The sequence below is a fragment of the Oscillatoria sp. CS-180 genome (assembly GCF_028330965.1).
GTDB lineage: Bacteria > Cyanobacteriota > Cyanobacteriia > Phormidesmidales > Phormidesmidaceae > Halomicronema.
Window position 1 is genome coordinate 114,632 of record NZ_JAQMUB010000032.1, and the last position, 57,671, is coordinate 172,302.

Annotated in this window: 50 protein-coding genes (2 of these 50 running past the window's edge); 28 read left to right on the forward strand and 22 right to left on the reverse strand. The window is 49.2% G+C overall.

Going from position 1 to position 57,671, the window contains the following annotated elements; translation table 11 throughout:
* The 3 genes in view from PN498_RS07470 to PN498_RS07480 are tightly spaced (at most 9 nt apart) and all read left to right on the forward strand, a layout consistent with a single transcriptional unit that may run on beyond the window.
* Positions 1-2,244: the 3' portion of a molybdopterin-dependent oxidoreductase gene (locus PN498_RS07470; protein WP_272062094.1), read on the forward strand. The gene continues 516 nt to the left of window position 1, outside the view; 2,244 of the gene's 2,760 nt are visible here — the last part of the coding sequence; its start codon lies off the left edge, out of view; the stop codon is at positions 2,242-2,244.
* A gap of 9 nt (positions 2,245-2,253) precedes the next feature.
* Positions 2,254-3,294 carry an XdhC family protein gene (locus tag PN498_RS07475; RefSeq protein ID WP_272062095.1) on the forward strand — a complete coding sequence of 347 codons (1,041 nt, stop codon included), beginning with the start codon at positions 2,254-2,256 and terminating at the stop codon, positions 3,292-3,294.
* Positions 3,295-3,302: 8 nt separating this feature from the next.
* On the forward strand, positions 3,303-3,905 hold the full coding sequence (locus PN498_RS07480) for a nucleotidyltransferase family protein (RefSeq protein ID WP_272062096.1): 603 nt from the start codon (positions 3,303-3,305) through the stop codon (positions 3,903-3,905).
* A gap of 59 nt (positions 3,906-3,964) precedes the next feature.
* Here PN498_RS07480 and PN498_RS07485 read toward each other — a convergent pair whose 3' ends face one another.
* From PN498_RS07485 to PN498_RS07500, 4 genes are all read right to left on the reverse strand, one after another.
* Entirely contained in the window at positions 3,965-4,168 is a 204-nt protein-coding gene (locus PN498_RS07485; RefSeq protein ID WP_272062097.1) for a phycobilisome linker polypeptide, read from the reverse strand.
* Positions 4,169-4,422: 254 nt separating this feature from the next.
* Positions 4,423-4,908 carry an allophycocyanin subunit beta gene (gene apcB, locus PN498_RS07490; RefSeq protein WP_272062098.1) on the reverse strand — a complete coding sequence of 162 codons (486 nt, stop codon included), beginning with the start codon at positions 4,906-4,908 and terminating at the stop codon, positions 4,423-4,425.
* Between the two features lie 57 nt (positions 4,909-4,965).
* Complete coding sequence (gene apcA, locus PN498_RS07495) at positions 4,966-5,451, reverse strand: allophycocyanin subunit alpha (protein WP_272062099.1); 486 nt, start codon at positions 5,449-5,451, stop codon at positions 4,966-4,968.
* A 477-nt stretch (positions 5,452-5,928) separates the two neighbouring features.
* Positions 5,929-8,679 (reverse strand): phycobilisome rod-core linker polypeptide, encoded by a 2,751-nt coding sequence (locus tag PN498_RS07500; protein WP_272062100.1) that lies wholly within the window; start codon positions 8,677-8,679, stop codon positions 5,929-5,931.
* A 353-nt stretch (positions 8,680-9,032) separates the two neighbouring features.
* Here PN498_RS07500 and PN498_RS07505 point away from each other — a divergent pair, with 353 nt between their 5' ends.
* The 11 genes from PN498_RS07505 to PN498_RS07555 all read left to right on the forward strand — a co-directional run bounded on the left by PN498_RS07505 (position 9,033) and on the right by PN498_RS07555 (position 18,475).
* A complete protein-coding gene (locus PN498_RS07505; protein WP_272062101.1) occupies positions 9,033-10,223 on the forward strand; it encodes a class I SAM-dependent methyltransferase in 1,191 nt (396 codons plus the stop codon).
* A gap of 200 nt (positions 10,224-10,423) precedes the next feature.
* Positions 10,424-10,852, forward strand: a complete 429-nt coding sequence (locus PN498_RS07510; RefSeq protein WP_272062102.1) for an ATP synthase subunit I — start codon at positions 10,424-10,426, stop codon at positions 10,850-10,852.
* Between the two features lie 96 nt (positions 10,853-10,948).
* A complete protein-coding gene (gene atpB / locus PN498_RS07515) occupies positions 10,949-11,680 on the forward strand; it encodes a F0F1 ATP synthase subunit A (RefSeq protein ID WP_334312230.1) in 732 nt (243 codons plus the stop codon).
* Between the two features lie 154 nt (positions 11,681-11,834).
* Complete coding sequence (atpE, locus tag PN498_RS07520; RefSeq protein WP_272062104.1) at positions 11,835-12,080, forward strand: ATP synthase F0 subunit C; 246 nt, start codon at positions 11,835-11,837, stop codon at positions 12,078-12,080.
* 116 nt (positions 12,081-12,196) lie between these two features.
* The gene (locus PN498_RS07525) at positions 12,197-12,673 is read left to right on the forward strand and encodes a F0F1 ATP synthase subunit B' (RefSeq protein WP_272062105.1); all 477 of its coding nucleotides are present in this window, start codon (positions 12,197-12,199) and stop codon (positions 12,671-12,673) included.
* A 178-nt stretch (positions 12,674-12,851) separates the two neighbouring features.
* Positions 12,852-13,370, forward strand: a complete 519-nt coding sequence (locus PN498_RS07530; RefSeq protein WP_272062106.1) for a F0F1 ATP synthase subunit B — start codon at positions 12,852-12,854, stop codon at positions 13,368-13,370.
* 3 nt (positions 13,371-13,373) lie between these two features.
* Complete coding sequence (gene atpH / locus PN498_RS07535) at positions 13,374-13,928, forward strand: ATP synthase F1 subunit delta (RefSeq protein WP_272062107.1); 555 nt, start codon at positions 13,374-13,376, stop codon at positions 13,926-13,928.
* 74 nt (positions 13,929-14,002) lie between these two features.
* Positions 14,003-15,520: a F0F1 ATP synthase subunit alpha gene (gene atpA / locus PN498_RS07540; protein WP_272062108.1), complete on the forward strand. Its 1,518-nt coding sequence runs from the start codon at positions 14,003-14,005 to the stop codon at positions 15,518-15,520.
* Positions 15,521-15,594: 74 nt separating this feature from the next.
* Positions 15,595-16,542 carry a F0F1 ATP synthase subunit gamma gene (locus PN498_RS07545; protein ID WP_272062109.1) on the forward strand — a complete coding sequence of 316 codons (948 nt, stop codon included), beginning with the start codon at positions 15,595-15,597 and terminating at the stop codon, positions 16,540-16,542.
* Positions 16,543-16,998: 456 nt separating this feature from the next.
* Positions 16,999-17,481: an Hsp20/alpha crystallin family protein gene (locus PN498_RS07550; RefSeq protein ID WP_272062110.1), complete on the forward strand. Its 483-nt coding sequence runs from the start codon at positions 16,999-17,001 to the stop codon at positions 17,479-17,481.
* Positions 17,482-17,695: 214 nt separating this feature from the next.
* The gene (locus tag PN498_RS07555) at positions 17,696-18,475 is read left to right on the forward strand and encodes a TrkA C-terminal domain-containing protein (RefSeq protein ID WP_272062111.1); all 780 of its coding nucleotides are present in this window, start codon (positions 17,696-17,698) and stop codon (positions 18,473-18,475) included.
* Positions 18,476-18,632: 157 nt separating this feature from the next.
* Here the strand turns inward: PN498_RS07555 and PN498_RS07560 are convergent, their stop codons facing one another.
* The 3 genes from PN498_RS07560 to PN498_RS07570 form a co-directional block, all read right to left on the reverse strand.
* Positions 18,633-19,493 (reverse strand): transglutaminase family protein, encoded by an 861-nt coding sequence (locus PN498_RS07560; RefSeq protein ID WP_272062112.1) that lies wholly within the window; start codon positions 19,491-19,493, stop codon positions 18,633-18,635.
* Positions 19,494-19,629: 136 nt separating this feature from the next.
* Complete coding sequence (locus PN498_RS07565; protein WP_272062113.1) at positions 19,630-20,586, reverse strand: alpha-E domain-containing protein; 957 nt, start codon at positions 20,584-20,586, stop codon at positions 19,630-19,632.
* Positions 20,580-22,025, reverse strand: coding sequence for a circularly permuted type 2 ATP-grasp protein (locus PN498_RS07570; RefSeq protein WP_272062114.1), 1,446 nt, complete (start codon positions 22,023-22,025; stop codon positions 20,580-20,582). Before PN498_RS07570 ends, PN498_RS07565 begins: the two co-directional genes overlap by 7 nt.
* 350 nt (positions 22,026-22,375) lie before the next feature.
* Here PN498_RS07570 and PN498_RS07575 point away from each other — a divergent pair, with 350 nt between their 5' ends.
* Positions 22,376-27,157 (forward strand): beta strand repeat-containing protein, encoded by a 4,782-nt coding sequence (locus tag PN498_RS07575; RefSeq protein WP_272062115.1) that lies wholly within the window; start codon positions 22,376-22,378, stop codon positions 27,155-27,157.
* A 63-nt stretch (positions 27,158-27,220) separates the two neighbouring features.
* On the opposite strand, the gene PN498_RS07580 is transcribed toward PN498_RS07575, so the two are convergent.
* From PN498_RS07580 to PN498_RS07605, 5 genes are all read right to left on the reverse strand, one after another.
* Positions 27,221-28,129, reverse strand: a complete 909-nt coding sequence (locus PN498_RS07580) for a mechanosensitive ion channel family protein (RefSeq protein ID WP_272062116.1) — start codon at positions 28,127-28,129, stop codon at positions 27,221-27,223.
* A 3-nt stretch (positions 28,130-28,132) separates the two neighbouring features.
* A complete protein-coding gene (locus PN498_RS07585; RefSeq protein WP_272062117.1) occupies positions 28,133-29,491 on the reverse strand; it encodes a hypothetical protein in 1,359 nt (452 codons plus the stop codon).
* Positions 29,492-29,980: 489 nt separating this feature from the next.
* Positions 29,981-30,550: a Uma2 family endonuclease gene (locus PN498_RS28475; RefSeq protein WP_334312231.1), complete on the reverse strand. Its 570-nt coding sequence runs from the start codon at positions 30,548-30,550 to the stop codon at positions 29,981-29,983.
* Between the two features lie 86 nt (positions 30,551-30,636).
* Positions 30,637-32,439, reverse strand: a complete 1,803-nt coding sequence (locus PN498_RS07600) for a tetratricopeptide repeat protein (protein WP_272062119.1) — start codon at positions 32,437-32,439, stop codon at positions 30,637-30,639.
* A 406-nt stretch (positions 32,440-32,845) separates the two neighbouring features.
* Positions 32,846-34,327, reverse strand: a complete 1,482-nt coding sequence (locus PN498_RS07605; protein WP_272062120.1) for an ATP-binding protein — start codon at positions 34,325-34,327, stop codon at positions 32,846-32,848.
* A 154-nt stretch (positions 34,328-34,481) separates the two neighbouring features.
* Between PN498_RS07605 and PN498_RS07610 the strand changes: the two genes are divergently transcribed.
* From PN498_RS07610 to PN498_RS07625, 4 genes are all read left to right on the forward strand, one after another.
* Complete coding sequence (locus PN498_RS07610; protein WP_272062121.1) at positions 34,482-37,346, forward strand: hypothetical protein; 2,865 nt, start codon at positions 34,482-34,484, stop codon at positions 37,344-37,346.
* Positions 37,347-37,619: 273 nt separating this feature from the next.
* Positions 37,620-39,068, forward strand: a complete 1,449-nt coding sequence (locus PN498_RS07615; RefSeq protein ID WP_272062122.1) for an ATPase domain-containing protein — start codon at positions 37,620-37,622, stop codon at positions 39,066-39,068.
* A gap of 4 nt (positions 39,069-39,072) precedes the next feature.
* Positions 39,073-39,450, forward strand: coding sequence for a hypothetical protein (locus PN498_RS07620; RefSeq protein WP_272062123.1), 378 nt, complete (start codon positions 39,073-39,075; stop codon positions 39,448-39,450).
* The gene (locus tag PN498_RS07625; protein WP_272062124.1) at positions 39,447-40,553 is read left to right on the forward strand and encodes an ATP-binding response regulator; all 1,107 of its coding nucleotides are present in this window, start codon (positions 39,447-39,449) and stop codon (positions 40,551-40,553) included. Before PN498_RS07620 ends, PN498_RS07625 begins: the two co-directional genes overlap by 4 nt.
* 124 nt (positions 40,554-40,677) lie before the next feature.
* Here the strand turns inward: PN498_RS07625 and PN498_RS07630 are convergent, their stop codons facing one another.
* Positions 40,678-40,893 carry a hypothetical protein gene (locus PN498_RS07630; protein ID WP_272062125.1) on the reverse strand — a complete coding sequence of 72 codons (216 nt, stop codon included), beginning with the start codon at positions 40,891-40,893 and terminating at the stop codon, positions 40,678-40,680.
* 279 nt (positions 40,894-41,172) lie between these two features.
* Positions 41,173-42,636, reverse strand: coding sequence for a DASH family cryptochrome (locus tag PN498_RS07635; protein ID WP_272062126.1), 1,464 nt, complete (start codon positions 42,634-42,636; stop codon positions 41,173-41,175).
* A gap of 421 nt (positions 42,637-43,057) precedes the next feature.
* Between PN498_RS07635 and PN498_RS07640 the strand changes: the two genes are divergently transcribed.
* The 6 genes from PN498_RS07640 to PN498_RS07665 all read left to right on the forward strand — a co-directional run bounded on the left by PN498_RS07640 (position 43,058) and on the right by PN498_RS07665 (position 48,359).
* Positions 43,058-44,185: an ABC transporter ATP-binding protein gene (locus PN498_RS07640; protein WP_272062127.1), complete on the forward strand. Its 1,128-nt coding sequence runs from the start codon at positions 43,058-43,060 to the stop codon at positions 44,183-44,185.
* A gap of 102 nt (positions 44,186-44,287) precedes the next feature.
* On the forward strand, positions 44,288-45,439 hold the full coding sequence (locus PN498_RS07645) for an ABC transporter substrate-binding protein (RefSeq protein ID WP_272062128.1): 1,152 nt from the start codon (positions 44,288-44,290) through the stop codon (positions 45,437-45,439).
* An 11-nt stretch (positions 45,440-45,450) separates the two neighbouring features.
* A complete protein-coding gene (locus tag PN498_RS07650) occupies positions 45,451-46,401 on the forward strand; it encodes an ABC transporter permease (RefSeq protein ID WP_272062129.1) in 951 nt (316 codons plus the stop codon).
* Positions 46,402-46,413: 12 nt separating this feature from the next.
* Positions 46,414-47,220, forward strand: a complete 807-nt coding sequence (locus PN498_RS07655) for an ABC transporter permease (RefSeq protein WP_272062130.1) — start codon at positions 46,414-46,416, stop codon at positions 47,218-47,220.
* A gap of 1 nt (position 47,221) precedes the next feature.
* Positions 47,222-47,362, forward strand: a complete 141-nt coding sequence (locus PN498_RS07660; RefSeq protein WP_272062131.1) for a hypothetical protein — start codon at positions 47,222-47,224, stop codon at positions 47,360-47,362.
* A gap of 49 nt (positions 47,363-47,411) precedes the next feature.
* A complete protein-coding gene (locus PN498_RS07665) occupies positions 47,412-48,359 on the forward strand; it encodes a VOC family protein (protein ID WP_272062132.1) in 948 nt (315 codons plus the stop codon).
* A 39-nt stretch (positions 48,360-48,398) separates the two neighbouring features.
* Here PN498_RS07665 and PN498_RS07670 read toward each other — a convergent pair whose 3' ends face one another.
* The 6 genes from PN498_RS07670 to PN498_RS07695 form a co-directional block, all read right to left on the reverse strand.
* Positions 48,399-49,184 carry a sulfite exporter TauE/SafE family protein gene (locus PN498_RS07670; RefSeq protein WP_272062133.1) on the reverse strand — a complete coding sequence of 262 codons (786 nt, stop codon included), beginning with the start codon at positions 49,182-49,184 and terminating at the stop codon, positions 48,399-48,401.
* Between the two features lie 189 nt (positions 49,185-49,373).
* Positions 49,374-50,279 carry a metal-dependent phosphohydrolase gene (locus PN498_RS07675; RefSeq protein ID WP_272062134.1) on the reverse strand — a complete coding sequence of 302 codons (906 nt, stop codon included), beginning with the start codon at positions 50,277-50,279 and terminating at the stop codon, positions 49,374-49,376.
* Positions 50,280-50,782: 503 nt separating this feature from the next.
* Positions 50,783-51,403, reverse strand: a complete 621-nt coding sequence (locus PN498_RS07680) for a DnaJ domain-containing protein (protein ID WP_272062135.1) — start codon at positions 51,401-51,403, stop codon at positions 50,783-50,785.
* Between the two features lie 310 nt (positions 51,404-51,713).
* Complete coding sequence (locus PN498_RS07685; protein WP_272062136.1) at positions 51,714-52,331, reverse strand: ATP-dependent Clp protease proteolytic subunit; 618 nt, start codon at positions 52,329-52,331, stop codon at positions 51,714-51,716.
* A gap of 97 nt (positions 52,332-52,428) precedes the next feature.
* The gene (locus PN498_RS07690; protein WP_272062137.1) at positions 52,429-53,064 is read right to left on the reverse strand and encodes an ATP-dependent Clp protease proteolytic subunit; all 636 of its coding nucleotides are present in this window, start codon (positions 53,062-53,064) and stop codon (positions 52,429-52,431) included.
* Positions 53,065-53,073: 9 nt separating this feature from the next.
* Positions 53,074-53,769, reverse strand: coding sequence for an ATP-dependent Clp protease proteolytic subunit (locus PN498_RS07695; RefSeq protein ID WP_272062138.1), 696 nt, complete (start codon positions 53,767-53,769; stop codon positions 53,074-53,076).
* Positions 53,770-53,887: 118 nt separating this feature from the next.
* On the opposite strand from PN498_RS07695, the gene PN498_RS07700 reads away from it, so the two are divergent.
* From PN498_RS07700 to PN498_RS07710, 3 genes are read left to right on the forward strand one after another with little or no spacing between them, the layout of a single operon-like run.
* Positions 53,888-55,126 (forward strand): vWA domain-containing protein, encoded by a 1,239-nt coding sequence (locus PN498_RS07700; RefSeq protein ID WP_272062139.1) that lies wholly within the window; start codon positions 53,888-53,890, stop codon positions 55,124-55,126.
* Positions 55,127-55,132: 6 nt separating this feature from the next.
* The gene (locus PN498_RS07705; protein ID WP_272062140.1) at positions 55,133-56,188 is read left to right on the forward strand and encodes a dipeptide epimerase; all 1,056 of its coding nucleotides are present in this window, start codon (positions 55,133-55,135) and stop codon (positions 56,186-56,188) included.
* Positions 56,169-57,230: a DUF1611 domain-containing protein gene (locus PN498_RS07710; protein WP_272062141.1), complete on the forward strand. Its 1,062-nt coding sequence runs from the start codon at positions 56,169-56,171 to the stop codon at positions 57,228-57,230. Before PN498_RS07705 ends, PN498_RS07710 begins: the two co-directional genes overlap by 20 nt.
* A 49-nt stretch (positions 57,231-57,279) precedes the next feature.
* Here PN498_RS07710 and infA read toward each other — a convergent pair whose 3' ends face one another.
* Together infA and PN498_RS07720 are read right to left on the reverse strand one after the other, a co-directional pair.
* On the reverse strand, positions 57,280-57,504 hold the full coding sequence (gene infA, locus PN498_RS07715; protein WP_006196724.1) for a translation initiation factor IF-1: 225 nt from the start codon (positions 57,502-57,504) through the stop codon (positions 57,280-57,282).
* A gap of 97 nt (positions 57,505-57,601) precedes the next feature.
* Positions 57,602-57,671, reverse strand: the 3' portion of a protein-coding gene (locus PN498_RS07720; protein WP_272062142.1) for an adenylate kinase. The gene runs 497 nt beyond the window's last position; the window shows 70 of its 567 coding nt (coding positions 498-567); its start codon lies beyond the right edge, outside the window — the gene reads right to left on this strand; the stop codon is at positions 57,602-57,604.

The window sequence follows — 57,671 nt, forward strand, 5'->3', positions numbered from 1 at the left end:
GATGGAACCGACATTGTGACCGGGAAGCCCATTTACACGGATGATTGGGTGCCTGTGGGACTGCTTCACTTAAAGGTACTGCGATCGCCTCATCCCCATGCTCGTATCACTCATATCGACACTCAGAAAGCAGCAGCCCTAGACGGGGTACAGGCAATCTTCACCCATGCCGATGTTCCTCGTCGTCCTTACAGCACTGCCGGGCATGGCGAAGGTGCTCCTGATCCGATGGATCACTATTTGCTAGATAGGAAGGTGCGGTTTATTGGCGATCGCGTTGCCGCAGTTGTCGCCGACACGGAGGCGATCGCGACCCGAGCCTGCGAGCTGATTGAAGTGGAGTATGACATTCTGCCCCACGTTATCGATCCAGCAGCGGCGATGACTGGTGAAGTCTTGATTCATGATGAGGTGGAATCCACCCAGATCAAGGATGCATCACGCAATATTGCCGGAGAAGTGTTCTTAGAAAAGGGCAACGTGGAGGCTGGATTTGCTGAAGCCGAAGTCGTGGTTGAAAAGACGTATAGGGTTCCTGCCGTCCAGCACGTTCATCTAGAACCCCACACCAGCACCAGTTGGTTTGATGAGGACGGCACGCTGGTCGTTCGATCCAGCACGCAGGTTCCTTTTCACTGTCAAAGAATCCTGTCTGAACTGTTCGATATCCCGCCCGAAAAGCTGCGAGTGTATAAAGCCAATATCGGCGGTGGATTTGGCAATAAGCAAGAAATTTTGACTGAGGATCTGTGTGTGCTTGCAACGCTGCATCTCAAACGGCCTGTACAGTGGCGCTTAACTCGAAAGGAGGAGTTTACAGCAACCAATAGCCGTCACGGGATGACCATTCGTCTCAAAACGGGAGTCAATCGAGACGGCACTATCCTCGCTCAAGAGATGGAAGCGATTTCCAACACTGGTGCGTATGGCAACCATGGTCAGACGGTCGTTTTCCTAACCGGATGTTTTCCTCTCGGCCTATATCGCTGTTCCCATCAGCGCTTCAGAGGAATAGCGGTGTATACCAACACTATGCCAGGGGGGGCCTTTCGAGGTTATGGGGCGACTCAGGGAACGTTTGCAGTGGAATCTCAACTGGATGAAATTGCCAACCAGCTCAATCTCGACCCAATCGTCCTACGGCACAAGAACTTTATCACCGCCGAAGATGAAATTCTTATTGGCCGAGAAAAACACTTTCACATTATTGGCAGCTACGCCCTTGCAGACTGTGTTGAAAAGGTGACGCAGGCATTCTCCCAGTCTGAACCCAAAACGGAAGAGGCACCTTATTTACGCCGGGGTGTTGGTTTTGCCGCGACCATGCAAGCCAGCGGATTGGCGAAGATTCACAAGGCAAGCGTCTGCCTTTCACTACAGCCCAATGGGAGCTATCGACTTAAAACAGGATCTGTTGATGTGGGCACGGGTTCTGATACGACGTTGAGACAAGTGGCTGCTCACGTTCTCAACACGACGGTCGACCAGATTGAGCTGATTGCTGCCGATACCCAACAGACTCCCTTTGACGCAGGATCCTATGCTTCGGCAACCATGTTCATCTCTGGGCAAGCGGTAAATTTGGCCGCAAAAAAACTGCGATCGCATCTCCTCGAACTCGCAGCTACTGACTTGGATTGCGATCAGCTAAAGGCCGATCAGCTAGCGCTAACTGCGAATGCGGTCTGTTCCTCCTCAGCCCAAATCAGCTTGCCAGAATTGGCTGCCATGGCTCAAAAAGCCGGTCAATTCCTAGAGGTTGAATTGGACTATTCCTCTGATACTGCCTCCCTGACGTTTGCCTTTATGGGGGTTGAAGTCGAGGTTGATACTCAGACTGGGCGTGTTCGAGTTCTACGCTGCGCCGAAGCGATCGACGTCGGTAAGGCAATCAATCCCCGTATCTGTCACGGTCAGGCAACGGGAGGAATGGTCATGGGGCTAGGCTATGCCCTATCGGAAGAATTGCGGATGGATGAGAGGGGCCAAATTCTCAATCCCACACTGCGAACCTATCGCATTCCAGCAGCTAAGGATGTTCCGCTGATGGATGTCTTTTTGGTCGAAAAAGCGGATCCTTACGGTCCCTTCGGTGCTAAAGGCATTGGGGAAATTGGGACCAATTGCACTGCTCCCGCGATCGCTAATGCCATTGCCAACGCGACAGGCGCTAGGGTGCGTCAGTTACCGATGACCCCTGAGCGGGTTTGGCGGGCTTTGCAGCAACATGACAAAGAAGATTGAAATGGAGTCATGACAAGCGCTCAAGCCTTCTATCAGCAGCTGCAAGATCGATTGCATCAAGGTCCAGTGGTACTAGCAACGATTGTGAAGACGAGGGGGTCTGCTCCCCGAGAAGTTGGCGCGAAGATGGCTATTTGCCCAGATGAAACGATCATTGGCACTATTGGCGGCGGGGCAGGGGAGGGCAAGGTCATTCAACAGGCCCGGCAATTATTGAACGCGGGAAGCCCACAGCTCGTTGACATTGATTTGACCGGTGCACCTAAACGCGACATCCAAGGGGTGTGTGGAGGTAAGGTGCAAGTTTGGCTGAAGCAGTGGAGCGGACAGGCGGCGATCGCCCTAGTGGATCAAATTCTTCAGCTTCTTGCAATGGGCGAACCGGGGCAACTAGTGACTCCTTTCCAGGCAGATCAATTTCCCTATTTGTTGAATGGCAGCGGTTTGGGTTTACAGAGCGATCGCGCTCAAGGAGTCTCTGACCATTTCGTAGAGGTCATTGAGCCGCCTCCAAGATTACTGATTGTGGGTGCTGGTCATGTTGCTGCGGCGCTAGCTAAGGTCGCTCAATTCGCAGATTTTCAAATTGCCGTGCACGACGATCGCGCTGAATTGGTCACGCCTCAAAGATTTCCTAATGCTCTGTTGCTGACAGGACCCATGGACGAGGTTTTAGACAAACTGGTGGATTCTGCTCATCTCTATGTTGCCTTGGTCGCGCGGGGATATCAGCAAGATTTGATCGCCATGCAGTCTATTTTGGAGAGTGCCTGTGACTATGACTACATTGGCGCGATCGGGAGCCAAAAACGCATTCAGATGATTTATCAAGCGCTCCAACAGCAGATGCTGCCGGTCGAAAAACTGAATCCGTTCTACGCACCCATTGGTTTAGACATCGGGGCACTCACGCCAGAAGAAATTGCCGTTAGTATTTGTGCTGAACTCATCAAAGTTCGACGTGGCGGCACAGGGTTATCGCTTTCTCAGCGAATGCAGACTCAAAAGATAACCACAACCCCGCTAAAGATACACCTACCGCAACGTTAAGATTGCCGATGACTGCTCTGCAAGATTTCGCCATTATCCTAGCTGCTGGTGCTTCTAGCCGCATGGGCACCTGTAAGACTGCTTTGCCTTGGCAGGGCAGTACGCTTTTAGCGTATCAGTGCGAACAGTTTTTGTTGACTAGCGTCACGCCTATTGTTGTCTTGGGACCCCACAACCTGCATAGACAAGACGATTGCCCACAGGAAAGTTATGTTGTTCTCAATGCGGCACCTAAGCGAGGGAAGATTAGCTCTATCCAAACAGGGCTGAACGCTTTGCCCGCAGATTGGACCACGCTTTTTATTGCTGCTGTCGATCAGCCTCGTCCAGTCAACGTTTATCGAACCTTGTTGCAGACCCATCGAGAGCGCACAGCTTTACTGACAGCGCCGTCCTATCATGGAAAACTGGGTCATCCTCTGGTGTTTTCCAATCGCTTGGCCTCAGAGTTAGCCATCCTTAGCGAAGAGACGCTGGGATTGCGACGCATTGTTCAAAACTTGGGGGAGGCGATCGCTAAAGTAGAGTTCACGACGCCATTGATTTTGAGTGACTTAAATACACCAGCTCACTATCAAGAGCATCTGAGAACAGTCACTGTAAAAAGATAGGCCGCAGCAACCTACGACCTAAACCCCTTGCTCAGGCTGCCCTAACTGGACAAACGGCCTTACTTCAGACCTGTGTTTGCGCCAGGACGGCCCGTAGCAAGCTCAACCTTGACAATTTTCCCACCCATCTTCTGGATGCGTTGCTGCTCACTAAACCAGTTTTCGTAGGGTACTAGCTTAGTAAAAAATGTGTTCTGCAACTCCCGCTGGGTGCGAATGCGAGTTTGACTAGGAACACAGGCCGTAACCTTAAACATTCGCATGGCTAGTTAGTTCTCCTGAACCAAAACAAACAACAGCAAAAATCAAAAAAATTAAATGGAATTTACGGCTTATCTAAACAGAAAAGTTGAAACTCCAGTTAACACAGTAGTATCTAAAAACCAGCTCCCGCAGAGGACCCGTGTCCCAAGCCAATGCTAAAGACGGGAAACCCGTTCTTCAACACTCGCCCCAGACAAAGATTCTGCGGGAGCGCATCTAAACGATGATAGAAGGCCCTATGAGACCCTCAGCCCTAGCTCAAGCCAGAGCAGATGTAGTCAAAGTAAACGCCCATTTCCTTACCTGCGTCAGCACCAACCAGGCTAGCAGTGACTTCTTTCATAGCTTGGATGGAGTTAACCGTTGCACCGATGGGCACACCCAGAGAGTTGTAAGTCTCTTTCAGGCCATTGAGTACACGCTCATCCAAGATGGAAGGGTCACCCGCCAACATAGCGTAGGTGGAATAGCGTAGGTAGTAGTCCAGGTCGCGGATGCAAGCTGCATAGCGACGAGTGGTATACATATTACCACCCGGACGAGTGATGTCAGAGTAGAGCAGAGACTTGGCAACTGCTTCCTTGACGATTTCAGCTGCGTTAGCGCTAATAGCAGTCGCTGCGCGAACACGCAGTTCACCCGTTTGGAAATAAGCCTTCAGCTTATCCAAGGAAGAACCGTCAAGGTATTTACCCTGAACGTCAGAAGCGTTGATGACAGCAGTAATTGCGTCTTGCATGATTTGTTTCCTTAAATTCCTTACCTGAGTTAAAAACGTGCGTTGAACGAGCAGACTCTACTGCATTGCACCAACGACATAGTCAAAGTAAGCAGATGCTTCAGCAGCATCTTCGCTAGAGAGCAGACCAGAAGCAACTGCCTTCATGCAGCGAACGGATTCTGCAACAGCAGGAACGGGCGTGCCTAGAGAGTTGTACATCTCTTTAACACCGACCAAACCAATCTCTTCGATCGGCGTAACATCCCCAGCAACCACACCGTAAGTGATGAGGCGTAGGTAGTAGTCCATGTCGCGAAGACAGGTTGCCGTCATTTCTTCGCCATATGCGTTTCCACCCGGGGAAACAACATCAGGGCGCTTTTGGAAAAGCTGGTCACCAGCTTGCTTAACAATGCGCTCACGAGACTCAGTCAGAACCTGAGCAATGCGCAGGCGACGCTCGCCAGAGGTCACAAATGTTTTAATACGGTCTAGTTCGCCAGGGCTGAGGTAACGTGCCTCAGCATCAGCGTTCACGATGGATTTCGTGACAATGCTCATTAGATGGATTCCTCCGAAAATGTAACCAGGTATGTAATAGATAGCTGGCATTCACTGGATGTAGACAGCCAGCGATCGCCTCTCAAGGCTTTGCCTTAGCGCCAATCACGCTGTCTGTCATAGATGCCTGCGCCAGCAACAATCCCCAGAACGTCCACAAGTTATCCCTCAAAACCTTTCCCCTAGCGAAAAGCTTAGAGATCTCACAGTGGCACTCCTTAAAACCTTGAGGCGCAAGCACCTTCGGAATTTATTGTCCGGTATCACCTTCTCCTTCTTCAGTGAGGTGAAACATTTTGTAATACTTTTCCTCATGTTTTCTCAATCCTTCCGTCCACTAAGGTTTTGAGGAGGATTGTTACGCAAAAAAACCACACCCTAATTGGCAGGGTGCGATCGCGGTCTAGATGGCTTTGTAACGATGCTTAACGCTCAGTTTCCCGGTAGAGACCGTGCGATCTCTACCGGGATGACTAACTAGGACTTCTCCATTGCACCGGCCATCAGCGGCATTTGAGTACCGTCAACATTAGAATTGACAGGTTCAAAACTAGGCACTACTAGATCATTGTTTTGCTTAGTGAGTTGGTTGTAAAGCCGCTCAGTATTCGGGAAATTGGCCGCAGGTAACGTTGGGAAGCGACGGAAAGGTACTACATCCTCGCCAAAGCATTCCGTATACTCTGGGCTGTTGACCATCTCCCGAATGAAGCCCTTCAAACCTTGCTTAGCTAAGATCTGGTTGTATTTGCGAATCTCCTGCTGATCGACGGGCGCACGACCTAAGAAGTGCTTGGTCCCCAACTCAATCACCTTCGTGTTGGGATAGGGGGCGTAGAACTCCTTGAGGTAAAGCTGAGAGCATCCCAGACCTTCGATAAACTCCTTCAGATTGATTTCCCCATTGCTTAATCGACTTTCCAGCACTTTGAACTCGTTTTGCACGATATAGGGGGCAATGTCTCGCTCAAAGATTTGCCGATAAGCCGCCTGAATGATCAACGACAGGCTGGTTTTATCTGCCGTGGTCGTAAGTTTGAAAATCTTGGTCTGCTGGCGCTGACGGTTAACGCCTTGGCTCACCCGCATTTGAACATCAGGCATGGTGCGAACACCAGTGGCTTGACCCAGTTCAACAAAGCGAGGCGTGGTTTCAGGCATATCCTGAGCCATGCCGCGATCAGCCATGGCACCACCCCGCACTGTCCGCATAGCGAGACCTGCCGGTGTGAGGTAACGCTCATAGGGAATCGTATCCTCGCCAAATGACTCATCGTATTCCTTGCTATCGATGATGGCGTCAACCAGTGCGTAGAACCCCTTCTTAGAACAGATATCAAAATATTTGTTCGTTTCCTGACGGCCATAGGTTGGGCGACCTAACAAGCGACGATGAATGTACTCAACGGCCTTCATGACATAGAGAGACGTCCAGTACATCTTGCGGAATATTTCCGACTTGGCTAGCGCTCGAATGAATTCACGAACGGTAATATCGCCGTTTTCTAGCTTGATTTCCGCCGTCTTCAGCCGTTGGCCTTCATAGAGTTCACGGCCAAAGACTTGACGATAGGCCGCTGTGATGACGGCCTGAGTCGAACTCTCTGAGTAACGGACGCTAGCTTGAGTGTTACCCGTTGCTGGAATTTGGTCGAGCTTAAAGACCTTGGGTCCTAGAGAGCCAGGATTCTTCGGCCTAGCCGCAGGATTGCTCAGCTGATTGTCAATGCCTGCGCCTCGACGAATCAGGATACGCCGAGTGTCCTTATTGAAGAAAGCGGGTGTGGCATCAGGGTTCCGAGTCTCTTTCGGGAAGATGGCGCCAAACTGAATTTCCAACGGATCGTTGCCAGAACCATAAACGTGCTGGTCAGGCAGCGGCTGTTCGTAAGCGGAAAAGAGCGTAACAAATTGAGGCACTTTTCGGAACGGGGCGCTGTAGTTAAACAGGTCGAACTGAGGTCCCCAATTGCGACATTCCTGCGCTTCCTGCCCTAGCCCTCTGATGTAGGGAACGGTCTCTTCACCAAAGTAGTCAGCGTATTCTTTGGAATCTACGAGCGCATCCACCAGAGCGGACAGCCCCCCTTTGGAGATAATCGCGAAGTAGTCTTGAACCTCTTCGCGAGAACTGGGGCCACGGCCCAAAATATGGCGGAAAGCCAGTTCTAAGGCCCGGCTGTTGATGTACGGCTCGTAGAAATTCTTTCGATATAGGGGCGACTTACACAGGCGACGAATAAATTCCTTCATGGAAATTTCGCCATTTTTGACCTTCGACTCCAGATCGGAAATCCCTAAAGAGTAAGCCCGTTGGATATCGCGCTCAAAAACCTGTCGATAAGCAGCTTTGACAATGCTTTGCTTCTCGCTGGAAGATAGGCCAGGCTTCATGGCGTACTTAGGTCGCCGCTCAGCTGCATTGAAATAAATTTGCGGTAGCTCCAGTCCTTGCAAGTCATCCGAAGGACGCTGGCGCAGCTTGTTAGAAGGTGTCGGAGCTTTGAACTCATCTAGCAGTACGTCGAAGTACTGGGTCACAATTTCAGAAGCTTCAGCGTCTTCTCGGAAATACCGCAACGCTGCAAAGCGCATCGTCTGAATGGCGACGATCGTTGCTGCCGAAGAACACGCATTCTCAATAATCTCCCGCAGTCCTCGGACGTTAACGGAGATGATATTGGGATCACCCGCCACGATCGCATAGCTCAAGTACCGCAAGAACCAACTCATATCCCGCAGCGACTTTTGCATGTTGCCGGGGCCGTAACGAGATACGTTGATAGGCCTGAAACCAGGAGGGATTGGCCCGCTGGGGGTACCAACGCTAAAGATGGAGCGGATACCTTCAAAAATGCCGCCGCCGTTACTCTCGATGTAGGTGGCGGTGCCTAACTTGGAGGCTTGCAGATCATCCAAAACTTCGCCACTCATTGTCATCTGGACTTCCTCGGCGGAATCGTCCAAGCGCTCCAGGTAAGACAATGGGGAGCCGCCCGTAAAAATACGGTTGGCAGCCTGAGACACAATCAGCTCAGAGTAGCGCGTCAAAGCTTCGGCGATCGCAAGCCGCTTAGCTCCAGAAGTAAAGAAGCTAGAGAGTTCTTCAAGCTCTCCTTTATTGATATATCGGTCTTGCTGCTCTGCCTGGGAGATGGTCGCGACGGGCAGAGTTTGATACAGCTGGGGTCGCGCAACGACGCTACCGCCACTAGCTTTTAGAGTCATCCTTTTTCAACGGCTCCCTACTCAATCTTCAAAAACAGAATCAGCCAGATACCTCAACGACAGAAACACTCCTACCGTCCCAAGCTGGAGTATCTAGCAGTACAGAAATTAAAAGCCCAACGTCCAATAAGGACGATCATTCTAGACTTCAAGATTAAAACGATTCGGGTTAGAAGCTGATTAATGTTAAAAACTGTGTAATAACCTCATCACCCTCTCCACACGACATCCTACAAGGGACTAGGGACGAACATGAGAAAGATGTAAAGCTCTGTAACGTTCTCTGTTTTCTCATCGATGAGTATGAGGAAGTATTAATCTCTACCCATCCACCCCTCACCCATTCCACGCCCATGTCTGCCGACTCTATCAGTCAAGCTGTTGCTAGCCTCTATAACACTTACCCTTTTCCACCTGAACCCTTACTGGATGAGCCGCCACCCGGTTACAACTGGCGTTGGCACTGGTCAGCATCTTATGCCTTTTGCACAGGACAGATGCCCCAGAAGCAGGCCGTTCGAGTGCTCGATGCTGGCTGTGGCACCGGTGTGGGCAGCGAATATATTGCCCATCTCAATCCGCAGGTGTTGATTACAGGCATTGATATTAGCGATCGCGCTATTGCTACAGCTCGCGAACGCTGTCAGCGGTCTGGGGCTAAGAACGTCATGTTCCAAACCCTAAGCCTTTACGAGGCCGCTACGCTGAATCAGCAATTCGACTGGATCAACTGCGTGGGTGTCCTACATCACCTGCCGGATCCGATTAAAGGGTTGCAGGCTCTGGCATCGGTTTTAGCTCCGGGAGGCATTTTTCACATTTTTGTCTATGCGGCTTTGGGGCGTTGGGAAATTAGCCTGACGCAAAAGGCGATCGCTCTTCTACAGGGGGACCGTCGTGGTGATTATGAAGATGGCGTTGCCGTTGGTCGCCAACTCTTCAAGACACTCCCTGAGGACAATCGGCTGAGGCAGCGAGAACAGACCCGGTGGTCGATGGAGAATCAACGGGATGCTAATTTTGCCGATATGTACGTGCATCCCCAGGAAGTGGACTATACAGTCGATACGCTGTTTGAGTTTATTGATGCCTCGGGGTTAACTTTTCTCGGCTTTTCCAATCCTCGCCACTGGGATTTGTCTCGTTTGTTGGGCAATGACTCGACCCTAATGACTCGCGCTCAAACACTATCGGAACGCGATCGCTACCGCTTGATCGAACTTCTGGATCCTGAAATCACGCACTTTGAATTTTTCCTCGCAAAACCACCCCTGCCGCAAGCCGACTGGTCAGACGATGAAACCCTAAAAGTCGCTCATCCAGAACGTCAGCCTTGTCTGCAAGGCTGGCCGAGTCGATCCATTTTCGACGCGGACTACCAAATCGTGGAGCTGACCGAAGCTGAATTTGCCTTTCTGAAACACTGTGACTCGGCCTTAGTGACGGCAACAGTAGAGGACTGTCTAGTGGGAACGGATCTGGATTTGGCAGGGGTGCGATCGCTCCAGCAAAGACAGTTGGTGCTGTTATTGCCGCGATCGTGAGCAGCGTTCTCTCTCAGCCCAATCATTATCGTTAACCCAGACAATTTAGAGGATGCAGCTAAATTCCGCACATTTTTGAGGATTAATTACCTATTCAAATAATTAAAGATTGTTACCGTGATATGATCGGCGGTGGTCTGGGCAGCTGCTTGTAAAAGTAGCTCCAGGCATAACCTTCAACGATTGACCGGATAGGCTGAGTGGAAACTCCCTCAAGTTCTGAACTATCAGATTTAACAGGAGCCGAAGCACCTTCACCGTCTTCTTCCGAAGACGCTATGGAGGGTTTTTATCGCCTCCAAAGGCGACTGCTGACGACCACCCTCGTGTTTTCAGCATTTATCTTTGTGAGTACTTGGTTAGCCTACTCGTCGCATATCGCCTTGAATTACCTCATAGGTGCGTGCGTAGGTGTGGTTTACTTGAGGATGTTGTCAAAAAACGTGGAAAAGATTGGGCAGGGAGCTGGCGGCGTTTCAAGCGGTCGATTGGCTCTGGTAGCTGCAATGATACTGCTCGCGAGTCAGTGGAATCAGCTGGAAATTATGCCTGTTTTTCTAGGATTTTTGACCTATAAAGCAGCTCTCATTGGTTACACCATATGGACCGCTATTCCTACGGGTGAATAGCCTATGACCGTAAATCTTTGGGTTATGAGAGTTTAACACTGTTTTTTCGGCAGGTTTTTGTGCAAACCTTAAGATTAGCTAGAGATGATAGACATTATGCCGATTTCAATGTTGTTGGCTGAGCTAGAAGTAGGCCAGCATTTTTATTGGGAAATAGCAGGTCTCAAGATTCACGGTCAGGTTTTTCTAACGTCCTGGTTTGTGATTGCACTGCTGGTTCTGGTCTCAGTTCTTGCTACACGCAAGATTGAGCGCATCCCGTCGGGATTGCAGAACTTCATGGAGTATGCGCTGGAATTTATCCGCGATCTCGCTAAGGGACAAATTGGAGAAAAGGAATATTGTCCCTGGGTTCCCTTTGTCGGCACACTGTTTCTGTTCATCTTTGTCTCAAACTGGTCAGGTGCCTTGTTGCCCTGGAAGCTAATTAAGATTCCAGGCAGTGAGTTGGCGGCTCCCACCAACGATATCAACACGACCGTTGCCTTGGCGTTGCTGACGTCTCTAGCCTATTTTTACGCGGGTTTAAGTCGGCGTGGACTGGGTTACTTTGCTCGATATATTGAGCCAACTCCCATTCTTCTCCCCATCAATATTTTGGAAGATTTCACCAAGCCCTTGTCCCTAAGCTTCCGACTTTTCGGAAACATTTTGGCGGATGAGCTGGTTGTTGCAGTCCTAGTGCTGCTGGTGCCCTTGTTCGTGCCTCTACCAGTCATGATTTTGGGCTTGTTTACCAGTGCAATTCAAGCGCTTATCTTTGCAACTCTGGCTGCTGTCTATATTGGAGAAGCGATCGAGGGCCACGGTGAGGAAGAGCATGGGTAGTTTACAGACTACCCAGATGATACCTGGGTTGATGCGCGGGTTATTAGAGCGCGCCATCAACGAGGCGGTCCCCTGGACCATTTAATAAGAGCAAGCCAATTGGCGAGTTCAAATCTGTAGCTGTTAGTAGATTGTCAACTCTTGAGGTAAAGACATGGATCCGATTGTTGCTGTTGCATCTGTCGTTGCTGCTGCACTGGCTGTAGGCCTGGCATCTATTGGCCCTGGTATTGGTCAAGGAAATGCTGCTGGTCAGGCAGTAGAGGGGATTGCTCGTCAGCCCGAAGCTGAGGGCAAGATTCGCGGTACCCTCCTGCTGTCTCTAGCGTTCATGGAAGCGTTGACCATCTATGGTCTCGTAGTTGCTTTGGTTCTTTTGTTTGCAAACCCCTTTGCATAAATCTGACGCTTCTCGATTGAGAGGGCACGCTTTCTCAATCGAGACTTCTCTTGATTTGAATCTGATGATTTAAATCTGATGTAGACCCCTTCGAATGAAACTGTGGGCTTGGTGCGATGAATTGGACGTTGCTTTTAGCTGTTGAGGCAGCTGCTGAAGAGTCAGGCGGTTTGTTTGACATTGATGCAACTTTGCCCTTGATGGCAATTCAGTTTTTGATTTTGGCTGCTGTCCTCAATGCGGTTTTTTATAAACCCTTGGGTAAAGCCATCGATGAAAGAGACGGGTATGTTCGCTCTAATGTGACAGAGGCCAAGGAGCGCCTAGCCCAAGCAGAAAAGTTAGCCACGCAGTATGAGCAAGATTTGGCTGAGTCTCGTAAACAGGCTCAAGCCATTATTTCTGATGCTCAGGCTGAGGCACAGCAGATTGCTAGCCAGCAGCTTGCCGAGGCCCAACAGGAAGCACAGGCTCAAAAGGAGCAGGCCCAGAAGGAAATTGAGGCTCAGAAGGAGTCAGCTTTTCAGGCTTTGGAAGGCCAGGTTGAGGACCTGACTCGACAGATGCTGGACAAGCTCCTCAGTTTCGCTTGACCCTGTCCCAGGCTAAGACCCTGTTGCAGGAAGACTCAGAATCAACTGTGTCTATCTAAGGTGCTTCATGTCTGGGAGCTACAGCCTTGAAGCCGCCTCTGGATTCTTGGTTTAGTTGATGACAGCCCTTGAACAGGGTGTTTACGTTCTATTGCATTGATTGTTAGGAAAAACCGCCATGATAAGTCTTTGGCTGCTAGCAACCGAAGAAGGTGGCTATGGATTTAATTTCGACATCCTGGAAACCAATCTGATCAACCTTGTGATCATTTGGGGTGTGCTGTTTTACTTCGGCAGCAAGTTTTTGGGAAACACTTTATCCAGCCGCCGTGCCTCCATTGAAGAGGCTATTCAAGATGCTGAGCGTCGTCAGCGTGAGGCGACGAAGGCATTGGACGAACAAAACAAGAATTTGGCTCAGGCTCAGTCCAAAGCCCAAGAAATTGTGCAGACGGCTAAGCAGAATGCCTCTAAGGCCCGTGAGGATATACTGGCTCAGTCTAAGACTGACATTGAGCGGATGCGAGCAGCAGCTGATCAGGATGTTTCCTTTCAGCAAGAGCGTGTTATGCGTGAGCTAAGACAGCGCATTGCACAGTTGGCAATGGAGCGCGCTGAGAATGAATTGCCTTCTCGCCTAACACCAGAAGTACAAAACTCGCTGGTAGATAAAAGCATCGCCCTGCTGGAGGACTAGGTCATGAGCGGAACCATTGTATCCATGGAAATTGCTGACCCCTATGCTCAGGCTCTGATGTCTTTGGCAAAGGATCAGCAGCTAGAGGATAAGTTTGGAGAAGATTCTAAAGCTGTTTTAGATCTCCTCAACGAATCTGCTGAACTCCAGCAGTTTTTAGCTAACCCGCTCATGGAAGAAGGGGCTAAGAAGGGGGTCCTAGATCAGATTTCAGGTGAATTGCATCCTCTGTTTGCTAACTTCATGAAGCTTTTAGTTGACAAGGGCCGCATTGGCTTTCTTGAACCTATCTTGAAGCAGTATCAAGATCTGCTGCGCCAGCTTAGAAAGACTGTCTTAGCGGAGGTGACCTCCGCGATTGAACTCTCAGATGAACAGAAAGATAGGATTCGTCAGAAGGTCACTGCTATGGCCGGGGCAGAGCAGGTCGAGCTAGAGGTGAACTTAGATCCTGAGCTGTTGGGGGGTGTCATCATCAAGGTAGGTTCTCAGATTGTTGATGCTAGCCTGCGGGGTCAGCTTCGACGTCTAAGTATGCAGTTGAGTTCTGCGACTTAGTTCTTCCGCCTGACAGTGTTAACTGCTGGGTTTGAGTTTTTGATCGTCCACTTAAGTTCAATAGAGCAATTCCAATGGTAAGCATCAGACCTGACGAAATTAGTAGCATTATCAAGCAGCAGATTGAGCAATATGACCAGTCTGTCCAAGTGTCCAATGTGGGTACCGTTCTCCAGGTAGGTGACGGAATTGCCCGTATCTATGGCTTGGAAAAGGCGATGGCTGGGGAACTGCTTGAGTTTCAGGACGGCACAGTCGGGATCGTCCTGAACTTAGAGGAAGATAACGTCGGTGCCGTGTTGATGGGCTCTGGCTACGGCATTCAGGAGGGTAGTCCAGTTACGGCTACCGGTAAGATTAACTCCATTCCGGTTGGCGATGCTATGGTGGGCCGGGTTGTAGATGCATTAGCTCGCCCTATTGATGGTAAGGGCGAAATTCAAACCTCTGAAAGCCGTTTGACTGAATCCACAGCGCCTGGAATCATCGCTCGTAAGTCGGTTTGTGAGCCTATGCAAACGGGCATTACGGCCATTGACGCCATGATTCCGATTGGTCGGGGTCAGCGTGAGTTGATTATTGGCGATCGCCAGACGGGCAAAACTGCCGTTGCGATCGACACCATCCTTAACCAGAAGGGCCAAGACGTAATTTGTGTTTACGTAGCGATTGGGCAAAAAGCCGCTTCCGTTGCCCAAGTTGTGAATGTTTTAGAAGAGCGCGGCGCTATGGACTACACCATCGTCGTTGCGGCCAACGCCAGTGACCCAGCACCGCTGCAATATCTGGCTCCCTATACGGGCGCGACCCTAGCCGAGTACTTCATGTTCAAGGGCAAGCACACCTTGGTGGTGTACGATGACTTGTCCAAGCAGGCTCAGGCCTATCGTCAAATGTCCTTGCTGCTGCGTCGTCCACCGGGTCGTGAAGCGTATCCCGGAGACGTATTTTACTTGCACTCCCGCTTGTTAGAGCGGGCAGCAAAGCTCAGCGATGAATTGGGTGGCGGCAGTATGACAGCACTGCCGATCATTGAAACCCAAGCGGGTGATGTCTCGGCTTATATTCCTACCAACGTTATTTCAATTACTGACGGTCAAATCTTCCTGTCCTCCGACTTGTTCAACTCTGGTTTGCGCCCTGCCATCAATGCGGGTATCTCCGTCTCCCGGGTGGGCGGTGCGGCTCAGATCAAGGCGATGAAGAAGGTTGCAGGTAAGCTCAAGCTGGAGCTAGCTCAGTTTGCTGAGCTGCAAGCCTTTGCCCAGTTTGCATCTGACTTGGATAAGGCTACTCAAGACCAGCTAGCTCGCGGCGCGCGCCTGCGGGAATTGCTGAAGCAGCCTCAAAACTCACCACTGCCGGTTGAGGATCAGATTGCGATTATCTACGCTGGCACGAACGGCTACTTAGATGACATTCCCGTTGATGGCATTGTGGATTATGCTAAGCAGCTGCGCGAATACTTGAGAACCAGCAAGCCTCGCTATGCAGAAATCGTTCAGTCTGAGAAGAAGCTCACCGATGAGCTGATTGGAATTCTCAAGGAGTCTATCCAAGAGACTAAGCAGGCGTTTATGGCGGCGGCTTAACTCCGGTTTAAGGCTTCAGGTAGTCTGCAATGGACTGACTACCTGAAGCCATTATTGGTTGGGAAAAGAGACATATGGCTAACCTCAAAGCAATTCGCGATCGCATTAAGACAGTCAAAAATACACGGAAAATCACGGAAGCGATGCGGTTGGTCGCAACCGCTAAGGTGCGTCGGGCACAGGAGCAAGTCATTGCAACCAGGCCCTTTGCCGACCGTCTGGCTCAAGTCCTGCACGGCTTACAAACGCGACTTCAGTTTGAAGATGTTGATCTACCGCTGCTGCAAAAGCGTGAGGTCGAGAACGTTGCACTGCTGGTTATTTCGGGCGATCGCGGTCTTTGCGGTGGTTACAACACGAATGTGATTCGTCGAGCTGAGAATCGCTCGAAAGAACTAACGGCGACGAACATCAATTACACCTATGTTCTTGTCGGTCGCAAAGCAGTTCAATATTTCAGCCGTCGCGAACAGCCCATTGACAAAACCTTCACTGAACTAGAGCAGATTCCTACGGCGGAGGAAGCTTCACAGATTGCCGATCAGCTGTTGTCTTTGTTCTTGTCCGGCACTGTGGATCGGGTTGAATTGGTTTACACCAAGTTTGTGTCTTTGGTCAGTTCACGCCCCGTCGTGCAAACCCTGCTACCTCTCGATCCGCAAGGATTAGAGGCTCAAGATGACGAAATCTTCCGGCTAATCACTCGTTCGGGGCAAATTGACGTTGCCCGTGAGAAAGTCTCCTTCGAAGATCGGTCTCTGCCGAAGGACATGCTGTTCGAGCAAGATCCGGTGCAAATTCTGGAGGCGCTGTTGCCGCTGTATTTTAGCAACCAGATCTTACGCGCTCTGCAAGAAGCTGCTGCTAGCGAGCTGGCTGCTCGTATGACTGCTATGAACAACGCCAGCGACAATGCTAGTCAGCTCGTGAAGTCCCTAACGCTGGACTACAACAAAGCGCGACAGGCTGCGATTACTCAAGAAATCTTGGAAATCGTGGGTGGTGCGGAAGCCCTCAGCTAACCCTCTGCGCTAACGCTTATTTCGAAAGTACTCCCAATTCAGCATTGCTGAATTGGGAGTACTTTTAGGAGCACAGTTTATTGACCATATAGTTGTCAGTTCCGTTAGGACAAGACGGCGGGTTATCTATTGATGCACTGAGCATTCAAATATTGCTTGATGCACAAGCCTGGATGGCTGAAGCTATGGTTGCGAATAATCGTCTGGAACTCTTGATAGGTCATTCTTTTGCAAGAAGACGTTTATGACCCTGGGTAGATTTTAGTTGAGTATCGCGATTGACAAAATACTATCGGAAGTCATTTATCGCTTCCGTGGGCTTTGCGATTGCTAACGTTAGCGCAGCACCCAAACAGATCAAGCTGTTGCTATGGTGTCACTTTGAACAATCAACGGAACAGTTGCGCTAGCGTCAGCCATGTTCAAAGCTTGGAGAAATTCTAGAAGAGGTGAATTATGGCAATTGTTCGTTGGGACCCGTTTCGAGAGGTCATGGCAATTCAGCGTGAGATGAATCGTCTGTTTGATGACTTGGCGATGAATGGCGAGGGGCAGGAGGCAGGCTCTCGTCGTACAATGGGTTTTCTGCCCCCAGCCGAGATGGAAGAGAGTGATAGCAAGATTCAACTTAGGCTGGAAGTGCCTGGAATGAGTGCAGAGGATTTGGACATCCGAGTTATGAAAGAGGCAGTTGTTGTCAGTGGAGAGCGCAAAACCGAGTCTACTTCAGAGAAGAACGGTCAGAAGCGGTCAGAATTTCGCTACGGCAGCTTTAGCCGGACAATTCCTTTCCCGGTTCCAGTTGATAACAGCACTGTTCAAGCCGATTATAAAGACGGCATTCTCAAACTAGAGTTATCCAAGATGGAGGACAACTCTAACAAGGCTGTTAAGGTCAGTTTGGCTGGTTCCAATTCTGATAATGAACCTCAGTCCTAAGCAGGCTGAGTACTTGGGCCAGGGTTGATGAATATTGGGTGGACCGGGTCAAATAAAATGCCTTTGAACCCTGGCTCTAAGTCCTAAGAATCTCAATAACCCACATAGCTAGAACAGTCGAGAATCCTAAATACACTCCCGATGAGGAGTGAGTACATTTCTCTAGCTATATCCTTATCCTTCTGCCTTTAGCTATACTTGGAGGCTAGGTTTTTTGGCGGCTCTCATTTCTGTACTTGTCACTGTAACCCTATCACTTTTGATTACGCGCATTGCCACCGAAGCGATGGTCATGACTGGGCTATCTCGGCAAGCGGCTCAGTTTCAAGCTCGCTCCGCCTTCACGGGTGCCGGGTTTACGACGCAGGAATCAGAGCAGGCAACATCTCATCCCGTACGTCGGCAGATCATTATGTGGTTAATGCTGCTGGGAAACGCTGGTATTGTTACTGTTGTCTCTTCGCTGGTTTTGACGTTCATTTCCACAACAACATCTCAGCAAACGACTTTGAGATTAGCTACTTTAGGTCTGGGCCTTTTGATCCTTTGGGTCATTGCAACTGACCGAGGTCTCAATCGCTACCTAACACAGTTTGTTAAATGGGCATTGCATCGGTGGACTCGCTTAGATGTGCACGACTATGCGAGTCTACTACGACTTACCGACGAGTATACGGTGTCTGAACTCAAAATCGAGATAGATAGTTGGCTGGCAGATAAACAATTGTGTGAACTACGACTGCAAGCTGAAGGGGTAATAGTGTTAGGAATTCAACGTAGTACCGGAACTTATATTGGTGCGCCTCAGGGCAAAACGAAGGTTGTACCAGGAGATGTGCTTATTCTCTATGGACGGGACAAACCCCTTTTAGAGTTAGAAACCCGTTTAGAAGGACTATCCGGTGAGCAGAGCCATCGAGAAGCGATCGCTGAGCATCAGGCGGTCATTAATCGCGAAACTTTGCAAGATACGGTTACAAAGGTTAGTCACTAGTACCGCTACACAGAATTCAAAATGCAAAATTCAGAATACTCTGCGAGAAGAGCAAAGCTCTACAAAACTAAGGTGGATCAGCTTTCCCAAAGTTTTGAATGGTGAGCCTATTTTTGCCGTCGTATACTGGTGTTGGTTTTTGGTTCTATTTAGGAATCTAAGCTAATGGCGAGATCCGAATGGTGTAGCTCAAGGTGGACTGACTGCACTGCTCGGATTTAATATGCCCTGATACGGGGGCAGCTGCCGCTGGATGAGCTGCTGCTGCAAGGGCAATGTGGCGATCGCTCACGGCTAGACCATGCGTTGGATCAAATCCACGCCAGCCTCCTCCAGGAATATAGACCTCCGGCCAAGCGTGTAGCTCTCGGCTTTCTTGATCCGTGTCCCCTTCCTGATAGCCACTGACAAAGCGGGCCGCCAACCCCACCGCTTGACAGGCTGCCATGAACAGCACGGCAAAATCTCGACAGGATCCCGATTTCTGTATCAGGGTAACGTGGGCAGGTTGTGGCGTGCCCTTCGGACGATGGAGATAGTCGAACTCGTCGTAAATATTCTGCGTCAGCTGAGAGAGAAAAAAGCTGACGTTGCCCTCAACTTTTGAAAGCAGGGTTTGGGCAAACGTCACCACCTGGGGACTCAAGACCGTTGAAAGCGCTGGCTGTAGATAGGGTGTCAGGTAAGCCGCGATGGAACTGGGATAGTCTATGGGAGCAGCGATCGCCCAAGGCTCACTCAAATAATTAAAGGGATTGGTCCGAAAGGTTTCAACTGTTGCTTCAGTGTAAATGCTGAGTTCCGATATAGACTGTTTTGGAAACCATAGTTTTAAGCAAGCATTGCCATCCAGATCCAGCACGTCTGAGAGCTTATCAGGCTGTGGTTGAACGTTAATTGAAAACTGTCGAAGCATTTGACTGCCATCACTACGAGGGCGGAGCCTTACTGTATGTGCGCCAAGTTGGACCGGATGGTCATAGCGATAGGTTGTAGTATGAGAAATTTGATAGCGCACAGTAGGTTTAGCAGGCAGAGGGATAAATTAAGGCTTTCCGAACCCGTTGTCGGGGTCTCAAGGGATCTCCAGGGGAGAATTGAGATGTCATGAGCGTAGCGTAATGCACCACATATTTTTATTTTCAGAAATCTCCTTAAGAGGCTAAAGGAACCGCTACGAAATCTTCGTAGATGTGCTCACCCACAATGTTTAGCCGGGTCTGAAACTGATCTAAGAACTCATGCAGCCCTATTTCAAAGACCTCCTCTATAGTCATGTATTCCAGTTCTGAGCGCAGACGGCCCAATTTACGTTCGCTGCTGTTGCACCAACTGCCCACGGTTGTTCCTGTAATCTGATGGAGCGATCGCTCCGCCTGGATGAGGCAAAACTGAATAGATCGAGGAAACTCTTGATCAAAAATTAGAAATTTGGTGATGCTCTCAGGTGTGATGCGATGCTGGCGTTTGCGGTACATTTCATAGGCGCTGGCGGACTTAAGCAGAGCCATCCATTGAAGTTCATCCAGCGGACTGCCCACATCGGTGACTGAAGGCAGAAGAATGTAGTACTTCACATCTAGGATGCGGGCTGTCTTGTCGGCTCGTTCCAGTAGACGTCCTAACTGTCCAAAGTGCCAGCCTTCGTTATGGGCCATCGTCGCATCCATGACCCCAGCAAACAGATGACTAGCCAATTTAACTTCAGGGTAAAAGCGATAGAATTGCTCCTCCGTCGTTTCAGTCTGAGCCGCTTCCTTGACCCACAGGTAAAACGAGTTCACCTGCTCCCACATCTCTGAGGAGATCGTCTCACGCACTGCCCGAGCATTTTCTCTCGCTGATTTGACACAAGAGAGAACTGAGTTGGAATATTCGCTATCAAACGTCAAAAACTGTAGGACGTTCTGGGCATTGGCATCGCCATAACGTTCGTGAAACAGAGCCTTATCGCCCGTTGTCACAACCAGAGGCTCCCACTGTTGAGTAAAGCCACTTACCGGGGTATCCAGCAATAAGTTCAGATTGACCTCTACGAAACGGGCTACATTTTCAGCCCTTTCAACGTAGCGATTGAGCCAATAAATAGAATCTGCGACTCGGCTTAACATACGCCCTCCTTCACAACCCAGGTATCTTTGCTGCCCCCGCCCTGCGATGAATTTACGACCAGAGAACCTCGTCTCAGGGCCACCCGTGTGAGTCCGCCAGGGTTAACGTAAATGTCTTGCCCGTTGAGGATGAAAGGCCGCAAGTCAACGTGGCAGCCCTCAAACTGCCCCTCGATGAGCGTTGGTACCCGCGACAGACTCAAGACGGGTTGAGCAATGTAGTTACGTGGATTGGCTTTGATTTTCTCAGCAAACGTACTGCGTTCCTGTTGAGTAGCATGGCAGCCCATCAGCATTCCGTAACCGCCAGATGCATTGGTGGCTTTCACCACCAGTTGATCGAGGTGCGTTAAGACATGATCGCGCTGTTTGGGATCTTCGCAAAGATACGTGGGTACGTTGGACAGCAGTTGCTCTTCTCCCAGATAGTAGCTAATCATCTCAGGAACGTAGGCATAAATCATCTTGTCGTCGGCAACGCCTGTGCCTGGGGCATTGGCGATCGCCACGCGCCCATTTCGATAAACCTCCATCAGCCCCGGTATGCCCAGCATCGAATCGGGTCGAAATGCCTTTGGATCTAGGAAATCGTCATCGATTCGACGGTAGATTACGTCCACTTGCCGAAGCCCCTTTGTGGTTCGCATCTGCAAGTAGCCATCCGCTACCACCAAATCGCGTCCTTCCACCAGCTCAGCCCCCATCTGTTGAGCTAAAAAGGAGTGCTCAAAGTAAGCCGAGTTGTAAATTCCGGGTGTTAGCACGACGACGCAGGGGTCACTTAAATTATCAGGAGCTAGATTCAGCAGAGCTTCGAGAAGTTGACTCGCGTAATCATCGACAGGTTGAATATCCAAGGCTTCAAAGAATTTCGGAAATGAGCTTTTCATTACCCGACGATTTTCAAGTACGTAGGAGACCCCTGACGGACACCGCAGATTGTCCTCCAAAACGTACCAGTTGCCGTCTCGGTCTTTCACAAGATCCGTGCCTGTAATGTGGCACCAGATACCTTGAGGCGGTTGCAGGCCCATACAGGATTGCAGAAATCCAGGTGCCGACTCGATCGCCTCCCGAGGCACCACCTTGTCCTTCAGTATTTTTTGCTGATTGTAGATATCGTGAATAAAACAGTTCAGAGCTTCGATGCGCTGCTTCAAACCCCGCTCTAGATACTCCCATTCTTTGTGGGCAACAAAGCGAGGAATCACGTCGAAAGGAAATATTCGCTCGGTTCCCTGATTATCGCTATAGACGTTAAACGTTACCCCGAGCTTGAACAGCATGTTTTGAGCGGCTGACTGTCGCCTCAATAATTCTTCGATGGGTAGAGCTTGTATCCGCTCAATCAGTGCTGCTGCCTCTGGACGCGGGGTGCCCTTAGCAGTAAACATCTCATCGAAGAAATCGCCAGGATCATAGGTCTCCAAGCAGGTCATATGCACTCTCCATGCCGACCGAACCACACATACTTGTTTGTTGGACCTGCAAACTGTAAAACTCCATACTCTATTGGGAAGTTACAGGTTTATTTCAGTCAGAGAAGTTCGTTGTCGTGAACGTAGACATTTCATCAATGGCTTAGAAGCTCATCCGATGATTGTTTCGATCCGGAGTACAGAGAGGGGGCAGCTTATTTACGGATAGTACAGGGGCCAATTCATGAAATGCTTGTAAACACGGTGATAAGGACATCTTGTGAGTGCTAAATTATACATATTTAGGTGTGCGTTTGTATTGTTTTGTTGGTTTGCCCGTTTCTAAAGATTCAATGTAGAGGTCATCACTTATGGTGCCCGGCTCTGTACTTAACCTGTCTGACCTGAACGGCATTAACGGCTTTGTCATCAGCGGTATTGACCCGTATGACTATTCAGGAGCCATTATCAGTGATGCTGGAGATGTCAATGATGATGGTTTTGATGATGTCATTATTGGTAGCTATGGTGCTGATCCGAATGGTCTGAGCGATGCCGGTGAAAGTTATGTCATATTTGGCACCGATCAGCCTTTTTCTAAGCGTTTTGAGCTTGCTGATCTGAATGGCGAAAACGGCTTCGTTTTGAGTGGTATCAATAGTGGCGATCGCTCCGGTCGGGCTGTTAGCAGTGTCGGTGACGTTAACAACGATGGGATTGACGACCTGATCGTTGGTGCCTATACCGCTGATCCGAATGGTCTGATTCAAGCGGGGCAGACCTATGTCGTGTTCGGTAGTTCTACCTTGGGAACAGGTGGAAATTTTGCTCTATCTGACCTGAATGGAATAAACGGTTTCATCATCAACGGTATCGCTCAAGGAGATCGCCTGGGGCGCCGCGCTGTTGCTGGAGCAGGCGATATTAATGGCGACGGTATTGATGATTTTATAGTTGGTGCCTATGGTGCAAATTCCGAAGCGGGTCAGAGCTATGTGATATTTGGCGATGGCTCACTTGGCAAGAACGGTAACTTCGACCTAACGTCCTTAAACGGTGATAACGGGTTTGTTCTTAATAGTGTTAGATCAGGCGAGCGCTCAGGATTTGATGCCAGTGGTTTGGGCGATATCAATGGTGATGGCCTTGATGATCTGATCGTCGGTTCTCATGGAAGTGGAAGGGCCTATGTCGTATTTGGCTCGGATCAAGGCTTTTCAGAGAGCCTTGATTTAGCTGACCTAAATGGTATCAATGGTTTTACGGTCTATGGTTTTAGCCGTTCTCGTCGGAGCTTTGCGAGATCCGTCAGTGGGGCAAGCGACATTAACGCTGATGGTTTTCAAGATGTTCTGATTGGTGAAAGGGACGCAGGCAAAACATACATTTTGTTTGGCAGTGCTTCAGTTGGCAATGCTGGAAGCTTTGACGTCAGAAATTTAGACGGGAGTAATGGTTTCGTTGCCGATGGAGGGGGATTCAGCGCGGGTGGAACTGCCCGAAGCGCTGGGGATATCAATGGTGATGATATTTCTGACATTATCATTGGTGCCGATAGACTTGGTGGAACCGGCGGCGGCTATATCATCTACGGAGGAACCTCTATCGGTGAAACAGGCGTTCTTGATCTATTTGATATAGATGGCAGTGACGGCTTAACTATCAGAGGTGTCGATCAATTTGACTTCGCAGGATGGGCTGTCAACAATGCAGGTGACTTCAACAACGATGGTTTTGACGATTTCCTCATAACAGCACCCTTTGCAGATCCTGATAGGCGCTCTGAAGCAGGTGAAAGCTATATTGTTTTTGGCCGAAAACCCTCGCTTGTTTCCCTCGTCAGCAACGCTACGACAGTGGGTGAAAGCGGAGGAGTTGCTCGCCTTACCGTTTCTCGAAGACTAGAAGACATTGCTGGAGATCTCAGTGTTGGTCTTGATCTCAGCGGCAGTGCTGATGCTGCTGACTATCGCTTCAGTGACGGTGTTGTCAGTGACAACACATTGACGGTAATTATTCCAGATGGTCAGACTAGTGTAGATGTCTTAATTGCGGCAATCGATGACTCTCGCGTTGAGTCTACAGAATTTCTCGAAATTGAACTGACGCGCAGTTTTACATACGTAAATGCGCCTGAGAGCGATACTTCCACCATTGCGATCGCAGACAACGACCTCTCTGAAGTCAACATCATCCTGAGCATCCCGCAAGACGCTAAAAGCCGAGACCTATTCCAACTGGACGGCTTCACGGTACGCGCTCCTGGCCGCTTTGGCTTTTCCGTGAGCGATGCGGGCGATATTAACGGCGATGGTATCGATGATGTCGTGATTGGTGCCCCTGGCTATGGTTCTCAATCAACTGCAGGAACAAGCCATGTGATTTTTGGCTCAGACAAAGGCTTTGATTCTACTCTTAACCCCTCTGAAATAAATGGGAGTAATGGCTTTGTCATTAACGGTATCAATATTCGCGACAGAGCTGGTCAGTCAGTCAGCGGAGCGGGCGATGTTAATGGAGATGGTTTCGACGACATTATTATTGGCGCGCCTTTCGTTAATACTCCTTCTCATACCGACGTCTCTACTGGTGCAAGCTATGTCGTGTTTGGGGCAGCTCAGGGGTTTGGGACTAGTTTCAATCTAGCTGACCTCGATGGGAGCAATGGTTTTGTCCTTGAAAAGCCCAGGGGATTTGACCGTATCGGTACTTCTGTCAGTAGTGCAGGCGATTTCAACAACGATGGAATAGATGACATCATTATTGGTGGACCCGGTACATACGGTGAAAGCTATGTCGTATTTGGCTCTGATAAGGGCTTCGATGCGTCTTTCGACCTTTCAAATTTGGATAGTCGTAATGGTTTCACCATCTATGGCATTCGGGGAAGGAATTTAGGAACCTCTGTTAGCAACGCCGGTGATGTTAACGGCGATGGAATAGACGACGTCATTATCAGCGAATCTGGTTTTAACAGTAGAAGCTATGTAATCTTCGGTTCTCATAAAGGATTTGACGATTCTCTAGATCTTGCCACTTTAGACGGTACTAATGGCTTTGCAATCTTTGGGACTGATAAATCTAATTCTTTGGGATTTTCTGTAAGCGGCGCAGGTGATATTAACGGTGACGGTCTAGATGACGTCATTATTGGTGCAAGAGGAGCAGATCCTAATGGTGAAAGTGATAGTGGAGAGAGCTATGTAGTCTTCGGTTCCGATGAAGGCTTTGATAGTGCCCTCGATCTCTCTTTGTTAAATGGTCAAAACGGCTTTGCCATCAGTGGTGTCAGTAGATCTGATCAGTCTGGCAGTTCTGTGAGTGGTGTTGGGGACGTCAATGGCGATGGTTTGGATGATCTCATTATTGGCGCATTAGAGGAAAGCTACATCGTATTTGGTGCAGAAACCTTCGCCTCCCATGTTGCTCTTTCTGCGCTAAATGGCGATAACGGGTTGGTTATTACTGGTAACCAGAGCAGTGGCTACTTTTCGAGTGCGAATAGTTTTGTTAGCAACGCTGGAGACATTAATAGTGATGGTATTGCCGATTTCATTGTCGGTTCGGACAGAAGAGGAGTCAGTCGAATTGTTTTTGGCTCTCCGACCCTGAAACTTCCACAAAACAGCTTTCTTGAGGGGGGTGCTATAACTTTATCGGTCTATCGTAGCAATGGCAGTTCCGGCGACGTGGAGGTTGTCATTGATTTGGGGGGGACTGCAAACTTCAACGATTACCGCGTCTTTGGAGGGATTGTCGAAGATCGTCAGCTCAAAGCGATTATTCCAGACGGGCAGGAACAGACTGACATCGTTTTCAGGCTCACAGATGATGATCGAGGCGAAGATGATGAAACCATAACCGTTTCAATCTCTGACAGCTCAGCATACACGATTGGTTCTGAAGGGACGAGTCATATCACTATTGTTGATAACGATGTCGCTCCTGCTCTGGAAAGCATCACCCGTCACTTTCCTATTGATGCAGCAACCGATGCCGATACGCTGGTTTTCCGGGCAGCTTTCAGCAAAGCAGTTCAAAACGTTGGTGCTGAGGACTTCACCGCGATCGGGACGACTGCGACTGTTATGGACGTTACTCAAATGAGTGACTCAGAATATGACGTTATGGTCTCTGGAGGCGATCTTGCTGCTCTTACAGGAATGGTTGGCCTCGATTTGGCCTCTACACAAGATATTGCTGACCTTGAAGGCAACGTGCTCACAGATAGCGAACCGCTCATTAATGAGACCTACACTGTTGCTAAACAGACGCCGCGATCGCCTGTTTTCACCTTCAGACAATATGTACAGTTTCAAGCTTTAGACGAAGGCGTTGTTCCTACCTTGGATGAAGAGCTTTATCTGCTAGCAAATTCCGATGTTAAAACGGCTGTTGACAGCGGTGACTTGCCGAATGGATTTCAGCACTACAGCCTGTTTGGGGCTTCTGAGGGCCGCCCTTTACTGCCACTCAATCTTGAACTAGGTGGTCTCAAGATGGCGGACTTTTTTGATGAGACCTACTACCTTGCTCAGAATCCAGATGTTGCTAGGGGCGTCAATCAAGGTTTATTCACCTACGGATTTGAACACTTTTTGAAATTTGGTTTAGCTGAAGGGCGTAACCCCAGTAGCTTCTACAATGAAGTGTTCTATTTGGAGAATAACCTTGACGTCAAATCAGCTGTTAAAAACGGAGTTTTGAGTAGCGGATTAACGCATTTCGTCCAAATTGGGCATGTTGAGAATCGAATTGCTAGTGAACAGTTTGATCCTCAAGATTATTTATCAAACCATTCTGATGCACAAGCAGCCATTGAAGATGGTGTTTCAACCAGTGGCTTCGACTATTATTTGGAACATGGATCGGATAATGACAGGTTTGCTAGCCTGCTGTATGAGGAGGCTTTTTATTTAGAGCAAAATCCAGAAGTCGCTGATGCGGTCAATGCCAAGGATTTTGAGTCTGGTTTTGAGCACTATGTCAGCTTTGGGCAGCATGAAGGTCGCAACCCAAGTTCACTATTTGATGAAGGCGCTTATCTCCGCATGTATCCGGACGTTGCATCGGCTGTTGACAATAACAACTTATCTAGCGGCTTTGAGCATTACTTCCGTTTTGGCCGAGCAGAAGGTCGAGCACTTGTGTAAGCAGAATTACGAGGTCGAGTTATTGCGTGGTCAAGCAGCCTTTCAATCAAGACGCGATCGCCCTCACTCCGAATTTACGGCTAAGTTAGACCACTTGGGATAGGCCAAGTTATGCTTGGCAAATATCTTCTTCGCTCGCACGGTCAAGTCAGTTTTGTAGATAAACTCGTCGCGGGCGTCGAGGGGATAGCACTTTAGTTTGAACAGGCTGCCCCAGCTTTGGTCTTCCATAACGACGATGATCGGTAGACCCAAGTGGGTGTATTTGCTGGTGTGAGCAATGCGATACAGAATTCGTTTGACTAATTCCGCATCGACCTCATGACTGAGATAAAACTCCGTGACAACCTGAGCTTCCAATTCACCCATATTGGCGTTGGAGACTGAGTTTGTCCAAATATGATTGTGGGGAACGGTGACGATATTGTCTTCTGGTGTGCGAAGCCGGATACCCCGAAGGCCATAGCTCACTACCTCACCATATTCATCAGCAATTTCGATGCGATCGCCTACTCGATAGGGCGTTTCAAACAGGCCAATAATGCCTGCAATCACCGAGCTAGCATAGTCCTTGAAGGCAAATCCCAGCGCGACAGCTATTGTTCCCGTCACCGCTAACACATTCTCCTGAGACAGTCTCAGGAATAAGTTCATCAGTGTGATAACCGTAAGGGTAATGACAAAAGTCCGAGCAAAGGGTTGAAACTGCATCACTTGCAGTCGATTTTCCTTGGCAACTCGTTCTGAAAGCCAATTAACCAGCCAATCCACAGCTTTGATGGTGAGGTAGGCGATGATAACGATGAACAACGCCTGAATGAGTTTAGTTCGGGTAATCTCAGTAAGAATTTCTCGGGTTTGATTGGCCGTATCGCTAGCCACCTCACTGGCAGCCTCGCCTGCGGCATCGGCGGCATCTTCAGCAGTGTCTTTTGCAGCTTGGGCTATCAAAGTGAAGAACATAAAGGTCATCCGCTAGTCCTGAATGTTGATAACAAAATTGTTGCTTGCCAGTTTCCGCTTCAGTTGCGGGTAGTGCAGTGGATTGACCTTGAGGATGTGGTCGCGCTGCTCAATCAGACCACTGCTGCGTAAAATCTGAACGGAATTATTGACCCACGGCGTCTCTTCTCCCAAGCTGTCAGCGAGTGCTGACAGCGTGAGATCTCCATGCACTAGCAGAGAATAGAGGATGTAGAGTTCATTCTGTTCTATTTCAGGTAAAGCGGGAAGTCTGGGCAGCTTACAGACAACATTATGCCTAAGCGCCACTTCTTGATCGCTATCGTTTGCCTCAGGTTTATGAGCAGCGTTAGAGGGTTCGGTGGTCTTGTCGGCTTTACGTTCTTTATCGTAGTAGATTGATTTGACAAATAGCTGTAGCGCGATGGTGCCAACGCCATCGGACAATCTTGCCAAGCGACGAAAATACTCTTGCCAGGAAGAATCCGAACCGTCGTCCTTTGCGGTTTCTGGGTTGAGCGATAGCGTATCTTGCTTCACACTGCGGAATAGAGACCTCAAAAACACTACTGTTCCATCAATCAGCGCCACTGTTGTTTTTGTTGGTGACTCTGAGGAAGCCTCTTTCAATTCTTGAAGTCGCTCTCGAATTGAGTCCTCGTCGAGTTGAATATTCAGGGTTTCAATAACCGGCATCAGCCAGTCCTGCATCTGCTGACCTGATAGCTTGGGCAGCGTAATGACTTCGCCACAGTGAGCCTGTAGTTTTAAGACGGAATTGAGGTATCGAAAACCTACCTGCCCACTGCCAATGATCCAAAATCGACGGCGATCGCCTAGCAACTCATCTCGCAGATAATCAATGCCGTCTAGTCCCTCAGCCGTTCGCAAAAAGCACCAACTCAAGTTAGGAATAACGGCAACGCTGGTACTCGGTTCTGCATCATCAACCGCTAGCTTCTCTCGCAGCTTTGATTTTATTTCTTGTGAATCTACCGGACGCTCAACCCAATTCAGCGGGACCAGAGTTAATTTGTTCTCATCAGCCCAGTCTGTCAGACTCTCGGTGAGAATGCGGGCTACCGCAGAGACAGGACTGGCAATAACGATCAAGGAGTTGTTTGTAGCGCTAGGGTGTTCTTGCCAATGGGCGATCGCGTCAGAAAGAGCCTCTAAAACCGCACTTTTGCTGTCTGGATGACTCGGCAACTCGTGGACTAAGGTCTTGAGCTTTTGTTCGATTTCAGGCGGTAGCTCCGTAAGAGTTTCATTAACTTTGGACGGTTTCACCGGGTCCTTCGCCAGTCGCTTCATCCGAAAAGGCCGCTTTTTCAGGAGCCAATTCCTTAACTGCTCAACCAAGTTTGCCATCAATACCGCTTCTCTTTTCTAAAGCTGTTAAGGGTGAGACTGAAGATATTGCAATTCAAGGATGCTTAAAGTCACAGTCTGAAATTGCAGATAAGCTACTACGGCCCAATATCAATTTATCGCAGTATTTTCGTTGGCTCTTATACAGTTGGAGAGAATTGCGTACGAAAGAGGTTCAACGTCATCAGTGCATACTTGCGTTGCTGGAGATACAGTGGAAATTATCATTCTGGAACAATCGCAAACATCTCAATTACCCCAAGTTACAGAAATAGACTACCCTCTCCAAGGAACAGTACTACGCTATGACGATCCTTTTGAGCCAGTAGTCTCTGCTGAAGACTGGGAAGTCTTGAAATGATCGTTTTAGACACACACGTTTGGATCTGGTGGGTTAATCGTAGTGATCGCCTGACAGAGCGATTGGATGATCTGATCAAGCTCAGTCAGCTAGTCCGGAAGCTTGAAAGATAGCCTTAGCGGTTAGCGTTAGCTGAGGAAAAGTTGGGGAAAAGATACGATCGCGGCCTCGAAATTGCTGAAGCCGATATTCGCCATTCTCAAGGGTGTAAACCGAGATGGCAGGTGTTTTTGGAGAGTCGATGTAGCGAGTTGCCCCCAAGGCCAGATAATGCCGATCCAATATTCCAGGATGTCTAGGGTTTCATACTCGGCGAGCTTATACAGATAGTCATCTCGCCAGTTAGTCGAACTGACCTCTACCGCTAATTGAATCGGGTCTTCTAAGGCGGCATAAGCCTTCGGTTCAGACATCCAAACGGCTCTGTCAATCACACTCACGTCGGGAGTACGCCCCTGAATAAGACCGTCATCTCGTCGGGTTTTGACTGAGGCAAAACGCGAGATCTTATAGTTGAGGCGATCGCGCTTCACCTCATCACGAAACGCATCGTAGATAAAATCAGCGACGTCATCATGGGCTCGGGTTGCCATCAGTTGAACTCGCTCACCGTTGACTAATTCATAGCGGTTGCCATCCTCTGGCGTTGTCTCCAGAAATTCAAGAAAGCTAAGCGGGGGAGCAATGGCTTGAGTCATTGTGACGGATAGTTTCAGTTAGTTAATAGCAAAGGTATAGACGGTATTTAGCTTACAGACTACCCTGTGCAAAGAATAGTGCTGCGTCATGACAACGGTCCTTGCGAGTCAGCGGTATCTGTCGAAGAATGAGAAGCCTCAAGATGAGTATCTCGATGCTGATCAAGCACCCCATTCAAATAGCTTTGCATCTCTTCAGCCCCTGGATATCCAGGCAAAACCTTTAACAGCATTTTTAAGTCATAAATAGCTTCACGAATTTTCAGAGAGGAAGGATCCTTTGAAATAGCTTCTTGATAAAAGTTTTGGGATTGCTCTAAATCTTTATTGATGAGGTGAAAAATGGCTAGACCAAAGATATTGTCTGTGTCTTCTGAATCCTTTTCATAATCTTCTTCTGCTAGTGCTATTACTTTAGCAATTGCGGCTTCAGCCTCATCAGATTTTTGCAGAGCTAGGTAAACAATAGCTTGTACACAATAAATGAGATCGTTGTTGAGACCAAGCTCTATGGCACGATGACATTCCTCCAATGCTTTTTCGAATCTGTGCATCAGTAGGTAAGTAAAGCTACGCTGAGCAATCGCCCATTCGTATTCAGGATCAAGCTCAACGGCCCGGTCAAAATCAGCCAGTGCTTCCGAATAACGTTCTATCAACCGATATGTCTGTCCTCGTTTACTAATTACCCATTTGTCTTCAGGATCAAGCTGAATAGCCCAGTCAAAATCAGCCAGTGCTTCCGAATAACGTTCTATCAATCGATACGTGAAGCCCCGCTGAGCGATCGCCCAATCGTATTCAGGGGCAAGCTCAATAGCGTGGTCAAAATCAGCCAGTGCTTCTGAATAGCGCTCCATCAGTTGATATGTAAAGCCCCGCTGAGCGATCGCCCATTTGTATTCAGGATCGATCTGAATAGCCCGGTCAAAATCAGTCAGTGCTTCTGAATAGCGCTCCATCAGTTGATATGTAAAGCCCCGCTGAGTGATCGCCCATTTGTATTCAGGATCGATCTGAATAGCCCGGTCAAAATCATCCAGTGCTTCTGAATAGTTCTTCATCAATCGATACGTAATGCCTCGACCAGCGAACGCCCAGGTATAGTCAGGCTTAATTTCAATAGCCTTATCTAGATCTGCCAATGCTTCTGAATAGCGCTTCATTGCTCCGTAGGCAGCACCGCGATTAGCGAGCGCGCGTGTGTAATTACGATCAAATTCAACTGCATCCAGAAATACAGCTATCGTTTTACCGAAGCGTTTCACAATATGGCTGTTGGCTAATCTGTATTGTCCCAGGTCAAGCCTAGTTCTACGAGTGAGGTTAGCTAATGGTTTTCTATAGCGTTTTGTAAGCCGATAGGATGTACTCCAAAAAGCAATTGCTTTCTTGAAAAATGATTTTAGATAGGATCTAAACTGTCCTTCTTCAAAGCCTTCAAATTCAGCGATTGAGCGGTTGAATAGGTTAAGAGCATGGTCGTCGTGATCTTGCCGTAGTTCAATACGGCCTAAACAGAAATAAATATTGGCTTTAGAAATCGATGTTAGTGATGAATCTTCCTCAATTGCCTCAGTTAACATGCTTTTGGCGATGTCAAGATTATCGCTTTTATAGAAACTAAAACCTAGCTGTGATTTCAAACTAGACTTAAGGTCTTGAGCGTCTTTATCTTCTGTCAAAACGCCAAAGTCATATTCCATCAGCAGACGCGGAATAATATCTCGCTCGTCTTGTTGATAAAAGGCATTCTTTTTGGTGACTTTTTCTAACTGTGACTTAACACTCTCCGATAAACTCTTAAACCGAATCACCACCATGCGCCAGGCCCAAAAATCAGGGGCGAATTTGGCGACGCGGTTCAAGGACTCGTCCGGCAGAAACATCAGAATGGGGTGGGGGACGCTTTCCGTGAAGCTGTTGCGGACCCAGTTCAGGTCTTGTAGGACGAGCGGGTAGTCGCCGACCATGCCGATGGAGGCTTCCAGTCCGGTCAGGAGCAGCACGAGTTTTTTATTAGGGTCACGCTCAATCTTTGATAATTCTTTGACGAGTTCATCCCGCAGAAACCGGAGATTGGGATCGTCGAACTTGAGCTTAACAAACTGAATATCCTGACAGTCGGGATGCTTCTGGAGGGCTTTGACGATGGCAGCGCGGTCTTCGGGGAAGTTGGCGGAGACGAATCCTAAGGTGAATTTTTCTGCGGCGAAGTCTACAAATGTCACCAATTGACGAAAGGCATCGTCATTTGCCTGCAAAAACGCTTGGGTAGATGGGGATGCCGCAGAGTCAGGTGTCATCGTTGTTGTGAGCTGCCGCTTCTTTGAAAGGAATGCTGTTCTTTACAACTGGATTCACGTAGTTCCAGCGCTTGCCGCCGCCTTCATATTCAAGGACTGACGTATTAAAAAGCATTTTCTGCCCATCTTTATTTTGATCGATCCGTTTCGTTTTGCAGATCTCAGCCAGTAGGGAATAGTGATGGGAGGGGATGATGCGCTCGAAATTGATTTGCTCTTGCTGGATAGCATATTGCACATCGTCCGCCTCAATCTTTTGATGACCCCGCGTTGCCGCTGTTAGGCAGGCCATTGCCGTCATCTGCATCAGTTGACGCACATGCCCACCACTCGCTGCCACGAGTTGAATAATTAAGTCATCATCTGAAAACACAGTTTTGTGCTCGATGCGCTGGGTGATTAGTTGGGCCAACCGCTTGAGCGCGTTTAGCTCATACTTGGGATCTTGCTGACCAGCGGCATCGAACTGGTAAATGTTCACCATCGGCACCACGTTAGGAGAACCAAAAGTATTGTTCAGATTTTTGTCTGAGTACACTACCGAAATCGGTACCGTATAAATCACTGTACATTTCAGCTCTTGAAGCTGTGTGGCGTAGTCGAAGTAGAGGCGATCGCCCACAATCGGCGGCACCAAATCCAAGCTGTCAAAAATCACCAGATAGCCTTTTTCATAGCCGTGCTGCTGCACCCTCACAAAGGCATCTTCTAGCAGCAGATTCATGTCGCTTTTCAGACGACCAATATCCTGCTGCAAGGTTTCTCGAATCCGTTTCTTCTGAACGTTCGATCCCTTGAGCTGTGCGAGAAGCTTAGTCAGCAGCTTAGACAGAAAGGGGATCTCAACGCCTACTTCAGCGCTGGCGGTTAAGCTCACAGACTTTTCAACAGACTCTTCCGTCTCTTCTGTAATCTCCAAAAACCACTTTTGGAAATTGGTCAGCAGCCGCTCATCGAAGGTGAGTCCCAGTTTGGCTAAGTCATCGGAGACCTGTTTGATGATGACTAGATATAGGTCAGTGTAGTCCACGTCGCTGATGTCGGTTTCGCTATCGGTTTCCAGATAGATCACTCGATAGGTGGTTTGCCAACGCTTTTGTAAACGACGGAGTTCTGTACTTTTACCTGAGCCTCGGTGTCCGGTAAACAATACGCTACGGAATTGGCCGGGCGCTGCAAACTCCAATCGGGTGCTGACACTGCTGATGGCATCGCTGCTGCGAACCGCAGACAAATCAACGTAGTAACGCTGCAACGCTTCGTCTTTCAGCGGTCCGACGTCACAGAGTTGAAAAGCTTCCTTTAGCGTTTTGGCACGTCCTTCCGGTAAAGCAACCATAGAGAAAGGGGTGAACGGAATGTCAGGCGATCGCTCTGCGTCTGCCGTGATATGAGGGTTGCGGCAACTATAGCATTGAGCAATCCTCTGTGAGGCAACTTGATGTTTCAGGCCACAGATCGGCAGTCTCATACTGGGGCGATCGCTTCTAATCCTACGGCCATGCGGTTTCTATGGCTATGCGGTGCTTATTCTAGCTTCTGACTTCTAATTCCTGCTGTAGCAAGGCACAGCAACTAACAAAACCAATTATCGTGTGGGTACTGCTCGGTTTGGGGGTTCCGCGATGATAGGGGTTAATCCTGCCTCTCAAGTTGTTGCTGCACTGATTCTGGGACTGCTGATTGCGTTGACTTGCCAACTGTTGTTGACGAATTTGGGGCTAGCGGTTGGCATCACCATTTGGGGCGGGCAGTCTCAGCCCAATGAGGAGGACGCAGAGGGCAGTGAGGAGGACGATGCTTTATCCATCAGCCTCGGCACGCTTGGCTTTGCAGCAGGGTTTGGACTGTTGTTGACGGTTAATGGTGTGCTGTTCGTAGCCTGCTATGGAGCGGTCAAATTTTGTGCGCCGGCTACGGCTTTTTCTGGAGCGATGCTGGGGTTAGCGATCTGGTCGGCCTATCTATTGACAATGACGTGGATTAGTACCCGCGCCACTAATTCGCTGGTGGCATTTATTCTCAGCTCGGCGGTGACGGGATTGCGGCAGATTTTTGACGTGCTGGGTTCGGTGATGCAGACGGTGGTGGGCGATCGCAACACTGACGCACTGACTCCTGCCGCAGTGACTGGGCTAGTCCAGCAGGAAATGCAGTCAACCCTAGATCAGATTGATATTCCCGGTCTGATTGAAGAGTACATCGACGAGCAAATGCCACCACAGTTTCAATGGGAGACGCTACAGTCTCAGCTGGAAAAGACGTTGCAGGACTCTGATTTAGCTAAGCCTGAGCGGCAGGGATTTCTGTCGCAGCTTGATCCGGGGGTATTAGTACAGCGGATTAGAGACGAGCTGGGCTTTACAGGGGACATTGCAGATGCGATCGCAGACCTATTCAAGCAAATTTGGCAGCAGTTCACAGAAGGTCGTCCTCGTCCCTTGCAACAGCTACAGGATCTCTTGTCTAGTGCTCCATTGACCGAACTAACTTCAACAAACATAGGTGAGCTGCTGAAGAGTGTTCAGCAAGAAATTGCGAATCCTTCAGAAGATAAAGAAGACAAAACTGAAAGCTCAGCGTCAACCGAAGAGACGCCTTCATCCCTACTGGAGCAGACATTCGATGAAAGCGCGATCGCTCGTCAGATAGGGGCAACTTTGCGACAGCGCATTGATTTAAGTGACCTGGATGTTGAAACCGTTTGGCAGCAAATTAGTCCACTGCTGCAAGACTGGTTGCCTGAGGTCACTTCGTTCGGCAGCAGTGAACGAGTGGTGCGAGACGATGTGAGCGAATACCTACAACAGTTAGCCCCCTGGCAGTTAAATGCTGAAGTCTTACAGCAGGAGTTCCAGGACGTTCTTATTGATCCAGAAGCTGCTACCGATCAAGTTTTGGCTCAGGTTCAGGCGTTGAAGCGAGATGACTTGATCGAGAGTTTGCAGCGACGAGGTGATCTTACAACCCATCGTGTTGAGGCGTTGGCGACTGAATTAGAAGAGTTGCGACAGTCGGCGATCGCTACTCTGACTTCAGCACATTCCTCAACGGCAAGTGATGCTGAGGGTGAAGCCATTCTGGAACCCACTCAGGAACAGGCTGACGCGATCGCGGAGATTCAGCAAAAGTTAGAAGATTATCTGCACTACACCAGCCTCAGCCAAATTTCTTCTGAGAGCCTGCATCAAAAAGTCCAGACCCTAGTCGAAGACTCTCCTGTTGCCGCGAAGGATCTGCACCAGGTTAAACCTCAGCTTCCACTCGCTCCCCTGGTCGAGGTTCTTGACAGTCGTCAGGGCTTGGAATCAGATCATCGAGAGCAGATCCTCCAGCAGGTACAGGCAGCATGGCAGCAATCAACGGATACCAGTGAGTCCATCAGCTCCGAAGTCGCGATCGCAATTGAAGGTGCGCTCTTGCTTGGCATCTCTCAGCTCATTGCCAACCCGATCAATGTTCAAGATTTGCTGCCCAAGCTCATGGAGCCATTGGAGCATGTTGTGAGTGAGCCAACTGACTTGCGGCGATCGCTCAATCAAATTGACTGGGCCGCCTTACACCAAAAGGCACAATCTCAATTGAATGCCTCAGACACCCAAATTGAACAGGCTATTTACCAGGTCCGTGTAGCCCTCATAGACTTTCTCAAACCACCCAAGCGATGGGCACTGCGACGGACGGCTGCAGCTCGGGGTTTTTGGGATAGCGTGACGGAGTACTTCGCTCACAGTAGCCCTGACCAGCTTGAACCGGAAGCCGTTCGCCGCAATTTGGCGTGGTTATGGCAGCTATCCAACCCAGGACTCGATTCCGTGCACTCTTTGTCAGCAGACATAATTCAGGACGTCAGCCAAATTGACTGGAATGCTCTTAAACAAGTACTTTCACAGCGTAAAGACTTAGCTGTTGAGCAGGTTGAAGCTATTTGGCCCGTGGTAGAAGCTTTCCTTGAGGAACTGCTACATCAGGCAAACAGGGCACGTCAGCAGGCACAAGCGTCCCTCGAATCGTGGTTTGAAACGGTGAAAGTCCTTCTACAAGATTCCGAACAGCTGTCGTTTGATCCGAGACGGCTGAAAGCAGACGTGCGATCGCTCCTGAAAGACTCGTCCGGCTCCTTTGCTGCCTTAGTGAAACCGCTCAAAGTTCTGGAATCGGAGGGTTTCGCCTCTGCGATCGCTCAGATGAGTCAGGACGCTATGCATCAGCTGCTCAAAGCTCAGGGCGTGCCGGAACTCCTGCTAGCTCAGGCAGAGGGGATTCAAACCTGGATCTACGATCGCCTAATCGCGGTAGAGCAGGATATTCAACAGCGTCAGACGGCCCTTAAGCAAGCTGCCCTGCAACAACTTAACGATGCCCGTAAAGCACTGGCGGCGGCGGCATGGTGGCTATTTGCGATCGCGCTCACCTCAGCGATAACAGCAGCGGGAGCTGGAATTGTCGCTGCGATCGGCTTCACTGAAATTTTCATCAGACTGAATTGATATAGCGGCATGCACTTGCATCAAGCACACCCTATTCCCTATGCCCTGCTCCCTTAAGATACTGAGATGTACTTGACCAAGCTGCACAGGGCTATATCTTCTGGCGATCGCCCGATGAACCCCTAACCATATCGTCCTCACTGGGGCTGTGCGCAGCTTTCAGCTCTGCCAGCCTATCGGAATCATGTATTCTTGAGGGGTGTGAATGGTCTATTCATATCTGGGTAAATAATTTGCTTATATGCTTAGCCAAAGGGGTCGATGACGAAAACTATGACGCAAAAACGTCTATCTACTGGTGTTGCAGGATTAGACACCGTTCTCAGTGGAGGACTTATTCCGAATCAAGCTTATCTCATACGCGGGAAGACCGGCACTGGCAAGACGACTTCAGGGCTACATTTTTTGACTCAAACCAGCAGTGAAGAAACGGCATTGTTCATCACCTTGGGGGAAGCTGAAGCGAAGATTCGTCACAATGCCGAGAACTTAGGGTTTGATCTCACTAATATTCACTTCTTAGACCTGGGTCCCTCTGCCGATTTTTTTGCCGCTGATAAATCCTACGACATTTTCTCACCGGCTGATGTCGAACGCGGATCAATTACCGAGCAAATCGTGCAGAGCGTTCAGACGCTTAAGCCTAAACGTGTCTTTATTGATTCGATTACGCAGTTTCGTTACCTAGCTAGGAACAGCTATCAGTTTCATCAGCAGATGCTTTCATTTATTCGCTATCTGATAGATGAGGGGGCCACCACGCTGCTAGGTTCTGAAATTGGGAATCTGACTCCAGATGACGATTTGCAATTTCTTAGTGATGGCATTATCACACTGCAAGCCTTAGATGATAGACGGACTATACAGGTCGACAAATTCCGGGGTTCTAGCTTTATTGAAGGGACCCATTCACTTCGGCTAGACGACGACGGGATGTGTGTTTTTCCTCAACTAAAACCCGATAAGTTTCGCCGCAGTTTCGAACCCACTATCATTTCATCTGGTGTTCCGGCTCTGGATGAACTGATGCATGGTGGACTTGAAAGAGGCACTATTACCATCATTACGGGACCAACAGGCGTCGGTAAAACCACCTTTGGTATCCAGTTCATGAAAGAGGCTGCGGGGCGGGGTGAACGCTCGGTGGTGTATACCTTTGAAGAGTCGGAAGCCAGTATCCTGCATCGCTGTGAGGCCATCAACATCCCTGTCAAAGCAATGGTGGAGCAGGGAACCCTTAACATTGACGCCGTTGAAGCATTAGCACTCACTCCTGAGGAGTTTGTTCAGGCTGTGAGACAGGAAGTAGAAAACCAAAACACTCGGATTGTCATGCTCGACAGCATTTCAGGCTATCGTCTGTCTATTCGCGGTGATAACTTGGTCAATCATATTCATGCCCTGTGTCGCTATTTACAAAACATGGGTGTCACGACCCTATTGGTCAATGAAATTGAAGGTGTGACAGGAGACTTCAAAGTCACTGGTCAGGGCCTTAGCTATCTAGCTGATAACATTGTGTTTTTCCGCCATTTGGAGATTAGAGGGGAACTTCGCAAAGCGATCGGCGTACTGAAGAAACGACTGTCCAACTTTGAGCACACACTTCGAGAATTCGAAATCACCCGCTACGGGATTAAAGTAGGCCCCCCCTTGTCCAATTTACGCAATATCCTAAGCGGGGTTCCAGAACAGATACCACCGTCTTCTCACTCTGAGTAGTGATATGACTACAGCAGGCTCTATCCTCTGTATAGGACGTAATCGACGCAATCAGGAACTCTTACATCAGGTCCTGACGACAGCAGGCTATTCTGTTGAAGTTGCACTAACTTACGAAGACCTCTCTATTGACGAGCTGGTGGAAGAGAATGGGCGAGCTTCTGTGTCGCTCATATTACTAGACGTTACTGGCTTTGATGCCAGAATATGGCAGTTTTGTCAGGCATCTAGCAGCCGGGCAATTCCGCTATTCATTATCACGCCATCCGATAGCGCACATTTGCTAGAACGTCATACGCCTTGTATACGACTGCTGGTTAAACCTTTAGATATCCGTAGTTTGCTGACATTGCTTGCCCATACGCTGCAAATTTCTCAATGAGTAAAAGTAGTCTCTTACTCTTGTTGAATAACAATGAGAACAGACGTCTGCTGATAGAGCGGTTGACGCCTCAGTTTGAGATTATTCTGCCTCTGCAAGCAGCCTCCAGCTTAGAAAGTGTCGAAGTGGGTACTTTTGATCTGATCATCCTTGATCTAGCAGGATTAAAGAATTGGCATTCAAAACTAAACCTTTGGCGACAGGCGACAGACCCTACCTTTCTACCCGTGGTTGCGCTGCTGCCGCAAAATACAGTTGGAGGGTTGCCACTTGATATTCGCTATCAGATCGACGAGTTGGTAACTACCCCCGTTGACCCTGAGGAACTAGATATTCGTATCGCAATTTTGCTCAGGACACGCGATTTGTCCCATAAGGTCGTTCGCCAAAATCAGCAGTTAGAAGAAATGAATAGGCTGAAAACGCGATTTGTTTCAGTCGTTTCCCATGAATTTCGCAACCCTCTATCGGTAATTTCGGGAATGATTCAAATTCTTGAAACGACCCAACAGAATTTATCAGCTGAAAAGGAGAAAAACATATTTAAGCGAGTCCGCAACTCTGTTAGCAAACTCATTGCATTGTTAGACGACTTGCTTGTATTTGATCGCAATGCCTCTTCTCAAGTCAGCTTCAATCCTGCGATCGTTGACATTGCAAGCCACTGTGAAAAATTACTGGTAGACCTTGAGTCGAGTACTAGCGGTACTCGCAAAATTAACTTTCAAATTCAAGGAAAATCCTCTGACGTGTATGTTGATACTGCTCTGATAGACACCATCCTCAACAACTTATTGTCGAATGCACTGAAGTATTCACCGATTGGTTGCCCTGTTGAACTATCCCTAAACTATGGTCAGGGCGAACTTGTCTTCGAAGTCAAAGACCAAGGCCGAGGTATTCCTGTAGAAGATCAGCCAGCCCTTTTTGACGCTTTTTTTCGTGCTCGAAATGTAGGAACTGCTCCAGGGACAGGACTCGGCCTCAGCATCGTCAAACAGTGCGTAGAGCTACATCAAGGAGCGATCGCTTTTGAGAGCCAAGTTGATCAGGGGACAACCTTCACCGTGACGCTTCCCTCAGCGATGGATGCAAGTGTTTGATGGTTTCGCGGTTGGAGCTCAATAAGGACGCAGACCTTGCTCCGTAACCCCTCAATTTAAGTATTCGAATTAGACATGCAAAACTTTGCCTTTGCCGATGAAGGAAAAACCGATTGATTGCTTGCTAATCGATAGAAATTTGTTGAGGACCGCTGGTGGGGCCGGAGCCGTTAGAGAAGTCGTCGTCATCGGAAACGCTGACGTTTTGATTATTCAGCCAAGACTTGACAGGATCTTCGTCTAAGTCTAAGCGTAAAACTCCCGACACAAAACCGCCCAGAAACGCAACAGGCTGGCGGGCCAACTCTTGCAAAAATGGCGATAGCTCATCCAAAAACATCAGTCACACCTCATCATTTTGAGCATTTTTCAGCATGTATAGCCGTCACCAGTCCGGTAAAGACAAGATGGCGAACCATCTACCTAAGCGCTAAGCACCCGAATGATGCTGGGTGCACAGTCTAGATGACTAAAGCTATAACTTTATCCTACAGTTTCTTAACGAAGGGCGCGATCGCCCTTGCGCCAGAAACCCTTTCAATTTCCCAGCTCTTCAGATTTCCATCAAGCATCTGAATGCTTACGGGGAACTTGCCATTCGGAGAGTCTGATTGTTTCTCTACGCACTGCGGTCCATCGCCGCGTTGTAAATCTTCTCGTTAGCCTGGACGGACTTCTGCAAATCAACAATGGGGTGGGGATAATCTACGCCCAACTGAACGTTGAACCGTTTCTGTTCAACGGGTTGAAGTGACCAGGGAGAATGGACCTTCTTCGCAGGAATGTCCTTAAGTTCTGGTAGCCAGTGCTTGACGTAGTTTCCTTCTGGGTCGTAGTCCTTGGACTGCTTAGGGATATTGAAATAGCGAAAGCCCCGAGCATCGTTGCCGACTCCAGCCGTGTAGTTCCAGTTGCCCCAATTGCTGCAAACGTCGTAGTCCACCAACAGGGATTCGAACCATTCTGCTCCCATACGCCAATCGATACCCAAGTTCTTGGTTAGAAAGCTAGCGACGTTTTGCCGTCCTCGATTAGACATGAAGCCCGTTGCAGCAATTTCTCGCATGTTGGCATCGACAAGGGGATATCCGGTTCTCCCTTCGCGCCAGGCATCGAATCGTTCCCAATCCTGCTTCCATTTGATCTTCAGGCCTCTGAGACCGGAAGGATAAAAAACGCGATCGCCATGTTTCTGACAGACGAATCGAAAATAGTCGCGCCACAGGAGTTCAAACACCAACCAGTAGGTTGAGTCGTTACGAACTCGCTCGTTCTCATAGTCCTGAACGGCCTCATGAATTCGTCGGGGAGACAAACAGCCCAGTGCTAGCCACGGTGAAAACTTGGAAGAATAGTTGGCTCCCAACATGCCGTTGCGAGTTTCTTTGTAGACCTTGAGACAGTCTGTATCCCAAATATAGTCTTGTAAGCGAGCAAGCCCTGCGGTTTCTCCCCCTTTGAAGGGCAGAACGCCGCGATCGTCTGGGTCAGCCACCTCAATGCCCAACGTTTCAGGCGTTGGCATTTTGCCGGGGTCTAACGATTTCGGCAAGGGAGAGAGCTGTTTGGGCGTTGCGAGTGTTTCGTAGACGGTGCTGTACTTCTCGACTTGTTTACGAAATTGGGTAAAGACTGCCGGTAGCTTTTTAACGGGAAAGGGCAGATCGTCGGGATGGTACAGCGTCGTTCCCCAGTAGGTCTGCACCGTTTTTCCGGCGGCTTCGAGGTGATCAGCGACAGCATTTTCAATGTCTGCCTCTTCTGAAGCAACCTCTTCGTGCCAATAAACAGCTTTTGCGTCTACCTCGTTCGCCAAAGCAGGGAGAATGTCTTCTGGCTTACCCACCCGGATGATTAAATTACTGCCTTTTTGCTGCAAGGATTGACGCAAGTCTGCGACACTTTCGAGCAAAAATTTGGCGCGGAACTTGCCCGTTTTGGGGAAACCAAAGGACGTTTCGCCAAACTGTCGAGGGTCAAAACAGTAAACGGGAATGACCTCTGCTCCGGCTTTGAGCGCATCTTGCAGCGGCTCATGGTCATGGAGTCTCAGGTCATTTCTAAACCAAATCAGGACTTTCATTAGGGAATGCGATCGCGGTGTAAACTTATGTAAATCTAACAAGTTTGGTCCCCTTCTTGGGAGATTATCTATCACGGCGATAAAAAATATTGATTCCGTTCTTCATGTTTTTGCTGTTCTAGTCTGACGGATCAGCCTTTCTAAGCTGATTTGAGGGAGGATGGCTGCTGATCTTCGAGGTTTATGCTCCAACTACAAAACCGAAGTCTTGTGCCTTTTGGACTCGCTTTGTTGGAGTTATCTCAAAATCGTCACGTGCGCTACTTTTTCACTCAGCGCAATTTTGAATAGTAAAAAAGCCTAAGATTGACTGCTAAGATTGCGCGCCAATGTGCCATGATGCTGTCTAAGAATAAATAGGGCATTCTTCGACTGGAATTGTCCTAGGGCAATTCTGCTGTTGTTTCAGGGGATTACCTTCATGTCACAGACAGTTTCTCCCTCAATATCTGTGCCACCAAAGCAAGAAGGTTTGTCAGATGTTGAGCTGCGCCAGGTCTCAAAGTATTTTGACCGGGAAGCTGCTGTTAAAGACATTAATTTAGAGATTCGCGAGGGAGAGTTTTTCAGTATTTTAGGGCCTTCAGGATGTGGCAAAACCACCACCTTGAGGTTGATTGCTGGATTCGAACAGCCCACTAAGGGGGCGGTTTACATTCAAAGGCAGGATATGAGCCGGGTGCCTGCTCATCGGCGTTCTGTCAATACGGTTTTTCAAAGCTATGCTTTGTTCGACCACATGACCGTGCGAGATAATATTGCCTTTGGGTTGCGTATCAAGCGGATGGGGCGATCGCAACTCAAACAGCGTGTCACCGATGCGCTACGGCTCGTCAAAATGGAAGACTTTGCCAACCGCCGGCCTCAACAGCTCTCTGGCGGACAACGGCAACGGGTCGCGCTTGCTAGAGCATTGGTCAATCGTCCGGCGGTCATGCTGCTGGATGAACCACTGGGGGCACTGGACTTAAAGCTGCGAAAACAAATGCAGGTGGAGCTATCTAACTTGCATCGGCAATTGGGCATCACGTTTGTGATGGTCACTCACGATCAAGAAGAAGCGCTCTGTCTCTCAGACCGCATTGCTGTGATGAAAGACGGCGATATCGAGCAAGTGGGTACCCCAAGTGAAATTTACGATCACCCCACAACGCCCTTCGTGGCCGATTTTATTGGCGATACCAATCTTCTTAAAGGCGAGGTCAGTTTTGCCGATAGCAAAATGCTTCAGGTCAAGACCTTGGAAGGCACGACAATTCTGGTTAGTCGCCCCAATGATATGCCTCAGAGCCTGAGAACTGCGGTTGTTAGTGTCCGTCCCGAAAAAATTCGCCTCAGCCAAGCTCCCCTTGGCAACAAAGGAAACTGCTATTCTGGCTACGTCAAGCATGTGATGTACCTCGGTACACACATTCACTGTATGGTGCAGTTGCAGTCAGGTGAATGTCTGACTGTTCTGGAGCCAAACCGAACAGAGCATTCGTTGGAACTAGAAACCCCTGTCTATGTCTCGTGGAGACCGGATGACTGTTTGGCACTTGCGGCGTAGTTGTTTACATCTGCTGTGCTTGATTGTTGCCGGTCTAACACTGTGGTATTACATCGTTTTGTAGTCTTTGATGTTGATGACGATTAAGTGAGGAACACTGCCATGCCCCGCAAGCGATCGCTGTATTCAAACCAGTTTCGTCGATTAGGCCCCACCCGGCGACGCTTTTTGCAAGGTTCTGCTGCGGCGATCGCCGGAGTTACCCTGTCTAATTGCCGTCAGAACATCGCCAGCGTTTCAGAAGCCGAGACTGAAGTGGCTGCTGCTGAAGCTGGAGAGGCGTCTGGGGTGCTGAACGTCTACACTTGGGCTGACTACACCAACGACCAGCTCATAGAGGCGTTTACAGAAAAGACGGGCATTGAAGTTGTGGTTGATATCTACGACTCGAACGAAACCATGCTGGCCAAGATGCAGGCAGGAGGTGGGGACGCCTACAGCGTTATCTATCCTTCTGACTACATGGTGCAAGAGATGATCAGCTTAGGAATGCTGACGAAGCTCGACAAGAGCCGCATCACCGGCATCGACAATATTTTCGACAAGTGGCAAGACCCAGTTTACGATTCAGGGAACAATTTCAGCGTTCCCTTTGCTTGGGGGACCACCGGGCTGCTCTACAACAAAGACATCATCACTGACAATCCTGAAGATTGGGATTATCTCTGGGACAATAGCTCAGCACTGTCCCGTCAGATTACGCTGCTAGACGACGTTCGGGAAACAATGGGGGCAGTCCTCAAGTCTCTTGGCTATTCTTACAACTCAACCGATCCAGCAGAGATTGAAGAGGCTTATAACAAGCTGGTGGAACTCAAGCCTGCGATCGCGTCCTTCATGTCCTTTGGCTTTGAAGATGGTCTGCTGGGTGGTGACTTAGCCGTTGTTATGGCTTATTCAGTAGACGCATTGTCCTCCATTGCAGAGGACGATCGCCTGGAGTACGTCATCCCCTTCAGCGGTTCTTCTGTGTGGACGGATACGATGATTATCCCCACGTCAGCGCCTAATGTAGATGCTGCCTATGAGTGGATTAATTTCAACCTGCAGCCTGAAATCGCTCAGTTGAACACTGAAACCCTGTTTAACGCAACGCCCAATAAAATTGCTTACGACAATCTTTCGGATGAGTTCAAGAGCAATACAGATCTCTTCCCGCCTGAGGAGATTTTGGCGAAATGTGAGGGGATTGCGCCGGTGGGAGATGCCTCTGCAATTTACGACGAGTTTTGGACAAGAGTCACTAGCGCATAGGACTGAATGCGATGGCGGTTTCTTCAGGCAAGAAACACTTTGCTAAACCGAAACTGAATGTGGGACAGCGCCTGAAGTCTTTGGTAGGGCCTCTGGCGCTGTTGGGTCCATCGGGCATCTGGCTGATGCTATTTCTGGTGCTGCCAACGCTTCTGATTCTAGATATCAGCTTAGTGCCAGGATTGCGACCGGAGCAGAGCGATGGAGCCTATGGTCTTGGTAACTATTCGCAGGTGTTTAATCCTCTTGATCCGGCTTTTGATTGGGTTTACTTGCAGGTCATTTGGCGATCGCTCTATTACGCAACGGGAGCAACGCTAGCGTGTCTGCTGCTGGGATTTCCCGTGGCCTACTGGTTGGCGATTATGGCTCCAAAACGGTGGCGTAATTTTCTCGTGGTGGCGTTTGTCTTGCCACTATGGACCTCGTCACTACTGCGAGCCTATGCCTGGATGAGTATTTTGCGTCCGTCTGGATTGCTCAATAGTCTGATTGGCTGGATCAGCAATTGGATTCCTGGCGTGCAGCTCCCGGAACAGCGATGGCTCTATACCGCCATCGCCGTCTTTATTGGCTTGACATACAACTTCTTGCCCTACATGGTGTTGATTCTGTATGCCTCTTTGGAAAAGCTAGATATCTCTTTGCTAGAGGCTTCTGCTGACTTGGGCGCAACGCCTCGACAAACATTCTGGAAAATCACCGTACCCCAAACACTACCCGGAATTGCAGCGGGATGCCTGCTCGTTTTCATCACCAGCATGGGCGATTTCGTAGTCCCAACGCTGCTCGGTGGCGCTTCCAGCATGACCATTTCTCGATTAATCTATAACCAGTTTTTGGGCATCACGCGCAATTGGGGATTGGGGTCGGCGCTCAGCATGGTGTTGATTTTGGCAGTGAGCTTAGCGATCGCGCTGCTGCTTAGGTATGGCGATCGCGATTCGGTCAAGGAAACCTAAGGAGGTGAACGCATGAGTCTTCGGTCCAAGTTCAACCTACCTTGCTCTTGGCAGGGCCTGACGACGCTGCTGCTTTTTGGCTTTATGTACATGCCAATTCTGGTTTTGGCCGTTTACAGCTTCAATGATTCCCGTCGCTATACCTCGGTGTGGCAGGGATTCAGCTTGAAGTGGTACGAGAGCCTGCTGCAGGATACCCGTATCTTCAGCGCCCTGCAGGATACGTTGGTGGTCGCGATCGTGGCGGTTGCTATCTCAGCGGTCACAGGTACGCTGATGGCGATCGGGCTGTTCAAGTACACGTTTCCGGGTAAAGGGCTTTATCGTGGCGCGTCCTATCTGCCGCTGATTATTCCTGACATTTCCATTGCGGTGGCGACTCTCGTTTTTCTAGCGTCGATGGCAATTCCGCTCAGCATTTGGACGATTATCGCGGCTCATACCGTGTTTTGCTTGGCTTACGTAGCAGTAGTGGTGTCGAGTCGCATTGGTAGCCTCGATCCCAATTTGGAAGAGGCCGCACTCGATTTGGGGGCAACGCCAACTCAAGCCATGATCAAGGTGCTACTGCCTCAACTGATGCCCGCGATCGTCTCAGGCTGTCTGTTAGCATTTGTCCTCAGCCTAGATGATTTGCTGATCTCTAGCTTCACGGCAGGCGGTGGCGCAAATCCCTTGCCCATCGAGATCTTTAGCCGCATCCGTAATGGCGTTAAACCCGACATGAATGCTTTAAGTGTGGTGCTGATTTTGGCGTCTGCAATGATTGCTGCGTTAGCAGAATACATTCGCTACAAAGGGTCAACAATACAAGATTGAAGTGCTTCTCTGGGTTGCTGAAATGGGACCGGATGACGTTTCCTTCGGCGCAGACCAGAATACGATGCCGGATGAACAAGGGCATCAGGGGCATCTATCGGGGACGGTTGGCGATCAGCCCGTTAAACTGATGATCGTCTAGCTAGAAGGCGATCGCTGGCTGGGGTTGAAACCAGGGGACTTAGTCTGAAATGTTGTCCGTCAAAGCTATTCAAACGGTTACAGTTACTGTATCGAATGCCGAACAAGCGAGAGACTTCTACACGCAAGCACTCGGATTTGAGGCGATTGGCGATCTAACATTCGAGCCTAATACCTACAGTCGGCTAGCTCCCATCCCACCCAGTCGAGTGCGGCTGATTACGCTACAGCTTGGCGACGAGTTTGTTGAACTAATCCAATTTTTGGATCTTGATTTTAAGCCTATTCCAGTCGATTCCCAAAGCAATGACCTTTGGTTTCAACACATGGCGATTGTGGTCAGTGACATTGATAAAGCCTACACGCACTTGCAATCGTTTCCTATCGAACCGATTTCCGAGGGACCTCAAACCATTCCAGCAGACAATCCCATGGCCGGTGGCGTGCGAGCCTTCAAGTTTAGGGATCCAGACCGCCATAGTCTGGAAATTATTTGGTTTCCCCAAGATAAGGGTAAGGAAAAGTGGCAGAAGCCAAATGGGGACTTGTTTTTGGGCATCGACCATAGCGCGATCGCGATCGCAGATACTCAAGAAAGCCTAGCGTTCTATCGCGACCTCCTTGGCCTAGAAATTGCTGATAGCGGTGTTAACCAGGGAAAGACTCAAGCCCGTCTCGATGACTTATCGATGCCGGAAGTCCAAATTAACTCCCTGCAGCCTGAGCAAACAAGCATTGGCGGTGAACTATTAGATTATGTAGAACCCGGCACGGGGCGATCAGTTCCTAAGGACTGGATAATTAGCGACCTTGCTCACCGTCATCTAATTTTAGAAACGAGCGATGATATTGGGGTTGCTTTGGCAGCTTTAAAGCAGAGCCGTATCGAGATCATTTCGTCTCATGTTGTTGACTTTCCCGATTCTTATCGTTATGCCAAAGGCTGTTTAATTAGAGATCCTAATGGTCACGCGCTACTCTTAGCTGTTTTTCCATAAGTGGCCTTTTCAGACGTTCAACCCCTTCCAGACCCTTTTCTACCAAGCTAAAAACCAGCTGCGCTGTTCCCAAATCATCATGACTCCACTGACAGCAACAAAAGCGTAGACCATTTGCCGAAACTGGTTGTTTGAAATGCGTTCCAGCACCCATTTACCTAGTAAATTAGCCGGCACCGCGCCCAACCCAATAATCAGTCCATAGCCAATATGATTAGGCTCTAGAACGCCTAAAGCGGCATAACTCAGCAGCTTGAAAATGTGTAGAAAGGCTTTGTTCGAGGCCTTTGTCGCAATCATGGCCTCCTTCTCCAGCCCGTAGGCAAAGTACATTGGGTTCATGATGGGCCCCGTACTGCCAATGAGGGCTGAACCGACAGAGTTTAAGAAAGAAACGGGAAGAAAATACCACGTTTTAACCGTGAAAGGGCGATCAGATAGCTTCAGACATTTGCTAAGCCAGTAGTTGGTAACCATACCCAACAGCGCAACGCCGACCAATATTTGCAGCCAGTCCGCTTTGACCCAAGTGAAAATGTAGGCCCCCAGGATTGCTCCCAAAAGGCACCCAGGTAAATACCAAGCTGTGACTTGCCAGTCGATCTTGCGCCAAAAAAATAGACTACGCTGCCCATTCCCAATAAGTAGCCCTGTTGTAATTACAGGGGCAACAGCCTGAGTGCCTAGCAGCACTGACAACAGGGGAATCAGAACGAGAGGACTGCCGCCGCCTGCCAACATACTAAAAAACCAGGCGACAAAGCTGGTGCCCCCAATCAGCAAAACGACTATAGTCGTCGAAAGTTCGAGATGAATGGCTTGCACGCTCGCAGCAGTCCTCTACAAATAATCTGGATAAGGTTACTCGTCTTAACCTTCCTTTATATTAGTTTAGATGACTCATTGATGATGTGAAAGCTAATAGATAGATAAAGAGGGAGCCAATCCTAAGCGCGGCGTAATGTCTCACAGCCGGGTATTTTTATTGTCAGAAATCTCCTCAAAGGAGTTCTGCTACAAAAAGGTAAATCCTGCCTCCTGCCAAGGGCGGAGCGCTGACGCATCCTCTAAGTTCTGTAGGTGAGAATCTGTTGCGTCGCAGGGAGGTTGATCAATCTCGGCTAGACAGAGGTTACTGTATAGCCGAGTAATGACTTTACGACCCTCAGCAGTTGCTCCACAGTAGTAGATGCTTGCCTGGATATAGGGATAGACTACTTGCCAGAAAAAACGAGGATAGCCTGCTCGTAGCTCTTCGGGAGACTGATATCCCAGCGATCGATTCATATCTGTTTCTTCGAACTCTCGAAATAGCGCCGGCAGTTTTTTCAAATAGTTAGCATCGCTCAGCTGTCCCATCAAATCGGCTGCCCGACATAACCCTCCGTAATGGGCTGTGTCTTGATACAGCTCTTCGTGAGGAATAGGAAAGCGAGTCATTTCGATGTAGTGCTGAATCTTTCCAATATCAAGTAGCGAATTTTGCTGAAAGGAAGACGAAACGTAGACCTTGCCTCGATCAACGTGGCTATCGGCTAGGGCTGCTCCAGTCGCTGTTGGTGCGATGACGGTCCAACCCCCTTTGCCATCAGCATAGCGATGACGATCGCCCTCATCTTGCTCCAAAACGGCTTTCACATATCCCACGTCATGACAGACTAGAGCCGCCATAAATTGCAGCCAATCATGGGGCGATAAGGTTCCATCGCGGCGCTGTTTTCCTTCTAGAATCAGCTGCCCCACTTCAATAACCTGCAAGGTGTGGTCCACAGTGTGATACGGAGCATCGCCAGCAGCGAGCGTTCTCATGACTGGGGTTGCAATCTCGATCAAAAAGTCATCATATCGGGGGCAGAATTGCCCAAAAAGTGCCTGGTAGCGATTGCTAAGCCAGACCAATTTAGCTTTGAAATCGAGCATTTTTCCAAGTAATCCAGATGACACAGCGTCAAAGCAGAGACTCAGATTAGCCGTCTATTGAGGTAAGAGCGATTGCGAGAAACGAGACTTGCCTGTGTGACTCGCTCAAGGGTTCAATAGATTTCATGTAGCGCTTTTAGGGAAGAACACAACTTTAAGAAGCACTACTGAAATAACAGGGAAGCGTTGAATGTACTCACTGTAAACCATCGAAATTTGATACAAAAGACCTGAATCCGCTTTCAGTGTGATCTAAATCAAGTTTATGTAAAGCGATCGCTCGTTATATGAAGTAAAGCTAGCCTCAGAGAAGGCTGATAAGGCTTGTAGATATTGCGACAGCTATCACTTTTAGCATGAAGCGTTCTTCAAGTAATGTCTACATCAGAAATAAGGATGTCACAATTGCTACAGGCAAGAGTAAAGAGACTCAGCCCAAACTCAGACGTACCATGAAGCTCTGCGCCTTTACTAGAGTTTAAGAAATCAACAAAAATCAGCGATTATGACGGTTTTTGCAACGCTTCGTGTTCCATTCGCCTGAAATCACGATTAACCTCTTGCCACAGCACTTTGTTATGAGGGTCAAGGCGCAGCGCTTTTTTAAGGGCTCGACGGGCCTTGTCGTAATGTCCGTGACGAATGAGATAGCGTCCCCATCGCTGATAAGCGATCGCCTGCCACTGTCTTACCTCGGGGTCGTTTGCCAATCGCTGAGCCAGACCATCCACTAGCGCGATCGCTCTGGGAAAACGGCGAGCTTGAAATAAAACCTGGAGCTGATCAAAGCCTTTTTGCTTGAGAATCTGGTCGTCAGGCGAAAGGGCTGGATTGACCCGAACGCTAACTTTTTCGGCAGTCCTTTTAACAGTGACTCGGGGGCGAGCCTGCTCGACCGACTTTTGTCCGGAGGGGACTGAGGTGATTTGAGTCGGCATAGCGTCAACTAGGACTTGGTAGGCCTGAGTGATGCGAATAAATTTGTCTTCCGCCTGGCGATCGCCTGAATTCATATCAGGGTGATATTGTCTCGCCAATCGACGATAAGACGCTTTAACATCTTCAAAAGTGGCGTTTGGACGCAAGCCCAGCACTCTCAGCTCATCCACCAGTTGCCTTCGCACCGCTTCAACCACTCCCTTGACTCACAGTAATGTTATCTGATTAACCTTAGAGCAAAGGCTAACCTATAAACCGGAATTATCGCCGGGAAACATGGTTAAGTCTATCTATTAATTCCAAAAATGAACCGTCCGACTAGGGGGTTGTCGCTCAAAAGTAATGATTGGGCCACTCGTTTTGGCAAGGGCAAAACAGCGTTGTCGGCATTGTTCCAACAGGCTCAATGATCATTTTGATCATGCTTCACCCTTACCAAAAGTCTAGGGACAGTTGATTACTATCCCCAAACAACTCATCGTTAACCGAATAGATTTAGGTTGCGGCCTCAATCGCAGCTTGAGTTCGCTCTTCAATCACGCGATCAATGAGGCCATAGTCCATGGCTTCCTGGGCAGACATGAAGTTATCGCGATCGGTGTCACGCTCAATTTGCTCCAGGGGTTTACCCGTATGCTTCGCAAGCATCTCATTCAAGGCTTGCTTAATACGGATAACCTCTCTGGCTTCAATTTCAATATCGGTTGCCTGCCCCCGTGCACCTCCCAACGGTTGGTGAATCATGATGCGGGCATGAGGCAACGCCAGACGCTTACCGGAAGAACCTGCTGCTAGCAAAAAGGCTCCCATCGAAGCTGCTAGGCCAACGCAAATAGTGATGACCTCTGACTTGATATGCTGCATGGTGTCATAAATTGCCATGCCTGCTGTGACCGAGCCACCCGGAGAATTGATGTATAGATAGATAGGCTTGCTGTTGTCGTCAGAGTCCAGATAAAGCAAATAAGCAACGATCGCGTTGGCAATACTATCGTTCACTTCTTCTGACAAAAAGATGATGCGCTCACGAAACAGTCGCTCATAAATGCTGATCCACTGTTCGTAAGGACTACCGGGAAGACGGTAGGCAACGCTTGGAACGCCGATAGGCATGATAAAAGTCTCCTGAGAGCAGTTAAAGTTTCCATCGCCGATGGGCAATACCCACCTGTGCAGGGTCTACGCTGAATGTCGGGAAGTCCACAGCGGTTTAGCTGTCTCCTAATACCCGGTCAATTAGCCCGTAATCTTTGGCTCCTTGAGGCGTCATGTAGTAGGTCCGATCCATATCCTGATTGAGTTTCTCAACGGTTTGACCCGTATTCTTGGACAGGATTTCCATCATCAGCTGACGTTTCGCAAGGACTTCTTCGGCATTGATCTGAATGTCAGTCGCCTGTCCTTGAGTCGCCACCTTGGGTTGCACTAGCGTAATCATGGCGTTGGGCAAGCTGACTCGCTTACCCGGACTGCCTGCCGATAGCAATACCGTGGCAACGCCGACGGCCTGACCCAAACAAATCGTCGTAATCTCAGATTTGATGTGCTGCATGGTGTCCAGAATTGCCAGACTTGCAGTAATCCCTGACAGACCTGCAAAGGCATCTGCCATGCCTGCCGTCACTGGATCACCCATCGAATTGATATAGAGATTGATCGGTTTACCCTGATCCTCTGAATCAAGATAGAGAAGGGCCGAAATAACGGAGTTTGCTAGTCCCATCGTGATGGGCTGGTTTAGGAAAATAATGCGTTCCTGGCTGAGTCGGGTGTAGATGTTGATCCACTGCCAATTTTGGCTACCAGGAATGTTGTACGGAACGCGCAGAATTTCATCAACAGGCATAAGACCCTCTTACGCCATCGCCGGCATTGCTTTGGGCAAGTCTTTCGTGCTCTCCAACACGCGATCAATGAGGCCATACTCTTTGGCCTGTTCGGGAGTCAGATAAAACATACGATCAGTATCTTTAGAGATCTTCTCAGCAGTCTGTCCCGTATTTCTCGACAGGATGTCTAGCATGGCGGCCTTGTTATCCAAAACCTCTTTAGCTCGAATCTGGATGTCGGTTGCTTGTCCCCGTCCCATACCGATACGAGGCTGGTTTAAAACAATCGTGGCATTGGGTAAGCTAGCTCGGTAGCCTTTGGTGCCCGCCGAGAGAATCATGGCTGCGGTTCCCATAGCTTGGCCAATACAGATGGTGTGAACGGGGGGCTTAACATAGCCAATCGTGTCACAGATGGCGAAGGCTTCGGTGTCTTGCCCGATCGCGTCGCCCGTGTACCAAGATGTCCCTGTGGAGTTGATGTAGAAATAGATCGGTTTGTCCGGATCATCAAACTGTAGGAAGAGCAGTTGAGCAATAATAAGCTTGGTGACATCGACACCAAGCTGTCGCTTATACTCATCTGCTGATACTAGAGGTAACCCTAGATAGATAATGCGCTCCTTCAAAAGCAAAGAAGGCAGATCTGGCGGAGGAGTACGATAGTAGGCACCACCGCCACCGCCATAGGGAGCTTGTACCGCACGAATTGTTGAACTCATAAACGAATGTAATAACTTTGGGTTCCCAGTTCATAACATAGTAGCGTGTGGATGAGGTCCGTCAGAGGGCGAGATATCCCCACTTCATTATCAACTCAGTCTTTTCGGAGTCGTTTCTATGAGTGTTGCTTTGCACTGTGCCCTCAGTGATCCTTATCTAGATAGTCAGCAGACGGCAAGTCAACGCCAGCTGGCGATTTCGATTCAAGTTGCAGCGGCTGGCATGGGCAGTCATGCACCGCTCAATCTAGGGCTAATTCTGGACCATAGCGGTTCTATGCATGGTCCACCGCTAACCATGGTGAAGGAGGCGGCTGGGCGGTTGGTCGATCAGTTGTCTGATGAGGATTTGCTTTCGGTTATTGTGTTCGACCATCAGGCCAAGGTTTTATTACCCCTGCAAACTGTGAGTGATCGCGACCTCATTAAGCGTAAGATCGGTATCCTCAAGCCCAGTGGTGGGACGGCGATCGACGAGGGAATGAAGCTGGGTATTGAAGAAGCGGCTCAGGGAAAGCAGGGAAAAGTGTCCCAGCTGTTTTTGCTGACGGATGGCGAAAATGAACATGGCGACAATAAGCGCTGCCTGAAGCTAGCGGAGGTCGCTGCCGACTATACCTTGACCCTCAACGCATTGGGTTTTGGAGATCATTGGAACCAGGATGTTCTCGAAAAAATTGCCGATGCAGGTGCAGGTACCCTCTCCTACATTGAAGAGCCGGATGCCGCTGTCGATGAATTTAATCGATTGCTAACTCGTGCTCAGTCCGTTTTCTTCACCAATGCCCACCTACATCTATCGCTACTGCCTGGAGTGCGTTTGGCAGAGTTGAAGCCGATCGCTCAGGTGGCACCAGAAACCATTGAACTGCCCTACCTGCAGGAAGAGAATGAGATCGTGATCCGCTTAGGCGATCTTATGTCTGAGACCCCTAGAGTTGTTTTGACCAATCTCTATATTGGCGGTCAAGGGGAAGGAACCTTTCCAATTGTCAGAGCTTATATTCGCTACGATTCTCCTGCTACAGATCAGATGGGATTACAGTCAGAGAGTGTGGAGGTGTCGGCCATCTCTCAAAGTACTTATCAACCGTCTCCTGATCAGCACGTTCAAAAGCATGTGCTAACACTTGCAAAATACCGACAAACCCAGATTGCTGAGCAAAAATTGGCTAAGGGCGATCGCCAGGGCGCGGCAACGCTGCTACAGTCTGCGGCTAAGACTGCCTTACAAATGGGTGATCAGGGCGCGGCAACGGTGCTACAGGAGAACGCGACACGGTTACAAACGGGGCAGGATCTGTCGGAGCGCGATCGCAAACGGACGCGCATTGTTTCAAAAACGCGGCTGCAGTAGAGAATCATGCAGGTCATTGTCAGCCCCTTTGAGGTGAATAAACGGGTTCCTCTAACAATCAGCCGAGGGACGACAGCCCGTTCAAAAAATATTTGGGTGCGGATTGTGGCCGAGGGAATTGAGGGTTGGGGAGAGACGTCTCCCTTTTCCATTGGTCAACACGCTCAGGCCGCAGATGCTCTTTTGCAAGAGTTCTCTGCTCTGATTCCTCAGCTGGAGCCTTTTCATCCCCTGGAACGGCAGCAGCTGGAAGCGACTCTTTCGTCTGCAAGCTCAGCGGTGCGGGCTGGGATAGATGTGGCGCTTCATGATTGGCTGGGTAAGCGATCAGGTTTGCCCCTATGGCAGCTATGGGGTTTAGATCGGAAAAAAATTGGCCCAACTGCGGTGACAGTGGGGTTGAATTCGCCCGAAAAGGCCCTTGAGCGTTTGCGACAGTGGCAGCAGCAGGTTCCTACTGTCAGATCTATCAAGGTTAAACTCGGGAGCCCAGCAGGTGTTGAAGCCGATCAAGCGATGATGACGGCAGTGTTATCCGAAGTCTCAGCGGATGCAAAAATCAGCGTGGATGCGAATGGGGGCTGGGATTTGGCAGGCGCGATCGCTATGGCGGACTGGCTGGCAGAACGGGGCGTCACCTACATCGAGCAACCGTTACCCGTTACCTTGGACGATCAGCTGGGGACACTGACAGCGCGATCGCCCCTACCCATCTTTGTGGATGAAAGCTGTTTCAATACCCAAGATATCCCTCGACTGGCCGAACAGGTGCAGGGCATCAACATCAAACTTATGAAGGCAGGCGGTTTGTCTGAAGCGTTGCGGATGATTCACACTGCACAGGCCTGTCACCTTCAAGTTATGTTCGGCTGTTACTCCGACAGCGCTGTGTCTAATACAGCCCTAGCTCACCTGGCTCCCCTAGCCGATCACCTGGACCTAGATAGTCATCTCAACCTGATAAACGATCCGTTCAAAGGCGCTACGATTCAGTCAGGCTGTTTGTACCCCAATGAATTACCCGGTTTAGGACTGACGCGCGATGAACTACCTGAGAGCTGACCACCGAATTGCTTTATTGATGCACGAGGGAACGGATAATCCAGGGGGTAAGACGGGATTAGCCATGCTGCGATACAGTCCTCTCAATATTGTGGCAGTGGTCGATCAGCAACAGGTTGGAAACTCTCTACAGGCAGTCACGGGCATTGAGCGATCAGTCCCGATTGTCGATTCGGTTAAGGCTGCTATGGAGTATGAACCGACTGTGCTAGCGATTGGGATTGCGCCCTCAGGCGGTGCTCTCCCTGAACCTTGGTATCAAGAGGTGAAAGAAGCCGTTGCTGCGGGTCTCTCAGTAGTAAACGGGCTCCATACTCCTATGGCGAAGGACAGAAACCTGGCTACGGTGCTGCAAGCCGATCAATGGATTTGGGATGTTCGACAAGAGCCAACTGGATTAATGATTGGCAGTGCTGCGGCGCGATCGCTTCCCTGCCGTCGTGTATTACCCGTTGGCACAGATATGGCAATTGGCAAGATGTCCACTAATTTGGAGCTACACCGCCTTGCAATTGAACATGGACTACGCTCTAAAGTAATTGCGACGGGACAAACCAACTTGATGCTGGGTGATGATGGCATTCCACTAGACAGCGTTCGAGTCGATTTTGCAGCGGGTGCTGTCGAACAGCAAATGATGCAGTACGGCAACGACCACGACATTTTATTTATTGAAGGACAAGGCTCCCTTTTCCATCCAGGATCAACTGCCACGCTTCCTCTAATGCGTGGCAGTCAGCCGACCCATCTCATCATGGTTCATCGGGCTGGGCAGACCCACATTCGCAATCAGCCTACAGTTCAGATTCCACCGCTGAGCGAAGCGATCGCGGTCTGTGAAACCGTTGTTTCTGCAGGAGGGTGCTTCTTACCAGCAAAGGTTGTGGGAGTTGCTCTCAATACTCATCATTTGGATGAAGCGTCAGCCAAGCAAGCCATCAAAGCAGTTCATCAAGAAACTGGATTACCCTGTACAGATGTCATCCGATTCAGCGGTAAACCGCTTATGGACGCTATTTTGAACACGACAAGCGCTGTGTAGGCTACCAGAAGATCTCAAGCGGTTCCTCTACCTCTCGCGGGTAGGTTGCCTACTTCTTCCGGAGACGATAAGTGATCCGACCTTTGCTTAAGTCGTAAGGCGTAAGCTCAACTTTGACGCGATCGCCCGGCAAGATTTTGATGTAGTTACGACGAATTTTCCCCGAAATATGGGCTAAAACGTTAAACCCATTGTCCAGATCAACTCGGAACATCGCATTAGGTAGAGACTCCGTGACGGTGCCTTCCATCTCAATCAAATCTTGCTTAGACAAACGAATACCTCCTGAAATTAGTCAGATGACAGCCTGACTTACATATCATAGACACCTTTAGAGTAGCAAAATTATCAAAAATCTTCTCTTTGGGATCTTAGGGTTGAACAACTTTGATCAACTCTTCCGTGACTTCCTCGACAGGTTTATTGCCATCGACAGAGACC

Coding starts and splice junctions, on each gene's coding strand:
- PN498_RS07600 (WP_272062119.1), bottom strand. CDS start 32,439: ATGTTTCTGCCGGACGAGTCCTTGAACCGCGTCGCCAAATTCGCCCCT.
- PN498_RS07635 (WP_272062126.1), bottom strand. CDS start 42,636: ATGAAAGTCCTGATTTGGTTTAGAAATGACCTGAGACTCCATGACCAT.
- PN498_RS07645 (WP_272062128.1), top strand. CDS start 44,288: ATGCCCCGCAAGCGATCGCTGTATTCAAACCAGTTTCGTCGATTAGGC.
- PN498_RS07530 (WP_272062106.1), top strand. CDS start 12,852: ATGATAAGTCTTTGGCTGCTAGCAACCGAAGAAGGTGGCTATGGATTT.
- PN498_RS07565 (WP_272062113.1), bottom strand. CDS start 20,586: ATGTTAAGCCGAGTCGCAGATTCTATTTATTGGCTCAATCGCTACGTT.
- PN498_RS07665 (WP_272062132.1), top strand. CDS start 47,412: ATGTTGTCCGTCAAAGCTATTCAAACGGTTACAGTTACTGTATCGAAT.
- PN498_RS07685 (WP_272062136.1), bottom strand. CDS start 52,331: ATGCCTATCGGCGTTCCAAGCGTTGCCTACCGTCTTCCCGGTAGTCCT.
- PN498_RS07675 (WP_272062134.1), bottom strand. CDS start 50,279: ATGCTCGATTTCAAAGCTAAATTGGTCTGGCTTAGCAATCGCTACCAG.
- atpH (WP_272062107.1), top strand. CDS start 13,374: ATGAGCGGAACCATTGTATCCATGGAAATTGCTGACCCCTATGCTCAG.
- PN498_RS07585 (WP_272062117.1), bottom strand. CDS start 29,491: ATGGCAAACTTGGTTGAGCAGTTAAGGAATTGGCTCCTGAAAAAGCGG.
- PN498_RS07545 (WP_272062109.1), top strand. CDS start 15,595: ATGGCTAACCTCAAAGCAATTCGCGATCGCATTAAGACAGTCAAAAAT.
- PN498_RS07700 (WP_272062139.1), top strand. CDS start 53,888: ATGAGTGTTGCTTTGCACTGTGCCCTCAGTGATCCTTATCTAGATAGT.
- PN498_RS07695 (WP_272062138.1), bottom strand. CDS start 53,769: ATGAGTTCAACAATTCGTGCGGTACAAGCTCCCTATGGCGGTGGCGGT.
- PN498_RS07500 (WP_272062100.1), bottom strand. CDS start 8,679: ATGACTCTAAAAGCTAGTGGCGGTAGCGTCGTTGCGCGACCCCAGCTG.
- PN498_RS07605 (WP_272062120.1), bottom strand. CDS start 34,327: ATGAGACTGCCGATCTGTGGCCTGAAACATCAAGTTGCCTCACAGAGG.
- apcA (WP_272062099.1), bottom strand. CDS start 5,451: ATGAGCATTGTCACGAAATCCATCGTGAACGCTGATGCTGAGGCACGT.
- atpA (WP_272062108.1), top strand. CDS start 14,003: ATGGTAAGCATCAGACCTGACGAAATTAGTAGCATTATCAAGCAGCAG.
- apcB (WP_272062098.1), bottom strand. CDS start 4,908: ATGCAAGACGCAATTACTGCTGTCATCAACGCTTCTGACGTTCAGGGT.
- PN498_RS07655 (WP_272062130.1), top strand. CDS start 46,414: ATGAGTCTTCGGTCCAAGTTCAACCTACCTTGCTCTTGGCAGGGCCTG.
- PN498_RS07550 (WP_272062110.1), top strand. CDS start 16,999: ATGGCAATTGTTCGTTGGGACCCGTTTCGAGAGGTCATGGCAATTCAG.
- PN498_RS07615 (WP_272062122.1), top strand. CDS start 37,620: ATGACGCAAAAACGTCTATCTACTGGTGTTGCAGGATTAGACACCGTT.
- PN498_RS07690 (WP_272062137.1), bottom strand. CDS start 53,064: ATGCCTGTTGATGAAATTCTGCGCGTTCCGTACAACATTCCTGGTAGC.
- PN498_RS28475 (WP_334312231.1), bottom strand. CDS start 30,550: ATGACTCAAGCCATTGCTCCCCCGCTTAGCTTTCTTGAATTTCTGGAG.
- PN498_RS07625 (WP_272062124.1), top strand. CDS start 39,447: ATGAGTAAAAGTAGTCTCTTACTCTTGTTGAATAACAATGAGAACAGA.
- PN498_RS07705 (WP_272062140.1), top strand. CDS start 55,133: ATGCAGGTCATTGTCAGCCCCTTTGAGGTGAATAAACGGGTTCCTCTA.
- PN498_RS07475 (WP_272062095.1), top strand. CDS start 2,254: ATGACAAGCGCTCAAGCCTTCTATCAGCAGCTGCAAGATCGATTGCAT.
- PN498_RS07640 (WP_272062127.1), top strand. CDS start 43,058: ATGTCACAGACAGTTTCTCCCTCAATATCTGTGCCACCAAAGCAAGAA.
- PN498_RS07570 (WP_272062114.1), bottom strand. CDS start 22,025: ATGACCTGCTTGGAGACCTATGATCCTGGCGATTTCTTCGATGAGATG.
- PN498_RS07480 (WP_272062096.1), top strand. CDS start 3,303: ATGACTGCTCTGCAAGATTTCGCCATTATCCTAGCTGCTGGTGCTTCT.
- atpE (WP_272062104.1), top strand. CDS start 11,835: ATGGATCCGATTGTTGCTGTTGCATCTGTCGTTGCTGCTGCACTGGCT.
- PN498_RS07710 (WP_272062141.1), top strand. CDS start 56,169: ATGAACTACCTGAGAGCTGACCACCGAATTGCTTTATTGATGCACGAG.
- PN498_RS07505 (WP_272062101.1), top strand. CDS start 9,033: ATGTCTGCCGACTCTATCAGTCAAGCTGTTGCTAGCCTCTATAACACT.
- PN498_RS07580 (WP_272062116.1), bottom strand. CDS start 28,129: ATGACCTTTATGTTCTTCACTTTGATAGCCCAAGCTGCAAAAGACACT.
- PN498_RS07650 (WP_272062129.1), top strand. CDS start 45,451: ATGGCGGTTTCTTCAGGCAAGAAACACTTTGCTAAACCGAAACTGAAT.
- PN498_RS07485 (WP_272062097.1), bottom strand. CDS start 4,168: ATGCGAATGTTTAAGGTTACGGCCTGTGTTCCTAGTCAAACTCGCATT.
- PN498_RS07575 (WP_272062115.1), top strand. CDS start 22,376: ATGGTGCCCGGCTCTGTACTTAACCTGTCTGACCTGAACGGCATTAAC.
- PN498_RS07525 (WP_272062105.1), top strand. CDS start 12,197: ATGAATTGGACGTTGCTTTTAGCTGTTGAGGCAGCTGCTGAAGAGTCA.
- PN498_RS07610 (WP_272062121.1), top strand. CDS start 34,482: ATGATAGGGGTTAATCCTGCCTCTCAAGTTGTTGCTGCACTGATTCTG.
- atpB (WP_334312230.1), top strand. CDS start 10,949: ATGCCGATTTCAATGTTGTTGGCTGAGCTAGAAGTAGGCCAGCATTTT.
- PN498_RS07620 (WP_272062123.1), top strand. CDS start 39,073: ATGACTACAGCAGGCTCTATCCTCTGTATAGGACGTAATCGACGCAAT.
- PN498_RS07630 (WP_272062125.1), bottom strand. CDS start 40,893: ATGTTTTTGGATGAGCTATCGCCATTTTTGCAAGAGTTGGCCCGCCAG.